This is a genomic window from Anaerobutyricum soehngenii (genome assembly GCF_009697165.1).
In the GTDB taxonomy this organism is placed as follows: Bacteria; Bacillota; Clostridia; order Lachnospirales; family Lachnospiraceae; genus Anaerobutyricum; species Anaerobutyricum soehngenii.
This window is the reverse complement of the sequence record NZ_VULP01000004.1, coordinates 115,343-155,998: the sequence shown is the minus strand read 5'-3', so window position 1 is coordinate 155,998 and position 40,656 is coordinate 115,343. Positions and strand designations below refer to the sequence as shown.

The window sequence follows — 40,656 nt, the reverse complement described above, 5'->3', positions numbered from 1 at the left end:
AATCCCGGTAGGCAAGAATCCCCTGACATCTGGGACATATATGGCTGGTCACACTGCTCTCAACAAAAAACACCTGAATTCCCCTTGAGGGTTAACGTATAGTCTGATATAATAACCATGGTTTTAGCGACCAGGTCTCAGAGTACACGACTTTCCAGGGAAGGTGCTCTGAGACTTTTTTCTTTCTGTAAACTAATGACAGTATACAGAACAATCCAGAGACACGCAAGCTAATCATTATTACGCTATTTTAAGAGGTCAATAACAGGATGTGACGCTTAACAAATGATTGGTTCAATAACGCAAAAGATTTCTACTCACACATCCCGTGTGGGATGTGACCCATTTTGTTACGTTTTGAACAGCCTTTGTTAAAATTTCTACTCACACATCCCGTGTGGGATGTGACATTGTGTCAGCATCGGCAATGCCTGCCCCAAAAATTTCTACTCACACATCCCGTGTGGGATGTGACTTAATTGGTTATCAGTGTTTTCCGTTGATGATAGAATTTCTACTCACACATCCCGTGTGGGATGTGACTTCGCAATATTCATGCTCTTTGCAATATTTTTTATTTCTACTCACACATCCCGTGTGGGATGTGACTACAGATTCCTAGAATTTGAATTGCGACTTGTAATTTCTACTCACACATCCCGTGTGGGATGTGACGTAGAAACTATTTTATTAACTATTAAGTTAATGATTTCTACTCACACATCCCGTGTGGGATGTGACTAGATGTCCTCTAAGCTCCTATAGTTGTATTTGCCAATTTCTACTCACACATCCCGTGTGGGATGTGACCAAGTGTGAAAATAAATCAACATTTTTATTTAAATTTCTACTCACACATCCCGTGTGGGATGTGACTAATACTCTTCACACGCCTTGACAGGTGGTTTAATTTCTACTCACACATCCCGTGTGGGATGTGACGTCAATGATGTCTCTTGTATTGTTTGCGTTATTAATTTCTACTCACACATCCCGTGTGGGATGTGACCAGATAATCAACGCTACTGACATGATGGTCAATATTTCTACTCACACATCCCGTGTGGGATGTGACAATTTTGAGTAACACTAGAAATTAAACCGTTTATATTTCTACTCACACATCCCGTGTGGGATGTGACCTTTGCATCTTTCGGTACTTCGTAATATGCTGTAATTTCTACTCACACATCCCGTGTGGGATGTGACGCACCACGGATAGTACCCGAAAATGTATTGTAAAATTTCTACTCACACATCCCGTGTGGGATGTGACATGATGCCCTCGCCCACCACCTTGACCAGTATCAAATTTCTACTCACACATCCCGTGTGGGATGTGACGCGATTGAACCGCAAGAACCGCTACCATTTTCTAATTTCTACTCACACATCCCGTGTGGGATGTGACGGATATGTTTGAGCATTATTTCCAGACCTTCTCGAATTTCTACTCACACATCCCGTGTGGGATGTGACGGTGCCTGCTGTTGTTTTAGTCGATTTAGTTGATCATTTCTACTCACACATCCCGTGTGGGATGTGACACCCGCCCCAGAGGTACGAAGGCAGGAAGAACGAATTTCTACTCACACATCCCGTGTGGGATGTGACTGTCCAGTCCTAGAATAGCTCTAACCTTGTCCGGATTTCTACTCACACATCCCGTGTGGGATGTGACTACGGTCTTCGTGGTCTCCATAGCCTGTGGCGAGTATTTCTACTCACACATCCCGTGTGGGATGTGACTCAATCCCCACGCTTGCCCCACCTCCCCCGGCAATTTCTACTCACACATCCCGTGTGGGATGTGACGGTCTCTTTTACCTGCATTTTTGCATCGTTATAAATTTCTACTCACACATCCCGTGTGGGATGTGACAGGCATTTAAGCTTTCATTCACTTCATTTTTGAATTTCTACTCACACATCCCGTGTGGGATGTGACTGGTTTCAGGCAAACCGATTTCAGGGCGAATAGATTTCTACTCACACATCCCGTGTGGGATGTGACTCTGGCTCGAAGGTTGATGCGATAATGCCAGCATTATTTCTACTCACACATCCCGTGTGGGATGTGACACCGTCAATAACTTCTTTTGACGCTTTCAGAGCATTTCTACTCACACATCCCGTGTGGGATGTGACGGGCGGCTAAGAGTGTTGCGAACGGTATCAAAGATTTCTACTCACACATCCCGTGTGGGATGTGACGGTGGAGTAGGAGCAGTGGTTTCAGCGGCGAAGAATTTCTACTCACACATCCCGTGTGGGATGTGACGGAATCCTGATGTATTCCTCTGCCAGGCTGTCTATTTCTACTCACACATCCCGTGTGGGATGTGACGGTGTATTCTCTACTGCATTTCGGACACTTAAAATATTTCTACTCACACATCCCGTGTGGGATGTGACTTATAAACCAATCGTGGATTTTAAATTGTTGGAAATTTCTACTCACACATCCCGTGTGGGATGTGACTATAAAAATGCTAGAGAGATAGGCACAGTGGTAAATTTCTACTCACACATCCCGTGTGGGATGTGACGGAACCGGATTAAATTTTTATTGTTTACGATATAAATTTCTACTCACACATCCCGTGTGGGATGTGACAGGTCAAAATAAACGGTCAGAAAGTACCTTGTAATTTCTACTCACACATCCCGTGTGGGATGTGACATTCTCTGGAACAGAACTTTGTCTTGGGATTGAATTTCTACTCACACATCCCGTGTGGGATGTGACCTTTTTGTTTTATCTTTTTGATATTCTTACATCAATTTCTACTCACACATCCCGTGTGGGATGTGACAATGCATTGAGAAATATAATGAGACAGGAAACAAAATTTCTACTCACACATCCCGTGTGGGATGTGACCGGAAAGCCGCAAGAATTGGTAGAGATAGCAAAGATTTCTACTCACACATCCCGTGTGGGATGTGACTTATACAGCTTGTGGATATGCCGCCTATATTGTAATTTCTACTCACACATCCCGTGTGGGATGTGACACAAAAGTAATCAGCTAATTGTTCATGCATACATTTCTACTCACACATCCCGTGTGGGATGTGACACAAAAGTAATCAGCTAATTGTTCATGCATACATTTCTACTCACACATCCCGTGTGGGATGTGACCATATGCTATCAGCTCCATATTTTTATAATCAAATTTCTACTCACACATCCCGTGTGGGATGTGACGGCACTGTCATACGCGTGATTATAATACATTTGATTTCTACTCACACATCCCGTGTGGGATGTGACATAACTGCAATGGCAGTGGCATCTGATACCGTGATTTCTACTCACACATCCCGTGTGGGATGTGACAAAACTGGCGCCTGACTGTCCCATAGGCGGACAAATTTCTACTCACACATCCCGTGTGGGATGTGACAATGCTCGGAGGGGCCGCCCTGATGATTATATCAGATTTCTACTCACACATCCCGTGTGGGATGTGACTCTCTATCATGCTCTATTCGCCTCGATCGTGATGATTTCTACTCACACATCCCGTGTGGGATGTGACGGAGTATCTGGCGAAGTTGAACTGCCAGAGTTAATTTCTACTCACACATCCCGTGTGGGATGTGACATCTGGAGGCATTAGAAGCAAGAGTAGCGACTATAATTTCTACTCACACATCCCGTGTGGGATGTGACCGCTATATATAGTATATTTCAATCACATTATTCCCATATATTACAGGATGGACCTATAATTCATTTAGAATTATATTAATTTTACCGTTAAAACGGATTTTTTTCAAGCGAACCTCCTAGATTTTTTTAATCACCAGTAGTTCGCCTGTTTCATTTAAAAATCAAATGATTATAACCCCTTCTGGATTATATGTCTTCTTTGCACCTATATGTTCTACTCTTCTCTCCCAATTATTCCCCAAATAATAAAATCGAAGACTATCCTCTTCCTTATCTATTAAATCCATGAGTTTTTCTTTTAATTTTAAAAATGAAGAATAATCTAAATCTGCCTCAAAAACAGAATTTTGAACTCTCTGGGCATGATTCTGACATTCTTTTGCAACTTTTCGTAACCGTTTTTTCCCCGCCGGTGATGTCGTACTTACATCATAACTTATCAAAACCATCATTATTATTCACTTCCTCGTTTTTAATATATTACTTAAGCAAAAATGAAGGATATGTACTTATTTCTCCTCGCACATACTTCGCCAACAAATTACTTTGTACATATGGCAACAAACCACGAGGAATTTTCTGTTTCAAATATGGATGTGTCATTGTAGAACGTTTTTTCTCCTGCCATTTAGAAAGAACCTTTTTTCTCCCTTCTTCATTCAACCAAACAGCTCCAGAAATTTTTTGTTCAAAATCTTTCTCTCCTACTATTTTTAAATTCAGAAGTGTAATTACAAATCTCTCCACAATACATCTTATTTCTTCCACTAAATCACAAGCTAATGAAGTTCGCCCACTTCTTAATGTATGACAATATCCTATATAGCTATCTAATCCAACTGTTTCTAATGCTGCCGCCACTTCGTTTGTTGCTAATGTATAAACAAAGGATAATAATGCATTCACTGGATCTAATGGTGGATGTTTCGTTCTTAATTGAAATTCAAAATCAACTTTTTTATTTGTAATAAGTTTGTTAAATATGGAAAAATAATTTTTTGCACAAAATCCTTCAATTCCCACTACCTCTTCAATGGACTTCGCCTCATAAACTTTATCAATTCCCTCCTTCAAAACTTCTAATACTTTCTGTATATCTTCATCTTCTCTTAACTCCGCATTATCATGCAATGTTCTACGTATTAACTGTCTGCAATTACTAAATTTTGCTGCCATAGTATTTTGTGTTAATAATAAACCTTCAGCTCTAAACTTGTCTATCTGCTGTACTCTCAGAAAAACATTTCCTTTTGTTTCACCACATACCTTTGCCAAAAATTTCCCCTGCGGTGAAATAAAGTTAATAGGTATTGTTTTACTAACACACTTTCCCATTAATGCTGGAGAGCAACCCAGATAATTGAAACAAACTATATTTTCTACATTTTCGAACGGAATACGAAGTTTTGTTTCTCCATCTATTTTACATACCAGATTTTCTCCGTCTAATGTCAAATATGCCTGTTCTTGCAATATATAAACTGTATTTAAAAGTTTTCTCATATTGATGCCCTTTCAATTTTCTCTATCTCGTTTCGAACGTCATTAATCTTTTTCATTGATGGCATACATAAATCTTTCATTGAACATCCACTACACTTTTGATTTTTTCTAATAGGAGGGATTTCGCCTTCTTCTAAATAATCTCTCATTTCTTCTAAAGTTTTTCTCAAAAAATCATCGTACTGTTGAAAATGTTCTTGTAAAGGTAAGGCAACTCTTTTCTTCACGTCTCCATAATAAATAACCCCTTTACAATCACCTCCAAATACAAAATCTATACACAACTTTTGTGCAAATACTTGCATTAAGTCATCTTCCCGATATTCTTGATTTTTTGGTTTTGTCGGTTTATATTCGACAATAACTATCTGATACTTCTCCTTACTTCCATTAATAGATATCCCGTTTTTATTTTCGTGCAACTCCATACAATCGGTCATTCCATATAAATTATAGGGTTCCAAATCATTATATATCGGAACTGATGTAAAAACTTTTTTCCCTCTAGAAATATAATTTTTCTTTGGATCATGCACTCTTTTATGCATCAAATTTGCTTTTGTGACAAAGATATTTTCTTCCCATGCTTTATCAATTTCCAAAAGTCCCCATCGATGTGGGCAGTATAAATAATGTTGGATAGAGCGAATTGCAATTTCTACACTACTCATAATTTTTCTATCATCTCCACTCCCTGCGGCATATTGTTATCAACCTGAATAACATAATCTTCTAATGACCGAGGAATCCTTCCCTCTTTTTCCTGAATTGTTATCTTATCAAATAAAATATGAGATGGACAACTTCCCAGAACATTATCATGTTTAAAAACATACAACTTTCTCATGCACATTTTTCCTCTTGCAGCACTATGATCATTTTCAAACATATTTATAATTGATGTCCATAAAAGCTCTACATCCTCTTCTGTCAATCCTGTTGATTTATTAGCAAGAGCGGCTGACACATAACCCTCTGCCCTGTATAATGCATATGGAATAATACTTTTTCTTCCCATCTCCGTATCACCACTTTTTTGATTACGCACTTCAGATGTTTTTGCCTGACGGGTAATAGTAATATCTAATGCATTTATTGGAGAAATACTTCTGGCAAAATTAATCTGCACTGGTCCTCTTACTATTCCGCAAGGGTCATCTCCCGTTGACATTACCGCTCCAAAAGCTCTTACATCAAAATAATTTTTGCAAATATATTCTCTTGCTTTTTTTACATCATCTACATTTTTTCCTTTTTTCCCAGTTTCTAAATTTTCAGTTCTATATGCTTCCGCAAATTTTTCATTTAATGGCTTGTCTGGTTTTATCAGTATGTTATATCCCGGAACTCCCTCCTTTACAAGTTCCACATAATTTCTTATCTTACGCTTCAGGCATACATCTGTCACATATCCCAACCCCGACTCTACATCCATTCTAGGAGCATTTCCAGCATCTGGATCCCCATTAGGATTTCCATTCTCCACATCAAAAATCATAACAAAATCATATCTATTATTCAGTGCCATATTATTTTTCCTCCTCTTCTTTACTTGCATTCTTTTCATTTTTTTCAAAAAAGCTCTGATATTGCTGATAATATCCTACTATAAATTCTCCCTGTTCTTTTAATGAAAGCAGTTTAGGAAAGCCTCCATTCAACGAATCTATAATCTCACCTATTAATTTATTATAAAAAGCAGGATATGAAACTTTCTTCAAGTGTGCCTGTCCTAAACGAAGCAATTTTGGAAAAATCATTTGAGGATTTACAGATGCTGATGAAAAATAAGAATCCTTAATCGTTCGATTAAGGGTATTTTGATGTGCCTCCTGCTGCAACTTTTCTAAGACGGCAAAAAGTCTTCCAGACAAATATGCCTGCCCCTTATTTTCTTTATCCAATGCCATTTTTAATTCCTCCTTTTTATAATTTCTGTTAATATATGCTTTTATCATTCCTGCTCTTACACCATTTAACTTTTCACTTCCACTATCCACTCTGACTCTTCGAACTACTGTCTCTAATAAAGCATTTGGATAAGGAGTGCCATAAATAATAGACTCAAATATTTTTGCCGATAACGCCGGATTTATTTTATTATTTTTATCATCTTTCATTCTATACTCCGGAGAAGTCAATTCAAAGTAAATACGATGAATCGACACAATATCAAGTCCACCTACTATTTTTAATTCCTGCTGAAATTTTGAAATGTTCCATAATATATCTGCATATTTTTTTCTGAAAATAAATTTCACAGACAGCCTTGAAGAATTTGGTTTCAATCCCAATATGTAAAAATCTACATTTTCATCTATTTTATCCAATTCTAAAAAATGTTCTTTTAACACTTTTCCTTTTTGTCCATCTCCCATAAGTTTTTGAAGTATATTGGAAAGTTCTTTTGCTTTTATTTTATCTGTTGTTTGAGAAAGCATCTTTAGGAATAAATCTTCATATTCTTCTCCTTTATCCATAGCCCAGAAAACAATCGTCATACCGTCTAACAATATTTTGTGTTTGCTGCTTAATAAAACATTCAAAGCCTCCGTATACTTTTTCATAACTTTTTCTGAAATATTACTATTATAAGATTGTTCATTTCCATAAGAGCTTTCTGAATTATTATTGAATCCAATCAACACGCTTCCTGTTGCCAGGCCACCATATACTCCCTTTATTTTCCCATGTATTCTTGCTATCGGTTCTTCTTCTCCTGTAATGGCACACTGTGCAAATGTTTTTTCGTTTTCCATTTCTCTATCAGTTTTACATACAGCATCCCATTTTTTCTTTAACTCAATATCCTCGTATAATAATGTCGTATCTGATTTTCCTGATAAAGCAAAGGAAAACCCAGAGGTCTCATAATCTTTTCCTAACCCTAACAGAAATTTATTTTCTAATTCCTCTTCTGGATTCCAATTTAATAGAAATTGTCGATAGGCATCTATTATAGGAGACTTTAAATCTTCGATAAATTCTAAATTTTTCTCTACAAATGCTTTATGAGATTTTTTTGCCTTTCCTGTCCTATCTTCCGTAGATAATTCACCTGTTTTTTTATCTCTATTTAATCCAAAAATGTACAAAGGTCTATGTTCTGAAATATTTGCTTCAATTCCAGATTTTTCTGTCCTTTCTGGCATTTTTACTTCTTTAGGAACTAGTCTTTTTACCACCTTCCCTTTTTTAGATTCCGCAATTTCTCTCTGCACATTTATTATATTATCTATCGTTCCTTCTTCCGTCAAAGAAATGAGGTAATGAATCTTTACTTTAGAATATCCTTCTGGAAGAACTTTTCCTTCTGCCGATAAAATATCATAATAATCACATAGTGCCTGAATTAGCATTTAAGTCCCTCCCTGTATTTTTCTACATCAATAACCCCATTTATCATATGTGGGCGATAGTAAAGCGTAGATGCTTTATCTGAAAATTTAGGATTATCCCAGTCTCCATTAATCGGCTTTCCACCATCTTCAAACTGTACTTTATAACTCATAAACCCCAAATCAACATCTCCCATTGCAATAATTTCTTCACTGATCATATTCTCATCAAATTTCTCCAGTAATGAAATACTCTTTATCGGAAATTCACTGCATCCTAAACATGGTGTTCTAAAACATTGTCCCTTTTCTAAACGTCGTTTAATAATATTATAGTGCTTTTTTTCCGCATCCTGCTCCTCTTCATTTTTCAGACCTGTCAATTCAAAATGAAACGCTATCCCATATTTCACATTTTTTAATACCATAGAGGCTCTCTGACTCCTGATTTTCGAGGTATAGATACATGGACTTTCCGCTTTCCCTTTCATTTGATTTTTAACTGCTTTAAATTTCACTTTTTCTTTTACTTCATTTCTTCGTATATTAATAAAATCAATTGGATGGAATACAATAATCTTATCAATTACATATCGAACAGCAGGCTTCCAATACACGCTTTTTAGCATTCCTTCCAAAGCTCCTGGAGTGGGTACATCATAGCTTACCCTTTCAACCTTAAGCTCCGGCCTGGTAAAACAGGCATAATCCCCCTCTACTAATACTTTAAATCCATAACTCATTATTCTCCCCTCACTTTCATTATAAAAGATAATCTCTTGCTTCAAATAAAAGGCCTATTTCTTCGTCATAATAATCCAAATTAGTAAGACAATAAATGCCTGTCCCAAAGTCATCTACCACATTTTGTTTTATTAAATCGTCCAACTCATTTTTATATAAAGAGCAGGTATAATTCTGTAAGTTCCTCTCATTCACTGTTTGCTTATACTTTAAATCTGCTACCATCTGTCTACTTTTCTCATCTCTTGGAATTACTAGAGAAACTGTTCTACTATCAATCAATTCAAAATTCTCTGCATATTTCTTAAATGGAATATATCTAAAATTATCACAAATACAATGCATCGTATTTTGAGATATACTATCTTCCTTAAGCGAAAAAATTCTTTCATAATACTCTTCTATACAGGCCGAATCAGAAATATCATCATATTTTTTTAATAAATCTCTTGTTATATCCATTTCTACTGATATCGCCTTCTTTTTTGAATCAAGCAGTTCAAACACAAACACATCTGCTTTTTCCCTTTTTCCCTCTCTATTGCATCGTCCTCCTGCCTGTAAAATATTATCCAGTCCTTTTAATTCCCTGAAAACTGTGTACACATCCAAATCTACACCAGCTTCTATTAACGATGTAGAAACAATAGTAATCTGTCTCTCTTCCGGTACATTTTTAAAATCTGGGAATTCTTTTTCCAAGCACTTTAATTCTTTTCTAATATTCTTTAATATGATTGCCCTGTCTAACGCTGTCATATATGTAGATAAATGATACTTTTTCCCTGAAATCTTCTTATATAGTTTCCTTGCTGCTTTTCTTGTATTCACGATGATTAATGAGGATGGACTTAATGAACTCTTGGCAAGCAATTCATTTTCTCCTATCTCTCCTAAATAATTATAATTACATTTTTGAAACTTTTTAAATAATGACTTATCTTCAATTAAGTTTATAATTTTACTGTCTGTCACTGCATATTTTCTTATCAAGCTTAAATAATCCGGCATTGTTGCTGTTAGAAAAACCGCTTCACTTTGCAAATATTTGGTAATATACGCAACTGCCTGCAGACATGGCTGTAAATATTTCTCCGGCATCATATGTGCTTCATCAAATATTAAAATACTATCAGCCATATTATGTATCTTGCGTAACTTTCCACGCTTGTTTGAATAAATTGACTCAAAAAATTGTACCGTTGTAGTAATAATAAACTTCGTATTCCCCCAGTTTTCTATTGCTATCTTAGCCGCTTCTTTATAATCTTCATCCATTTCATCTATATTTTCATAATCAAATGTAGATTGATGCCTTAATATCTCTAAATTATTTTGAAACAGCTCATTAAAAACTTCTGCAGTCTGATCAATGATACTATTATAAGGTATTACATAAATGATTCTTTTTTTCTTTTGTAAAATCACTCGTTCTAACGCAATCTTAACACTCGCCAAGGTTTTTCCACTTCCCGTTGGCATATTCAATAGATAAATTTCCGCAGTTGTTTTTGCATTTTCAAATGCCTGGCTTTGTAACAATGCCCTGGCTTTTTGAAGCTCTGTTTCAACCTGAAAACTTTCTAATCTTTGATTTACATTATCTAACGCTACTCCAAAATCCCCTTTTAATTCTCTTGGTCTTTCACCAACTCTACAAAAATTCGCCGTATCTTCTGAATCCGCATCCACAAGACATGAAAATAAATATCTTGTCAAAAACGCAATCTTATCTAGTACTTTCTCTTCACTATTGTCACAATCTGATAACAGAAATTGCAGAAAATCTTTCTCATCTAGTTCCGGTATTTCTAATTCTTCTTTATATCTAGAAAAATCTTCAAATTCCCTTTTTAATCTTCCAGTTAATGTCGGATCCGTCTCATAATCATTTGTAGTTCCACCATCTGGTATTCCTGAATGATGCCCGGCTATACAATATTCCATCATTCTTGACAAAATCCCTAATGGATATCTGGATTTATTCTCCGACATATCTTTTACAATAATTGCTCCACAAGTTGAATGTTCTACCCGTATATCACTTCCTGATATTCTTTTTTGAAAAGATTCCTGATACTTCCCACAGTCGTGTAATAACCCTGTTACATATGCTATCTTCTTAAATCTTTCAACAGCATATTCTTCTGCTAACATCGCAACATTTTCACTATGTTCCTTTACTGTTTGTTCTGTTTTTAATTCTTCATTAATATGCGCAATATACTTTTTCTCCATATAATACCCTCTCAAAAGCAATATTGTATTTATTTTTGTACATTCATGATAGCACACTTATTTTTTTCTTTCAACTTTTTCTTTATTTAATTAAATATTACATATAATCTTAATAAAAAAGTTTCTTACATTTTTTCTGCAAGAAACTTTTTTCTAAAATAATATTTAATTAAATAATTTCTACTCACATACTTATATGGCATGACTTCCATTTATAAATACATTTTTTATAAATTACATCCTTTACTCTATACTAACAAACTGGAAAATCCAATCCCAAAATTATATACTCTACTTTTCCTTCTCCCGATGCATCGCCGAAACTACCGCTGCCAAATGAAGCAGTACTCCATCAGCAAGTGCAGATTCTTCGATTTCAAACTTCGGATGATGATTCGGATAACACTTTCTTCCCGGTGTGCCACAGCCTGCGAAAGCAAATACGCCCGGAACTTCTTTCTGGTACCAGGAGAAGTCTTCTCCAAGCATCAATGGTGCGATATGGACCAGCTTTCTATTCTCTAATAGCTGCTCCGCTTCGTCTGCGATCCGGCGGGAAAGTGCTTCGTCGTTAAGTACCGGTGGATGGGAACCCTGCTCATAAGCAATCTTTACATTCCCACCGTAGCTGTCAGCGACTGCTTCCGCTCTTCTTCGGATGGCATCCTGTAGATGCTGTGCTACTATTTCAGAATAACTTCGACAAGTCCCTTCTAATACTGCCTTTCCTGAAATGATATTATACTGTGTTCCTGATTTTAAGGAACCGACTGTGACAACCGCTCCTTCGATCGGGTCTAATTCTCTTGCTACAATTGTCTGTATATTCATCACAAAATCCGCTGCCATAACCGTAGCATCCACACATTGATGTGGTTTTGCTGCATGGCCGCCTTTGCCGATAAAAGTAATAGAAAAACGGTCTGTCTGTGCCATTCTTGCTCCCGGTTCTATCGAAATCTCGCCGGCCTTTATATCTGAAAACAGATGCAGGCCAAATATCTCATCAACATCTTCTAAGATTCCCTGTGAAATAATATGTTTTGCACCTTTTGTATTCTCTTCAGATGGCTGAAAAATCAGCTTGACACGTACTGTAAGTTCTGATTCCATCTCTTTTAATATGGAGGCTGCCCCTAAAAGCCCTGCAATATGTCCATCGTGTCCACAGGCATGCATCTTTCCCGGATGTTTTGACTGAAATGGCAGATCCGTATCTTCTGAAACTCTCAGACCATCAATATCCGCTCTAAGTGCTACTGTATAGGCATCATGTGGTCCAATATATGCGGTTACTCCTGTTGGATCCAAACGAAGTGGATGAATTCCCATCGCAGTAAGCTTCTCACAGATTAATTCTGTTGTTTTTTCTTCCTCAAAACCCAATTCCGGTATCTGATGGAATTCATGATACCAGGAAATGAACTCTTCTCTCTTCCCGGATACTTTCTCTAATAATTCTTCCCGTATCATAATTGCCTCCTTTTTATATGCTCTTACTCTATCCACGAATCAAACGAACAATGAACACGATTGCAATAATTACAACTGCGACTGGTAACAATGCTCGAAGCAAGAATAACACAACAAAAAATATAAGTGCTGATATAATGATTGTCATGATCATTCTTCCAGCATTCTGCAGCGTTCCGCTTCCCCGCTGTCCGCTGCTTTCAATATCGCCTCTTTCAGAATCATACGAACTTCCATAATTACTGTACGAGCCTTCCCTGTAATCGCTATCTTCATAACCTGAATTACCGGAAGCGGCCCCCTCATTCCCATGAGCATCAATAATAGAACGTGCGATAAGACGTGGACTTCCTAACTCCCGGATCACATCCTCCTCACTTTTTCCATTACGGATCTCGTCCTCAAAATACTGCCTGTAATATGTTAAAGAATCGGACAATTCATACGCAGATACCTCTCCTTGCAGAGACTGTTCTAATTCCATCATAAACTGTTCTTTTGTCATTCTTTTCTACCTTTCTTTTGCTTTCGATACTTTTGTTCTTTTTCATAAATACTTTGTTCAAGAATACCAAGGCATTCTTACTGCGAGGTGTGTGTCATATAATGCATGACCTATTCTTCTTTAACTTTAAAACATCCTTCTTAAAATATCCAGACTAATTTTCTTCTTCGAATTTATCCATATTTTCGGTTTTTCCAATTACTACAATAATATCATTATGTTTAAAGCGATAATCCGGCATAATTTCAATATTCGTTTCCGAATTATTTTCTAAAGCGATAATATTTAATTGATACTTTCGACGGATTTCTGATTCCTGCACACTTTTTCCGATCAGATTTTTCCCAACTGGAATCTGACGGATTTCTATATTGTTACTTAAAGAAACAAAATCAAGGAAATTATCCGATATTAATTTTTTCCCAAGGCGAAGTGCCATATCACGTTCCGGATAGACTACCTCTGCTCCAAGCTTCTTTAATACTGCTCCCTGCTCTTCACTTGTCGCTTTGGCAATAACATGCGGCACTCCAAGTTCTAGTGCAGACATTGTTGTTAAAATACTGACATCGACTTTTTCTCCAATACAGATAATTGCAACATCGCAGTTCTGGATTCCTATTTCCCTTAACGCATCAATTCCCAGATTCTCTGCTACAAACGCATAATCTGTATAACGACGGATATTTTTAATTTTTTCTTCACTTCTATCAACTGCGATTACTTCTTTTCCTGCCTGTGAAAGGGCGATAGCAAGTGCTGTTCCAAAACGTCCAAGTCCAATCACTCCATAAGCTGTTCCACGCTTCTTTTTCATCTTTATATCCTTTCTTCTATCCAATCGAAATCATTTCTTCAGAATATCTTGCATTCGGTGTAGTATCTTTACTCCATACAGAAAGAAGTGTAAATGCACCAACACGTCCCGTAAACATTAACAGAATAAGAAGTATTCTTGCAGCTATGCCAAGTTCCGGAGTAATTCCTGTAGAAAGTCCTGCGGTACTGAATGCAGATGTCACTTCAAATATAAGCTGTATAAAATCATATTCCGGCTCAAATACACATATCAAAAATGTAGCAGTGCATAAAATGCCGACATATAATACTGTAATCATAAATGCCTTTGAAATATTCTCATCAGATATGCTGCGCCGGAAAGCATGTGCAGACTTTTTCCTTCCCAAACATTTTAAAGCCTGTATCATCGCAAAAATGGTCGTTGTCTTTGCACCACCTCCCGTTGAACCCGGAGAGGCACCGATGAACATAAGAATACACATTGCAAATAAACCTGCTTTTGAAAAATTTCCAATATCATACGTAGAAAATCCTGCTGTTCTCGTTGTCATACTCTGAAAAAATGCACCCATCCATGTGATATTTTTTTCTGTTGCCTTTAAAATAAACATACCTCCAAGCAGAAGTACTGCTGTCATAGAAACAACAACCTTTGAATGCAGACAAAGTTTTTTAAAATGTTTTTGCTTCACAATATCTACAAGAACAAGAAATCCAAGACCGCCGGCAATTACTAAAATATCTGTTGTTATATTTAGTAAAATATTATCTTTGTAGGGAATCAGATTATGCATTCCTCCAAGATTATCAAAGCCAGCATTATTAAATGCAGCAATAGAATGAAAAATACTTATCCCTATTGCATGTAATGGCGAATAATCTTTCCTAAATACAATAAAACTGATAAGCGCTCCTACTGCCTCAAATCCAAGGGTAATCGCAAGAACGACCCGCACCAGACGCACCATTCCGCCATAGGTGTCAACATTTAATGCCTCTTTTACCATCAGACGGCTTTTAATGCTTACTCTTTTACCTGCTGCGATAATCAGTCCGACACCGACAGAAGCAATTCCCAGACCACCAATCTGTATCAACATAGTAATAACCATCTGCCCTATCGCAGTAAAGCTGTCTGCCGTATCTACTACTACAAGACCGGTAACGCAAACAGCGCTCGTTGAGGTAAACAATGCATTAAGAAAAGAAAGATGTACTCCTTTTTTCACAGAAAAAGGCATCATCAATAGTATTGCTCCCGTCAGGATTACTGCGCCAAAACCCAGTGCAATAATCCTGCTTGGACTTTGCTTTTTTAACAAATCAAATATCCGCTTCATTGCTTCCTCTTTTCTTAACTTTTCGCACAATTGCATAGTCCACCATATGATTCTCAATATTTTTTACATCTATCTTTAAATCATTCACTTCCAGAGAAAACTTCTCTCCTTCTGCCGGAACTCTCCCGATTGCATCCCACACAAAACCACTAAAAGTATCAAACACTTCCGGAAACTCTACACCAAGAGCCTCCGATACCTCGTCAAGCTGTGCACAGCCCTGAATCCGCCAGACATCTTCTTTGATTTTTTTAATATCTTCTGGTTTTGCCGGCATCTCTTCCTCTTCTAACTCACCAACTAAAGCTTCTACCAGATCATGAAGGGTTACAATTCCACTCATTCCTCCGTACTCATCAAGTACAACTGCAAAATAAATCCTAACCTTCTTCATATGTGCAAACAATATGTTGGCCTTCATATTCTCCGGCACAAAATACGGATCATCCACCGCATTCTTCATTACGTATTCCTTTGACTTATCTTCTGAACGAAAATAATCTTTCGTATCAAGAATTCCTACAACGTCTTCCTGATTTGAATCAATAATCGGAAAATGTGAAAAACGACATTCTCTGATCGTCTTCTCCCATTCCTGCGCATCGTCCTCAAGATTTAAACAAACCAGATCTCGTCGTCTTGTACTGACCTGCTCTGCTGTCGTATCATTGAACTCAAATACATTCTGGATCATTTTACTCTCTTCCTTCTGAATCGTACCCTGCTCCTTTCCTTCTGCAAGCATCATGCGGATTTCCTCTTCTGTAACTACTTCCTGTTCTTCTTCCGGATTAATACCGATCATCCGCAAAAAGATATTAGAAGAAATATGAAGTAATCCCGCAAGCGGTGCAAATAGTTTCGCAACAAGAAATAATATCCCTATCATTTTAAAGGCATCATCCTCGGACTTACTCATCGCTGCCCTTTTTGGCAATATCTCACCAAACAGCAGATTCACATACGTAAGAATAAGTGTAACTACGATAACCGACACCCCATAGATGACCTGTTCTGAAGCAATCATCTTTCCTGCAAAAACTTCCATCACTGCACTTTTTGCAAGCTCTGCAAAATACACTGCCACAAAAGCACCGCTTAGCAATCCTGCGAATGTTACAGCTGCCTGTATCGCCTCAAGAAACTTTGCCGGCTTCTCAAGGAGCAGAACAGCCTTCTCAGCCCGTCGGTCACCTTCTTCTGCCATCTGTTTTATCTTTGTTTCATTCATAGAAATAACCGAAATCTCTGCACTTGAAAAAATCGCATTCAATATGATCAATACAATCTGTAATACTATTATGCCAACCATTTTTTCTAAAAAAATCCTCCATGTATGTAGTATATACTCTCAGAGTCTTCCCTGCACTTACTTATATTAAAAAGATTTATAAGAAGATTCCAAGGGCACATTAGTAAAACCTATTATAGCACAAAACCCCTAAAAATAACATTTTGATTTGAATAAACGTGGGAATCAAAAAAAGTACAGCATCGCAGCTGTAATGTCATAGTAAATAAAATGTGTTTAAACATTCTCACACATGACAATCTTTACATATACGATACTGTACTTTTTAATTTCTTATATTAATCAAATATTAATCAAATATCAAGATGTTTGAGAATCAAAAGATATTGATTACATCATTCCCATTCCGCCTGCTGGCATTGCTGGAGCTGGGGTATCTTCTTTAATGTCTGCTACTACAGATTCTGTTGTCAGTAAAGTAGAAGCTACGCTTGTTGCGTTCTGTAATGCACTTCTTGTTACCTTTGCAGGATCAATGATTCCAGATTCAACCATATTTACATATGTTTCTGTTAATGCATCAAATCCCATTCCTACTTCGCTTTCTGCTACTTTGTTAATGATAACAGAACCTTCAAGACCTGCATTCGCTGCAATGTGATATAAAGGAGCTTCTAACGCTTTCAGCACGATTTCGGCACCTGTCTTTTCATCACCGGAAAGTTCTTTAGCCATTTCTTTCACTGCTTTTGCTGCATGGATGTAAGCAGATCCACCACCTGCGATGATACCTTCTTCTACTGCTGCTCTTGTTGCTGCTAAAGCATCTTCCAGACGGAGTTTTGCTTCTTTCATTTCTGTTTCTGTTGCGGCACCAACACGAATAACTGCAACACCACCAGATAATTTAGCTAATCTTTCCTGTAATTTTTCTTTATCAAACTCAGATGTTGTCTCTTCAATCTGAGACTTAATCTGACCTACTCTTGCTTTGATCGCATCTTTATCGCCAGCACCATCAACAATTACTGTATTCTCTTTTTCAACTTTAACAGATTTTGCACGACCAAGCATATCGATCGTTGCATCTTTCAGTTCAATACCAACTTCTTCAGAAACAACTGTACCACCTGTTAAGATAGCGATATCTTCAAGCATTGCTTTTCTTCTGTCACCATATCCAGGAGCTTTCACACCAACAACAGAGAATGTTCCTCTTAATTTGTTAACGATTAATGTTGTTAATGCTTCTCCTTCGATATCCTCAGCAATAATTAATAATTTAGAACCGCTCTGTACGATCTGCTCTAATAACGGAAGGATTTCCTGAATATTAGCAATCTTCTTATCTGTGATCAGAATATATGGATCATCTAATTCTGCAACCATTTTCTCCATGTCTGTTGCCATATAAGCTGAAATATATCCACGATCGAACTGCATACCTTCTACAAGGTCAAGCTCTGTTTTCATTGTCTTAGACTCTTCGATTGTAATAACGCCATCCTGAGAAACTTTCTCCATAGCGTCTGCTACTAACTGGCCAACTTCTTCATCAGCGGCAGAGATTGATGCAACTTTGGCAATCTGTTCTTTGCCTCCAACCTGCTCGCTCATCTTTTCGATAGCTTCTACTGCTGCATTTGTTGCTTTCTTCATACCTTTTCTTAAGATAATAGGATTTGCACCTGCTGCTAAGTTCTTCATGCCTGCATTGATCATTGCCTGTGCTAAAACAGTAGCTGTTGTAGTACCGTCACCTGCAACATCATTTGTCTTTGTTGCAACTTCTTTTACAATCTGCGCACCCATATTTTCAAATGCATCTTCTAATTCAATATCTTTTGCGATCGTAACACCATCATTTGTAATTAAAGGAGCACCAAAGCTCTTATCAAGAACTACGTTACGTCCTTTTGGTCCAAGTGTTACTCTTACAGTATCTGCTAACTGGTTTACGCCTGCTTCTAATGCTTTTCTGGCTTCTACGCCATATTTAATCTCTTTAGCCATAATAAAGATTCCTCCTGTTATATAAAATATATTAACCAAAAATTATGGATGATTATCTGATATAAATCAAAATAAATATATGTTACCTATTATTCTACGATTGCAAGAATATCACTCTGTTTTACAATGATATATTCTTCCTCTTCCATTTTAACATTCGTTCCTGCATATTTAGAATAAATTACTTTCTGTCCAACGGTTACTTCCATCTTAACATCATCTGTTCCAGGACCTACAGCTACTACTTCTGCTTCCTGTGGTTTTTCCTGTGCGGAGCTAGTAAGAATAATACCAGTCTTTGTTTTTGTTTCTGCCTCCAGCTGTTTTAATACAACTCTGTCTGCTAATGGTACTAACTTCATAATATAATGCCTCCTAATCAAAATTAATTGTAAATCTGTTATCTTTCTTATTTTTATGTTGTTAGCACTCATTACGTTTGAGTGCTAATCGCTAATACCTATAATATGTTTTTTCTTTTATAATTGCAAGTTTAAAAATTCTTTATTTCTTTGTAATTTGTTTTATATCTATATTTATCTCTCTTTTCCTCTTGTTTTCTGATTATATCTCTTTTTTTCTTTAGTTTTTCTCTTCCCAGTATGTTTCTTCTCAAGATTCTTCATTCGAAACCGCCCATTTTCATAAATACCGGTAATCTGCTTATATCCTCTTTTTGTTTTTATAATGTCTCCCACCTTAGCATCTGGAGGTAATTGATACTTTCCATACACTCTTCGAATTCTGTTTCGATTCTTTTTTCTCCCATATATCTTATGCGGAACACTATACATTCTTTCCATAGCCAAAGGAGACTCCTCTCCTTTTCTATCATATTCCTCTGCATTCACTGCTATGGAACACAATAGGATTCCTATAAGTACTCCAAATCCCAGTATTCTTATCTTCATCATTCTCCTCCTCAGCGCAATCAAGTCGTTCCATCATCGCAATGATCTCGATCATCTGTACCTTATTTTACTTTATATATAGACGCAGTTTTTATATAAAATGTTTCATTCTCTTGAAAAAAAAAGTGCACTATCTATATAGCACACTTTATCATTTCTTTTATTTAATTACAAACTGTTATCTTTCTTCGCTTTTTCTATTATAAATTCAAGAATGCCCCGGCATTCTTGCTGCGAGATGCGCGTCATCTCACATCTAATATAAAAAATCAGGAATTGTTCTTTATCGCTTTAATCTGTGAGAGCAGTTCCTGCTCATCCACATCCGTAATCGCATCATCACCCGTCAGCGCCGCAATAAAATGGCTGATCTTTCCATCGTAGGACTCTTTAAGAATCGCCCTTGCTTTATTCTGCTTAAACTGCGCCTTTGTTATCTTCATCTGATAACAGGTCTTTGTTCCTTCTTTTTCTTTCTTTAACAGTCCCTTTTCAATGAGACGGCTTAAAAAAGTATTCAATGTCTGTTTCTTCCAGTTTTTATCCAGATTCTCATTAAAATACTTCATCAATTCCCCAAAAGTATACTTATCTTCCATTTCCCAGAAATACTCCATTATCTCGTATTCTGTTTTACTCAAGTGACTACTCATATACTTCATCCTCCTGTGTACTTGCTTTGCATTTTATAATATATAGACTATACTATGGCTTAATGATTCTTGCAAGCACTTTCTATATTTCTTTCATTGACATTAGTTAGGGTTAAAAGGTATCTTGACATTTTTTTTAATATATTATACTGTACTCTCAGATTTTTTTGATTTTTATTTATAATAAACGAAAGGATTTTTTATGAAAAAAACAGGTCGTTACCATAATGATTACAGTCCAAGATATACAGAAGCATTTGATATTTACGAGAAGGCAAAAAATCATGTAAAAGCTCAAAAAAAGAAAGAAAGATTACGCTCTCTTTCGATTATTGAACAAGAACATGGCAACAGAAGCTGCGATGATAATTCCGTATCCGACAAAGCTCCACAAATCAGGAATCTGTCTAAGGAACAGAAAACCAAGGACTGTGGAGAAAATAATCTGTGAATAATCATAGATTGAAATCTCGCCTGCCGGTGCGCAGGTATATGCTGCAGTAATAGTAAACTGTCCTCCACTTGCAAATAATCCGGCAAGGAGCAGACAGCCAAACTGGGCAAGTGTCATTGGATGAAAGTCAAATATAAGATATGGCAATGTCACAATGCAGGAGAATGCGGAGAAAAAGAGAACGATAAACGGACCTTTCACACCGTTTGTTCCAAGGATTCGAACATACGTATATGCAATTCCTGCTCCCATCCCACCAAGAAGTCCAATAAAAGCCGGCAGTGCAGTTACTGAGGCAAAACCTGGTTTAATAACAAATAAACTTCCGATAAAAGCGATACATACACAACTTGCCGCAAATGGATGTATTTTTTCTTTTAGAAGCAGAAATGAAAACAAAATGGCAAAGAACGGAGATAGTTTATTTAAAATAGATGCATCTGCAAGCATCAGATGATCGATCGCATAGTAATTACATAAAATACCAAGCGTACCACAGATTGAACGCATCAACAGATTTTTAAGCTGTCCTTTTGGTATATGCACTGGTGTATGCGATTTTTTCAAAGCAATAAGCGCAAAAAATACTGCAACAAAATTACGGAAAAAGCTTTTCTCAATAGACGGCAGATCTCCGGCAAGCCGAACCATCATATTCATAAGTGCAAAGAAAAAAGCTGACGTAATAATCAAGATAATCCCTTTATTTTTCTGACTCATACAAATTCCTCTTTCTATAATTAATTATAGTTAAAAATTCTAGTTAAAACTTTTTAATGCCGAACTTGAAAGAAGAAGCATAATTCATTAAAGTATTGATTTTATAACTTTAATAAATCATGCTTCTTTTAAATATTAGCTGTAGCAGTTTCGTTCTACCTTTAGGCTGCAGGCATCTTACTCTGAAACAGCGGTAGTTCCTGTTGCTGCATCGGTAGAATCTGCAGGTGCTGTCTCTGTCACTGCCTGTGTTGTAGGATCTGTACGATAATGAACAGTTCCCGCATCAAGAGATTCTCCTCTTGCTTTATAGAGTTCAGGTACGGTTACTAACTGGAATCCCTGTGCGATCAAATCCGGAACAAATCGTTTTACTGCATCTACATTATATTCGTGGATGTCATGAAGAAGTACAACATCTCCATCCTGTGCTTTCATCACTTCATTATAGGTCGCATCTGCATTCTTTGTTTTCCAGTCCTCTGTATCAAGAGACCAGTTCATACAGCAAAGATTATATCCACCTACTGCAGATAATACTGTTTTGTTTACTGCTCCATAAGGAGGACGCATTAAGGTTGGCTTCACACCAATGGCATCTTCAATCGCGTTAACAGACTTGCTGATCTCACTGTCAAGTGTAGATGCGTCAAGACTTGTGAGAACTTTATGGCTGTACGTATGTGTTCCAACTTCCATACCAAGATTATGTTCTCTCTGTACAGTTTCCGGATAATACCCCGCATTCTGTCCTAAACAGAAGAAAGTTGCCTTTGCATAGTTTTCTTCCAAAGTATCAAGCATTGGGGTTGTTGTATCTGGGTTAGGACCATCATCAAAAGTAATCGCTACCATTGGTTTACTTGGGTCGATTGCCGGATAAATTCTAAGATCAAAAGATGCGCTTAACTTCGAACCATCTGTTGCTGTAGCAGTTACCTTCACTGTATTCTTACCTGCATTCTTGCCTGGTTTTAACACGCCATCTTTTGTAACTGTTACCATTCCATCTTTATCACAAGTCCACTTCAGCTTTGTATTTGTCGCATTCGATGGCTCATGCGTAATCTTTAACTGCATTGTCTCGCCAACACGAATCGTTGTTGCCGGTGCACTAACCTTTAAGTCTGTCATCGGTACACTATTATCCGCTTTTTCAGTTGATGCTTCTGTTGCTTTTCCTGAATCCATTCCTTTATTCCCTGCTTTATTATCTGCTGAACCAGGAGAAAAAAGATTCCTTATAATAGCAAAAATACCACATAATAATATCACAACAACTACGATTGCTGCGATCATCTTAACGGCACCTGATTTCTTTTTTCTTTTCATGACTGCCTCCTGTAAAATGTCTACTTTCATGTACTCTTAAAAATCTGTTACATCTATTCAAAAATATCTCTCAAAAATGTCTCACATTCTTGCTGCGAGATACGCGCCACCTGCAGAGTGAACGTCATCTCTCATGTGACATAAAATATAAAAGGCGAAAACCAAAGTATGATTTCCGCCTGCTTTTAACTTATTGCATAGTTTCAAAATGTCATAAAGATATTCTGAAATGAACAAAAATTATACTCTGGATAAGTATTCTCCTGTTCTGGTATCAATCTTTAACTTATCGCCAAGATTTACAAATAAAGGTACGTATACAACTGCTCCTGTCTCAACTGTACAAGGCTTTGTTGCTCCTGTTGCTGTATTACCTTTCTCACCTGGTTCACATTCTGTTACTTCTAACTCTGCAAACATTGGTGGTTCAACAGCAAAGATATCTCCGTTATGAGAAATCATCTTAACCATATCATTCTCACGAACAAACTTAAGAGAGTCACCAATCATATCTTCATTCAATGCGATCTGATCGAATGTCTCTACATCCATGAAGTAATATAAGTCACCATCTGTGTATAAATACTGCATATCTGTACGCTCGATATGTGCTGGTGGGAACTTCTCTGTTGGACGGAATGTCTTCTCAACAACACCACCGTTCTTAATATTCTTCATCTTCGTTCTTACGAAAGCTGCACCCTTTCCTGGTTTTACATGCTGGAAATCTACGATCTGAAATACATTTCCCTCAAGTTCGATAGTTAAGCCATTTTTAAAATCGCCTGCAGAAATCATATCTGAAAATCCTCCTTAATCACTAGTAAATCATTCATTAATCTATTCTATAATAAATACCTCTATTTTTCAACACTTTTTTTCCTTATGCTTCGGAAATAGAAAAACAGAACGATTCTTTCCAAATATCGTTTGAGAACAATCTGAATCTCTTCTTTTGGATGAATCGGCTTAACCATGATCGTGTAAAGACCGGCTCTCTTTGCCCCTAATACGTCTGTAAAAATCTGATCTCCTATAAACAGGGTATTTTCTTTTGTTGTTTTCATTTTACGGATTCCTTCTTCATATCCCCCCGGCAGAGGTTTTCCTGCTTTAAAAATATAATCAGAATCTACTTTATCGCAAAAACTTTTTACTCTCGGTTCTTTATTATTCGATATAAGACAGGTTGTAAAACCTATCTGTTTTAATTCTTTAAACAAAGCAATCGCCCGCTCATCCGCAGGAGCTCCATGAGGAACTAAAGTGTTGTCGATGTCGAACAATATTCCTCTGTATCCGTCCTTATATAACTTTTTAAAATCAATTGCATAAGTAGAATCCATATACTCATCCGGGTATAACATGTGCCGCATATATTTTCCTTTCTCATTCTTCGCATTTTCGTAAGTTACATATATTCTTCATAACTGTTTCTAAGCTTTTCTAACGCTTTTTTCTCAATACGGCTTACATACGATCTGGAAATCCCCATCATTGCCGCTACTTCTTTTTGCGTGTGTGGTCTATTTCCACATAATCCATATCGTTTCAAAATAATCGTCCGTTCCCTGCTGTCTTCTAACAAAAAGACTTCCTGCTCAAGATGACTGAGATAATATTTGTGAAGATACTGATCCACCAGCGCCGCCTCATCCGTAGAAATAATATCAAGAAGACTGATGTGGTTTCCTTCCTGATCGGTACCAATTGGTTCATATAAAGATACTTCTCTTAGAATCTTCTTTTCCTGACGAAGCATCATCAAAAGTTCATTCTCTATACATCTGGCAGCGTAGGTTACCAGCCTTCCACCCTTATCCAGATCAAATGTATTTACTGCTTTGATCAATCCGATCGTGCCGATGGAAATCAGATCATCCAGGTCTCGGTCTGGTGAGTTATATTTCTTTACAATATGGGCAACCAGCCTGAGATTATGCTCAATCAATTTCTCTTTCGCCTTCTCATCTCCGTTACGGTACATTTTAAGATAATATCTTTCTTCTTCCATCTTTAATGGCTTCTTAAATGACCGCATACAACGCTCCGAAACCCGTTTTCCTTACATTATATGCATGACAGGATGGACACTGTTCCTACTCTTTTCTTCGAAGCAGATACCCCTTCTCTAATGCTTCCCCAAAGTTGATCCAGATTTCCTGTTTTGGATGTGGTGCAGATTCTACTGCATGACGATCTTCATCTTCCATACCAAGTACTTTGAGATCTCTGTTACTTCCGTCTGGAATCATCACTTCAATTGTTTCTCCTACTGAGAATTTATTTCTCTGGTAAATCTTGCACCAGCCATTCTCATCAACATCCTGCACGATTCCGATATACGTATACTCCTTAATATAAGTATTTGCATCATAGATCTGGGAATTCTCGTCTGTTTTTCCATAATAAAATCCTGTAGTAAACTGACGATACGTGCATTTTGCGATTTCTTTACGGTAATAATCCAAATTCTTTTCAAATAATTCTGGAGAAGTCTTATAATCGTCGATCGCTCTTCGATACGTTCTGGTAACAGCTGCCACATAAAGTGCTGTCTTCATACGTCCTTCAATCTTCAGACTATCCACTCCAGCCTCAAGCAGATCCGGAATGTGTTCGATCATACAAAGATCTTTTGAATTAAAAATATAAGTGCCTCTTTCATTCTCTTCCACAGGAAGATATTCGCCCGGACGGCTTTCTTCCATAACATAATATTTCCAGCGGCATGGATGTGTGCATGCTCCCATGTTTGCATTTCTTCCGGTAAAATAGTTACTAAGCAGACATCTTCCAGAATGAGAAATACACATTGCTCCATGAACAAAGGCTTCGATTTCCATATTTTCCGGAATATTAGCACGAATCTCTGAAAGCTCTTTTAACGATAACTCGCGGGCTGCCACAACACGACTTGCTCCCTGTGCATACCAGAAATTATATGTTGCATAGTTTGTACTATTTGCCTGTGTACTGATATGTCTTTCAATATCCGGACATTCTTCTTTTGCTATCATAAACACGCCCGGGTCAGAAATGATCAGCGCATCCGGTCCAATTTCCTTTAATTCTCTAAAATACTCTCGTATTCCTTCTAAATCTTCATTATGTGCCACAATATTAGCTGTAACGTATACTTTTACTCCATTTTCATGAGCAAACTTTATACCTGCTTCCATATCTTCTCTTGAGAAGTTACGGGCTTTTGCACGAAGACCGTACATTTCTCCACCAATATATACTGCATCCGCGCCGTAAAGTACTGCTGTCTTTAATACTTCTAAACTACTTGCCGGTATAAGTAATTCTGTATTTCTCATTATATCCCTTTCTTTCTGTTTTGCTTATAGACGATCATTATGGTATCGCCTGTATTATCATTTTTATTAATTATTTTTATTTTAATTTTAATCTTCTTTTTTAACACTGATTGCCATGCCATCTCCGGTTTCAAGAATAACGGTATCGATTGCTTCATCATGGGTCAGTGCATATAAATACTCTCTCATTCGATTATGAATCGTGTGATTCCGTCGTTTAATGCCATAGCGGGACTCAAAAATGTCTCCGTCCTGAAGCACGTTATCTGACACTAAGATTCCTCCCGGAGCTAAAAGTCTCATCACTTCCGGCATAAAATGAATGTATTGTCCCTTTGCCGCATCCATGAAAATAAAGTCCCAGCTTCCGGACAATCCTTTTAAAACTTCTGCCGCATCTCCTGCAATTAACGTAATCTTATCTTCCATGCCTGCAAGGGCGATGTTTGCCTTCGCCCGTTCAATACGCGGCGGATAATTCTCTATTGTTGTTATGTGTGTATTTTTTCCGGTATTTTCACCCATAAAAACCGAAGAAAATCCTATGGCAGCACCTACCTCAAGAATTCTCTCCGGTTTTTTAATTTGCAGTAGTATTCGAAGAAGCTCGCCTGTCTCTTTACGGATAATCGGCACATCATCCCTGACTGCCTCTTTCTCAATCATATGCAAAGCCTCAGACCCTCTGTCTACTCCAAAGGAACGAATGAAATCCAGAACTCTCTCTTCTGTGATCACTGTAGCTTTTCCTCCTCATGGGTTAACTGTTTTAATATATCTGACGGCTTCGTGGAAGAAGAAACCCGATATTCTCCCGGACGGATATTCTCATATCCGTTCATACATCGAAGAGATATGGCAAACAGATATGCATTATCTACGATCCCCTGTTCTGCCAGATCCTTAGAGATATCCAGAAGGGATTCCTTCTCCTCCACAACCAGTACAGTCTCTCTTGCTTCCTGTGGCTTGTTCTTTGCCTTGTCTTCAAAAATAGCACGACCAAACCCACTCATTCGCACAAAGAGCAGAACAAAAAGAAGCAGAATAAAAATATATGCTAATGTCTTTATAATGATGTGCATTACTCTTTCCAACATGATTCCTACTCCTTATCCTTACTCCTTTTATTCTTAATATATCTCAGAATTCAAGAATGCCTCGGCATTCTTGCTGCGAGATGCGCGTCATGCAAAGCATGACATATTTCTTTTGCGCATCTCTGCAATCCTGCCGGAGGCTATATCAGATGGGGGATTGACTCCCACCACTGATACTAATTTGCTCCTCGCCACCTGAAGATGTGGGAGTCATCTCACATCTGATATATCCCAGAATCCTATGTGCCTGACTTTATAAAGCGCATAAGTATCTGCCAGTATTTATCTGTCTTTTATTAAACTTCATCCATATAGGACAGATCCAGCTTGATATCCTCTGCGATACCATCATATACTATTCGCATCAGCTTGCACATCCGCTGTTCTGCGGAAAGGAAATCTACCACCACTGGTTCTGTCAGCACATCTTTATATTCCGAATGAAGCGACTCCATTCTTTCAAAGTACTGTTCCTGTTCTCTTTCCAGCTGTAAATGCAGGCTTTTTCCACGAAATTCTTTAAACTTATGATACAGCTCCTCCTGTGCTTTCAGAACTGCCAGATCCTTTTGATAACACTTGTAATCTTCTGTATGGCAGATCATATTCGTCAGCTGCTTCGTACTCTGACAAATATCTTCTGTATCAGGAAAGAACGGTATTGATAACTTTCCTTCATTCATCATGTTCTACACTTCCATAATGATTGGAAGAATCATCGGACTTCTCTTCATCTTCTTCCATATATAATCTCCGAGATCGTCGCGGATAGCTCCCTTAATACGACCCCAGTCTGTAATCTTCTTCGCATTGCAATGCTCTAACGTATTCGTAACAACACTCTTCGCCTCTTCCATGAGCTTCTCGCTCTCTCTCACATAAACAAAGCCTCTTGAAACGATATCAGGTCCCGCTAAAAGTACTCCATTATAACGGTCAAGTGTAACTACTACGATAAATAATCCGTTCTGTGACAAATGCTGACGATCACGAAGAACGATATTACCGACATCTCCAACACCAAGACCATCTACTAAAATTCCCTGTGCCGGCACATGACCAGTTACCTTCGCCTGCTCTTTAGAAATGGTCAGTACATCACCGGACTGCAGAATCATAACATTCTCTTTTGGAATTCCCATCTCAACTGCAAGATCTTTATGTCTCTTCAAATGACGATACTCTCCATGTATCGGTATAGCATACCGTGGCTTTGTCAGCGTGTAGATAAGCTTAATCTCTTCCTGACAGGCATGTCCAGAAACGTGTGTATCCTGGAAAATAACACTCGCTCCCTTCTTGGCAAGCTCATTCATTACTTTTGATACTGCCTTTTCATTACCAGGAATCGGATGAGAACTGAAAATAATCACATCACCCGGCTTAATAGAAACCTTGCGATGTGTGGAAGCTGCCATACGGCTTAATGCTGCCATTGTCTCTCCCTGACTTCCTGTTGTGATAAGCACGAGCTGCTCATCCACGTAATTCTTCATCTGTTCTATGTCAATCAGCGTATTATCTGGAATCTTAATATAGCCAAGCTCTGCCGCCGTAGAAATTGTGCTGACCATACTTCTTCCTTCGATTACTACTTTCTTTCCACAACTATATGCACAGTCTATGATCTGCTGCACACGATCTACATTAGAAGCGAAAGTTGCCACGATAATACGATGATCCTTATTCTCATCAAAAAGATGGCGAAGCGTTCGCCCAACGGTTCTTTCTGAAGGAGTATATCCTTCTCTCTCAACGTTTGTACTCTCGCACATCAGTGCAAGAACACCTTTCTTTCCAAGTTCTGCAAAACGTCCCAGATCGATCGCATCTCCAAATACCGGTGTGTAATCAATCTTAAAGTCACCGGTGTGTACGATAATTCCTGCCGGTGTATAGATAGCAAGAGCTGCCGCATCACTGATACTGTGGTTCGTTTTGATAAATTCTATACGAAATCTTCCCAGATTAATAGACTGGCCATGTTTAATGACCTTTCTTCTGGTTGTTCTTAAAAGATTATGCTCTTTTAACTTATTCTCAATAAGTCCCATTGTAAGCTTTGTCGCATAAATAGGCATATTCAGTTCTTTAAGAGCATAGGGAATCGCACCGATATGATCTTCGTGTCCATGGGTAATTACAAGTCCCTTTACCTTAGATGCATTCTCTTTCAAATAGGTAATATCTGGTATAACTAAATCGATTCCCAACATCTCATCGTCCGGAAAAGCCAGACCACAGTCTACTACAATAATACTGTCTTCATATTCAAACGCAGTAATATTCATACCGATCTGCTCTAATCCGCCGAGAGGTATTATCTTTACTGATTGATTTCCTGTTGTTTTCAAATTATAACCTCCGTTCTACTATTCACTTGTCCATAGCAGAAAGTACGGCTGCATAGAATAAAACGGACAATCCCTTTCTGCAAAAGTATCCGCCGTTTTATCCTCACACAAACGTCTGCCTGCTACTCTACTTCAAAATCAGTATCCTCCATCAGCTGTTCAAATACTTTTGATACTGATATCAGTTCCTCCTCATCTTCAACCATCTCATAGGCTGCCATCTCTTCTTCGTCCTCTGAGCCAGCGGCTCCCCTCATAATATAGACAACAACATCCTCTTCTTCCGGATCTGCACTTCCGTCTTCTACCAACAGATAGTGAAACCCATTAAGGGTTGTCTGTTCAAGGACATAGAATTCCACTTCTTCTCCGTCTTCGGTCACAAATGGAATGCTTGCATAATCATTCATATAAAACCTCTTTCTTCCGTACTTACGTCCGTTCTTTGCTTACTTTTCCGGAATTGGATATGCATCCATATAACTTTGCAGAATCAGAGTCGCCGCCATCCAGTCAATACGTTCTTTCCTGTTCTCACGACACACTCCTCCCTCCTGTAAAATTCTTTCAGACTCCATCGTAGTCAGTCTTTCATCCCATAAGACTACTTCCAATCCGGTTCTTCGCTGCAGCATCTCCTGAAACTCTTTCGTCTCTTCTGCTCTTTCTCCCAGCGTATTATTCATATTCTTTGGCAATCCAAGCACAATTCTGCTCACTTCGTATTCTTCTGCCAATGCTTCGATTCTTGCCAGGGTCTGGCGCAGCTTCTTGTTCGACTTTCTTGTGATCGTCTCCACTCCCTGCGCAGTAATACCCAAAGCATCACTGACTGCCACGCCTACTGTCTTTGTCCCGTAATCAAGACCCATCCATCTTTCTTTCATAATTACTTCAACTGAGTATCAATATAATTTTCGAATAAAACTTCAAGAATCTCATCACGTTCCACCTTCATAATCAGGCTTCTTGCATTCTTATGACTGGTAATATACGTCGGATCTCCAGACATAATATAACCTACGATCTGATTCACAGGATTATATCCTTTTTCCGTTAATGCTTCGTACACATCTTTCAAAATAGATGCCACATCGTATTCCTGTTCTTTAACCACATGAAAAAACTGTGTATTATTTCTACCCATGTCTACCTCCTTCTAGCAGATTTACAATCAATAAATATTTTACTATGAGTGACATTAAAATTCAATCGAAACTTTTCCGTACAGTAAATTTTCATCAATAAATCCTTGAATATCTACTACAATTACTTCATTTTGTCTTAATTTTGTATCATTTTCCGACAATTCTACCGCAACTTTCACATAATGAGCAGTATATCCCTGGAAATATTTTTTACCATTCTTCTCTATGATTTCTTCTAAAAGTACTTTTTCTTTTCTTCCAACATACCACTTTTCAAATTCCGATTTATGGCGCTTTGCCATCGCAAGAAGTACATCGGAACGCTCTGTCTTTACCTGCTCTGGCACATGACCGGACATCTTCTGCGCTCTTGTTCCCTCTCTTACAGAATACTTGAAAATATGCATTTCGTAAAGATTAATCTTTTCAAGATATGCTCTTGTTTTTTCAAACTCCTCTTCTGTCTCCCCGACAAAACCGGCGATAACATCAGTAGTCAGCGCTGGATGCTCGTAATATGTTCTAAGAACATTTAAGGCCGTCTCATATTCCTCCGTTGTATATTTACGGTTCATACGCTTTAACGTTTCATCACAGCCGCTCTGTAAAGAAAGATGGAAGTGTGGACAGACTTTATCACACGCTCTTAATTCCTTTACAAATTGTTCTGTAATAATTCGTGGTTCTAAAGAACCAAGACGAATCCTTTCAATATCCTCTATCTGCTGTATTCTCTGAATCACATCAAGAAGCGTTATATCCCCCAGATCTTTACCATAAGAACTTAAATGAATTCCGGTAAGCACGATTTCCTTATATCCCTGTGCTGCCAGATTCTTTACCTCTTCAATAACTTCTTCGGGGTTTTTGCTGCGGATTCTTCCTCTTGTATAAGGAATGATGCAATAAGAGCAAAACTGATTACATCCATCCTGTATTTTAATATATGCTCGTGTATGCTCATTTACTTTATGAATTGTCAAATCTTCATATTCTTTTGTATGGTTAATATCAATTACTTCAGAAACTAACGGAACCTTCTGTTCTTCTTCCTTTACTGCAAAATATTCCTCAAGGATCTGTGCAATATCCTTCTTTTTATTATTACCGACAAGGATATCTGCCATATTTTTCTCCACCATTTCTTTTTCTGCAGCCTGTACATAACATCCTGCCGCCACGATCACTGCATCCGGATTATTCTTCTTTGCCCGGTGGATCATCTGACGACTCTTTCTGTCTGCCATATTAGTAACAGAACAAGTATTTATAATATAGACATCCGCTGTCTCTTTAAAACTGACAATGTCATATCCATTCTTTTCAAGAATTTCTTCCATCGCATCAGTCTCATACTGATTTACCTTACAGCCCAGTGTAAGAAATGCCGCTCTTCTTTTGCTCATATATAAAATCTCCTTTTTCCGTTTCTCCTTTTCTGCTCTAATACACTCTCGGAACCTTTTATCATTTTATTCTCACACGTTACCTTCTTTAATCATATAAACATATATAAAAAAAATCAACAGAAAGGAAGGACAATAAATTACCCTTTATTATTAGATAATATTTTCCAAATTCTCCTTAAGTCTATTGACTTTTTTACACTAAAAAGGTACTATATTATTAAAAATATATAGACATTTTAAGGAGGAACGTATACATGAAAACGATTAAAATCTCTTTAAATTCCATCGACAAGGTAAAAACATTTGTTAATGTTATCAATCGCTTTGATGCAGAATTTGATTTAGTTTCCGGTCGTTATGTTATTGATGCAAAATCTATCATGGGAATTTTCAGTTTAGATATTTCTAAACCTATTGATCTGAATATCCATAACGCTGATAATCTCGATGAGATCATGGAACAGTTACAGCCATATTTAGTAACTGAATAATTCTATTGCACAGTTACATAATGTATGAAATCAACCGAGGAAAATACTTTATTTTCCCCGGTTTTTTTAATACATTTTTCAATTAATGTGCATGAATCTTAATCTCTTCTGTTGTCTCGATCGCTGTTTTCATCAATTCATCAATACAGTCATCAAGATTTTTCTCAGAACGTTTGATCACATCTAATCTCGGCTTGGTAACCGGATGTTTTGCTACAAAGATCGTGCAGCAATCTTCATACGGAAGAATAGATGTCTCATATGTTCCAATCTTTTCTGCCACTTTTACGATTTCATTTTTATCAAGTCCGATACATGGACGGAATACCGGCATCTGACAAACTTCATTCGTTACATACAAACTGTGCATCGTCTGACTGGCAACCTGTCCGATACTTTCTCCTGTAACAAGAGAAAGACAGTTATCCTGATTAGCAAAATGTTCTGCAATCTTCATCATATAACGGCGCATAATGATCGTAAGTTCATCATGTGGACACTTCTCATAGATCGCCATCTGAATATCTGTAAAGTTAACGACATGCAGAGTGATCGGTCCTGTATACTTTGCGATTTCTTTCGCTAAATCTACAACCTTCTGCTTTGCTCTCTCACTTGTGTAAGGAGGTGCATGGAAGTAAGTTGCATCAATACTTACCCCTCTCTTAGAAATCATATAACCTGCTACAGGACTGTCGATACCACCGGAAAGAAGAAGCATCGCTCTTCCGTTTGTACCAACCGGCATTCCACCCGGTCCTGCGATTTCTCTGGAATAAATATATACCTTATCACGAATCTCCACTGTAAGCATAACATCTGGATTGTGTACATCAACACTTAAGTCCTCAAACTTCTCTAACAATCTCTCTCCAAGACGGGCTGCCGCTTCCATAGAAGGAATCGGATACTTTTTATCTGCTCTTCTTACATGTACTTTAAAAGAAAAATGCTTGTCTGCATAATCTTCATCAACATATTTTTCTACCACTTCTGCAATCTTTTCAAAATCTTTATCTTCTTCCACTACGATCGGACAGATTCCTGCAATACCAAATACATGGCTTAAACTTTCCACTGCCTCATCAAAATCATATTCTTCTAATGCATGTACAAAAATACGTCCGGATTCTTTTCGGATAGCAAACTCTCCAACCGGCTTTAATGCATACTTCATCTGACGAACAAGGGCATCTTCAAAAAAGCGGCGGTTATTTCCCTTGATTCCTATTTCCGCATATTTAATCAAAAATGCTTTAAATTCCATAAATATCTCCTTTTTATATGTTCTAATTGTTTTATCGTCTTGTAAATCTCCGAAGCATCGGTAATAACTCCTTTAATGCCTCCACACAAATATCTGCTTCTTCTACTGTATTAAAAATAGAGAATGAAAAACGAAGCGTCGATTCATAGTATTCCTTTGTAAGACCAATGCCCTTCAAAGTACCGCTGACTTCCGGTTTATTAGATGAACAGGCAGAACCTGCTGATACATAAATCTCACGTTCTTCTAATGCGTGAAGAAGCACTTCACTTCTTACTCCTAAAAAGCTGATACTCGCCACATGCGGAGCATCTCCGGAATTATCCTTCACATCTGGAATCTCTTCCATCACTCTTTTTATAAAATGCTCCTTTATCTCTCTGATATGTGCGATCTTTTCCTCATGATTCTCATAAATCAACTCTGCCGCCTTACCAAGCCCTGCAATTCCCGGTACATTTTCTGTTCCGGAACGCATTCCCTTCTGTTGATTTCCACCCCAGATGATCGGCTTTATCTTTGTTCCATTCTTAATATAAATAAATCCGATTCCCTTTGGACCATGAATCTTATGTCCACTTACAGAAATCATATCTGCTTTCCATTTCTTAGGGTAACAATTCAACTTACCATATGCCTGAATACAATCGGTATGGAATAAAATCTTTGGATCAAAAGACTTTACAATCTTTCCAATCTCCTCAACCGGTTCGATGGCACCAATCTCATTATTCACGCACATAATAGAAACCATCAATGTATCTTTACGAAGCGCCTTCTTTAATGCCTCTAAATCTACGATTCCATGTTCATCGACAGGAAGATAGGTCACTTCAAATCCCTCATCTTCCAAAAAAGATAATGGATTATATACAGAAGCATGTTCAATACAGCTTGTAATAATGTGCTTTCTCTCTCTTTTATTTGCAAATGCAGTACCGATCAATGCAAGATTATTCGCCTCTGTACCACCAGAAGTAAAATAAATCTCCTTTGGATCAACTTTCAGGCTCTTTGCAATAATCTCTTTCGCGTGATTGACATACTTCTCTGCATCAAATCCTTTCATATGCATAGAAGAAGGATTCCCATACTCTTTCTCAAGTACTTCATCCATAATCTCACGCACCTGCGGCAGCGCTCTTGTGGTCGCTCCATTGTCAAAATAAATCTCTGACATTCTCGTTTACAACTCCTTCAAAAAATATATTATGTCTTATTGTTTTTTCATTCCATTCTCTATACTCAAAAAAGCAGCCATAAAAAATGGCATAATCGTATATAAACATAACATAAAATGAGAGAGAAGTAAAATGGATTTTGCGGATAAACAAACGAAAATGAAAAAGGATATTACCCTCAAGCTGTAAAGATAGTCGTTCGAGCAAAATGCTCAGTCGCATTTTCACTCACTCCGACATTACATCTTGAGGGTAATATCCTTTTTCATTTTCTGTTTATTGGCTCTCCAAAGTCATTTTACTGGCTGTTAGAGAAGATGTGATCAAAAATTCAAGAAAACCTTGATATTATAATTACTTTACCTTGATTTTAAAGGTTGCTTTTTTGCCGCTTCCATCGGTTGCCATCGCTGTGATTTTTATAGTTTTTCTTTTGGCGGTCTTTTTAGTTTTGACTACGCCTTTGGCATTAACAGTGGCATATTTTGTGTTGGAGGATGTCCACTGTAACTTTTTATTCGCTTTCTTTGTAGCGGTTACGTTCGCTTTTAATTTCAGGCTTTTTCCTGCTTTAACAGTTTTCGCTCCTGTAATTTTCACCTTCTTTACGATTCCTTTCATGGAAGTTACTTTCCAGGATGCGGAAACTCTGCTGCCATCAGTCGCCGTTGCTGTAATCGTTACCTTCTTTCCTCCGGTTTTCTTTTTCACTGTTACAACACCATTTGCATTTACTGTCGCTACTTTTGGATTTGAGGAAGTCCAGATTATCCTTTTGTTTGTTGCTGTATTTGGATAAACTGCAGCTTTTAAAATAACTTTCTTTCCCTGCGCAATCTGTTTGGAAATTCCGGCAATTTGAATAGAACTTACTTTTATCTGGCGATTTGAAATATCGTTTGGTTTATCTGTATTATCATCTTTCTTGGAATCGTCTGGTTTCGGTTTGTCTGTAGTATCATCCTTCTTGGAATCGTCTGGTTTTGGTTTGTCTGTGTTATCATCCTTCTTTGAATCATCCGGTTTTGGTTTGCCTGGATCAACCGGCTTAGTTTTATTCCATGAGAATTCCAGATATCCTGTATTATCTGCAGTTTCCTGCTCTTCTTCTTTTGGTGTGACAACACAAATTAAAGATGCCGTTCCTGCTTCTCCTTCTAACACATTTTCAGGAATGGTATACGTCTTTGTAACTGTTTTTCCTACAGCTAATGCCGAACCTTCACCAGAATAAATCGGTGTATCTTCTTCTGAATTAAGATAAAATGCAATGGACGAACCTGTAATTGCTTCATATCCAGTATTCGTCATTGTAACTGCAACCTGGTTATTCTCTTTTTGTTCTACATTTGTAATCTGTATATTGGCATAACCATAAGTTGTAGAGCAACTGTTGTTTGTTGCATCTGCCTCATGATAAGAAGGTGTTACTGTCAAAGTTACTTTTGTTTTTTGTATGCTTGCTGGTAAATGAGCAGTTACTGTACATTCTTTTTCTTCTCCAGGTGCTATATTTTCGGATACTTCACCTGAATAGAGGACATTTTCCTTCTCATCCTTTATTACTGCCTCAAAAGAATTCATTTCTTTTTGGCTGTTATTTAAAACAGAGAAAGTAAAGTCGGCATCTCCATCTGGAACAATTTTATCGGAATCATAAGCAAGGTAATCCCCACAGATAAGGTCTGCATAGCTATCTAAAGTATCTACTTTTAATGTACCCTTATCAAACTGCACACCGTCTTTTGTAACGTCTAAAAGATTCTGGGCAGCCATTACATTTCCTTCTTCATCTAAAGAAATGCTCATGCTTCTTATGTAGGAATTATCGTCTGAAATCTGAACAGATTCTCCCCAATTTAACTCGCTGCCTTTTACCATCCAGAGTGTCTGCTTTCCATTCTCATCTACCTGACGATAGACGATCGTATAGGATTCTCCATTCTTCACTACTTCGTAATCACTCAGATTCAGAGAACATTCGCCTTCTTCTTTTCTTGTAGCAAGATCCCAGTAACAGATTCCATCTTCTTTTGTCGCAAATAATTTACCATCTGCAATTTTTAAATTAGAAAATTCTTCGTCCGCAGAAATTGATTTTACATCTCCTGATCCAGTCGATACATAAATTTTGCCGATATCATCATCAGAACTTGTTTCTTTCCACGCCATGTATCTGCCATCTTTACTCATTACGAAATCAGATACGGTATCTGTAGTATATCGGATAGATTCCTTATCAACAACACCGCCGCCCACATCTTTTACTCTGTAAATAGAATTACTTCCTTCTGACAGAAAATAAGAATTCTCTGTGTTTTCTACCCACGCATAGCATAACTGATCCTCATTAACCCCAACACTATACATCATTTCATATACGGAATTTATATTACCACTTCCCATATAATCTTCTTCTGTTTTTAATTTATCTGGAAAAGAAAAGTTTTCTCCGTCAAATTCCGCAGTATATAAATCCATCTGACGTAATGTATCATCCAAGGTATCTTCTTCATACACCTGTCCATTTGAACGTGAAAATACAATATTTACCGTTCCATTATTCTCCACTGCTGAAACACTGCCGCAAAGACAACCTGCATCCTCAAGAAGCTTTGGCTCGCCCCAGCTTTGGCCATCATACACACAGTAATAGATGGCAACATTATTCTTCTTATCTTTTTCTGGATTATCATCGTTCCAAATTAAAAGCTTTTTACCATTAGTGAAAGAAAGAAGCTGCGGTGCACTATTTGGAAAACAATTTTCCTTTTCAAAAGTTCCATCCAATGCGTATGCCTGGATACTATTCTCTGCATCCTTTAGATAAGAACGGTCTGTTAATGTCATCTCCGATTCATCAATTACGCTTTGGGCACTCTTTTGTATACTGCGCATCTTTGCCTTGCTCTGTGTCGGATAGAATTGATAATCTCCGAAATCATGTTTTAAATTGTCTTCTGTCAAATCATAGTTAAGTACAGCAATATTAATTTTTGCCGTCAGATTTCCGGTAACTTCCAGGGAATCTTCCAAAGATGCTACAGGGAACTTCAGTTTGGAGTTCATCTTTCCAGTTAATGTACCTTCTGCATAAGTTCCGCCTCTCTTACTTCCAATTCCAATCGCACCTTCTAATGTACCATTAATTGCAAGACTTCCAGAAAATACAAACTGCTTTGCATTGTTGTATTTCAGTTCGAGATTACCTGCACTGTCAACTCCTACTCCTATTCTTGTATATACCGCTGAAAACGGTGGGTTCCAGTGGAATGTATAATCTGCGCCAGTCTTCATCTCTGTCACGATTCCACCTTTGGAAAATACTGGTTTCCCACTTCCACAGGAAAATTCTAAATATCCTGCTACAGACGCACTTGCCTTAAGCCCAAGACTTGCATTCTGTTTTTTCAGCTTTCCTCGCAGTTTCGAATAGTCGTTCCAAAGTTTGGTTGTAGTTACTTTTTTACCTGTTGCGTCCTGATAGAGATTCTTTACTTTCCTGTAGGATTCGCTCCAGTACGCTGTTTTATTGCCATCAGGACCGATTACCACACTATCATCCATCTTTTTAAAACCGATCAGAACTTCCACAGTTTTATTTTCTTTATTATAAACTGCCTGTACAGAATCCCCCACAGAAAGCTTTACATCTGCATCTGCATTTATCAAAGATACTTTTTTACCTAGAATTTCCATTTCAGGAGAAGAAAATTTACCGCCACTTATCTCAATATCTTCCAGCATATTTGCCACATCAAGCTGATTGACAAAATCATTGTCCTCTACATAGCCCTCTTCTTTTTTCGATTCTTTTACTTTACCATTAGAACATACAGTACCGGCATCCGAATACACTTTCTTGTTGGAAAGATTGAGATATAGAGCAGGACGAACAGCCGGCTGACTTGCATTTACGCCATTTCCATATCCTAAAACCCTTCCATTCTCACCAGATATTACTGCCAGATTAGAATAATCTCCCGGGTTTCGAATCCACCAGTAGCAATCTTCCTTCCCTTCTGTCCATGAAGAAATAACTGCATGGGCATAATTCGTCATATCACATTTTTTAGCTTCATCATGGTCTCCATAAGAATCCAAATCGTCAACCGAACGGAATCCGTATTTTCCGCTTACTTCCGAAAAAGATAATATAAAAACCTTATCCGTTGTATCCTTTCCACCGTCTACTTTATTACCATCTGTCGTTGGTCTTATACTACTTTCCGCTTTCACGGTTGTGCTTGGTATTGCACTTCGTTCATTTGCTAGAAATGCACTGTTTATAAACTCATTGTTAAGCCAGCTTCGCAGGCTGCATGTCTCCCAGGTAACATCCGTATATGTATTATGATATGGCCTTAGATCTAGCGCCTTATCGGCTACCAGAAGAGCCTTTTCTCCATCTACATTAAGTACACGCCATTTAACAGGCTCATATTTAAAATAACGGTAATCCTGATTATTCTCCCAGTTTGCAGGATATTCAACGTCTTTCCTGGCTACTCTTCTGTACTTATTCTTTCCAACATAGCCATCCCCGTTATCCTCCCAGTTAAACTTATTCTTCAAAGTATTATAAATCGTTCCATCTGCCTTTGTTACCTCACTTTGCGGATAACTTCCAAACCAGATACAGTTCCATGTCGTTCTCTGCCCTGCTTCTAGACTGTCATCTGGAATCGTTATCGGATTCTTAAGCGTTGTCGCCGCTTTCACCTTCGGCATAGTCAACTGCATATCCTTAAAATTTATCCCCTGCGGGCAAAAACCTGCGAGCATCGCTACCGTTAATATAAATGGTAATATTCGATGCCAAATCTTTCTTTTCTTCATATTTTTCTTTCTCCTCTCGTATAGTGTCTTTATTTTATCATGGGTTATTGCTATGGACTACAAAAAATAGGAAAAAGGTGAACCTTTTTTCAATGGAATTTGTAGAGGATTAATCTCTTTGGATAATGCTACTTATTATCAAACACATCTTTAAGATTTTTTCTTGCTATATTTTCCCATATATGGTATATTTCATACTGTCAGAACTAAATTAGATTTATTTTCATACACATTGACTTAGTACGCATAACATATTATTATAATATTGCAGGGAGGTACGGATTTATGCCAAAAAAGCCACGAGAAATGGAAAAAATTATCCTTGCTGATGGCTGGATATTTCAGGCGCAGGTCGGTTCCCACCGCCACTATATCCACCCATCAAAATCCGGCAAAGTTACAATTCCTTTTCATTGTAAAGACATACCGAAAGGGACCGAAAATTCTATTTTAAAGCAGGCCGGATTAAAATAGTTTCATCCGTTTTCCAAATTTAAGGAGGTATTTATTATGTTGTCTGCTTATCCAGCTTGTTTCATCAAAGAAGACTCCGGATATTCTATTATTTTTCCCGATCTTGACATC

The 40,656-nt window shown here is 37.6% G+C and carries 36 protein-coding genes and 1 CRISPR repeat array (1 of these 37 running past the window's edge); of the genes, 3 read left to right on the top strand and 33 right to left on the bottom strand.

The window, feature by feature from the left end:
• Positions 1–309: 309 nt before the first annotated feature.
• Positions 310–3,682: a CRISPR direct-repeat array (repeat unit 33 nt; unit sequence ATTTCTACTCACACATCCCGTGTGGGATGTGAC).
• 161 nt (positions 3,683–3,843) lie between these two features.
• The 30 genes from cas2 to mtaB form a co-directional block, all read right to left on the bottom strand.
• Entirely contained in the window at positions 3,844–4,134 is a 291-nt protein-coding gene (gene cas2, locus FYJ25_RS03805; RefSeq protein ID WP_147607419.1) for a CRISPR-associated endonuclease Cas2, read from the bottom strand.
• 28 nt (positions 4,135–4,162) lie between these two features.
• On the bottom strand, positions 4,163–5,185 hold the full coding sequence (gene cas1c, locus FYJ25_RS03800; RefSeq protein ID WP_154580577.1) for a type I-C CRISPR-associated endonuclease Cas1c: 1,023 nt from the start codon (positions 5,183–5,185) through the stop codon (positions 4,163–4,165).
• Positions 5,182–5,856, bottom strand: a complete 675-nt coding sequence (cas4, locus tag FYJ25_RS03795; protein WP_154580576.1) for a CRISPR-associated protein Cas4 — start codon at positions 5,854–5,856, stop codon at positions 5,182–5,184. Before cas4 ends, cas1c begins: the two co-directional genes overlap by 4 nt.
• Positions 5,853–6,713, bottom strand: coding sequence for a type I-C CRISPR-associated protein Cas7/Csd2 (cas7c, locus tag FYJ25_RS03790; RefSeq protein ID WP_096240535.1), 861 nt, complete (start codon positions 6,711–6,713; stop codon positions 5,853–5,855). The genes cas4 and cas7c overlap by 4 nt, the downstream gene beginning before the upstream one ends.
• Position 6,714: 1 nt before the next feature.
• A complete protein-coding gene (gene cas8c, locus FYJ25_RS03785) occupies positions 6,715–8,544 on the bottom strand; it encodes a type I-C CRISPR-associated protein Cas8c/Csd1 (RefSeq protein ID WP_154580575.1) in 1,830 nt (609 codons plus the stop codon).
• Positions 8,538–9,266: a type I-C CRISPR-associated protein Cas5c gene (gene cas5c / locus FYJ25_RS03780; RefSeq protein ID WP_154580574.1), complete on the bottom strand. Its 729-nt coding sequence runs from the start codon at positions 9,264–9,266 to the stop codon at positions 8,538–8,540. Before cas5c ends, cas8c begins: the two co-directional genes overlap by 7 nt.
• Before the next feature lie 19 nt (positions 9,267–9,285).
• Entirely contained in the window at positions 9,286–11,505 is a 2,220-nt protein-coding gene (gene cas3 / locus FYJ25_RS03775; protein ID WP_154580573.1) for a CRISPR-associated helicase Cas3', read from the bottom strand.
• Between the two features lie 291 nt (positions 11,506–11,796).
• Positions 11,797–12,978 (bottom strand): M20 metallopeptidase family protein, encoded by a 1,182-nt coding sequence (locus tag FYJ25_RS03770; RefSeq protein ID WP_154580572.1) that lies wholly within the window; start codon positions 12,976–12,978, stop codon positions 11,797–11,799.
• Between the two features lie 28 nt (positions 12,979–13,006).
• A complete protein-coding gene (locus tag FYJ25_RS03765) occupies positions 13,007–13,483 on the bottom strand; it encodes a DUF1700 domain-containing protein (protein WP_147607412.1) in 477 nt (158 codons plus the stop codon).
• A 154-nt stretch (positions 13,484–13,637) separates the two neighbouring features.
• A complete protein-coding gene (locus FYJ25_RS03760) occupies positions 13,638–14,300 on the bottom strand; it encodes a potassium channel family protein (protein ID WP_021907680.1) in 663 nt (220 codons plus the stop codon).
• A gap of 16 nt (positions 14,301–14,316) precedes the next feature.
• A complete protein-coding gene (locus FYJ25_RS03755; protein WP_154580571.1) occupies positions 14,317–15,624 on the bottom strand; it encodes a TrkH family potassium uptake protein in 1,308 nt (435 codons plus the stop codon).
• A complete protein-coding gene (locus tag FYJ25_RS03750) occupies positions 15,608–16,936 on the bottom strand; it encodes a hemolysin family protein (RefSeq protein ID WP_154580570.1) in 1,329 nt (442 codons plus the stop codon). Before FYJ25_RS03750 ends, FYJ25_RS03755 begins: the two co-directional genes overlap by 17 nt.
• Before the next feature lie 330 nt (positions 16,937–17,266).
• On the bottom strand, positions 17,267–18,889 hold the full coding sequence (gene groL, locus FYJ25_RS03745; protein WP_154580569.1) for a chaperonin GroEL: 1,623 nt from the start codon (positions 18,887–18,889) through the stop codon (positions 17,267–17,269).
• 89 nt (positions 18,890–18,978) lie between these two features.
• On the bottom strand, positions 18,979–19,251 hold the full coding sequence (locus tag FYJ25_RS03740) for a co-chaperone GroES (RefSeq protein WP_021907677.1): 273 nt from the start codon (positions 19,249–19,251) through the stop codon (positions 18,979–18,981).
• A gap of 174 nt (positions 19,252–19,425) precedes the next feature.
• Positions 19,426–19,803 (bottom strand): hypothetical protein, encoded by a 378-nt coding sequence (locus FYJ25_RS03735; protein ID WP_154580568.1) that lies wholly within the window; start codon positions 19,801–19,803, stop codon positions 19,426–19,428.
• Between the two features lie 266 nt (positions 19,804–20,069).
• Positions 20,070–20,453: a BlaI/MecI/CopY family transcriptional regulator gene (locus FYJ25_RS03730; protein ID WP_167513768.1), complete on the bottom strand. Its 384-nt coding sequence runs from the start codon at positions 20,451–20,453 to the stop codon at positions 20,070–20,072.
• 313 nt (positions 20,454–20,766) lie between these two features.
• Positions 20,767–21,627 (bottom strand): DMT family transporter, encoded by an 861-nt coding sequence (locus FYJ25_RS03725; protein ID WP_021907675.1) that lies wholly within the window; start codon positions 21,625–21,627, stop codon positions 20,767–20,769.
• 177 nt (positions 21,628–21,804) lie between these two features.
• Complete coding sequence (locus FYJ25_RS03720; protein ID WP_167513767.1) at positions 21,805–22,959, bottom strand: polysaccharide deacetylase family protein; 1,155 nt, start codon at positions 22,957–22,959, stop codon at positions 21,805–21,807.
• Between the two features lie 240 nt (positions 22,960–23,199).
• Positions 23,200–23,757, bottom strand: coding sequence for an elongation factor P (gene efp, locus FYJ25_RS03715; protein WP_021907673.1), 558 nt, complete (start codon positions 23,755–23,757; stop codon positions 23,200–23,202).
• A gap of 62 nt (positions 23,758–23,819) precedes the next feature.
• Positions 23,820–24,335: a YqeG family HAD IIIA-type phosphatase gene (locus FYJ25_RS03710; protein WP_154580565.1), complete on the bottom strand. Its 516-nt coding sequence runs from the start codon at positions 24,333–24,335 to the stop codon at positions 23,820–23,822.
• A 35-nt stretch (positions 24,336–24,370) separates the two neighbouring features.
• Positions 24,371–25,000, bottom strand: a complete 630-nt coding sequence (gene sigK / locus FYJ25_RS03705) for an RNA polymerase sporulation sigma factor SigK (protein ID WP_154580564.1) — start codon at positions 24,998–25,000, stop codon at positions 24,371–24,373.
• A 58-nt stretch (positions 25,001–25,058) separates the two neighbouring features.
• Positions 25,059–26,282, bottom strand: a complete 1,224-nt coding sequence (locus tag FYJ25_RS03700) for a peptidase U32 family protein (RefSeq protein WP_154580563.1) — start codon at positions 26,280–26,282, stop codon at positions 25,059–25,061.
• A gap of 87 nt (positions 26,283–26,369) precedes the next feature.
• Positions 26,370–27,020 carry an O-methyltransferase gene (locus FYJ25_RS03695; protein ID WP_021907669.1) on the bottom strand — a complete coding sequence of 217 codons (651 nt, stop codon included), beginning with the start codon at positions 27,018–27,020 and terminating at the stop codon, positions 26,370–26,372.
• Positions 27,017–27,382, bottom strand: coding sequence for an endolytic transglycosylase MltG (locus tag FYJ25_RS03690; protein WP_096240568.1), 366 nt, complete (start codon positions 27,380–27,382; stop codon positions 27,017–27,019). The genes FYJ25_RS03695 and FYJ25_RS03690 overlap by 4 nt, the downstream gene beginning before the upstream one ends.
• 296 nt (positions 27,383–27,678) lie before the next feature.
• Positions 27,679–28,068: a YlbF/YmcA family competence regulator gene (locus FYJ25_RS03685; protein WP_096240570.1), complete on the bottom strand. Its 390-nt coding sequence runs from the start codon at positions 28,066–28,068 to the stop codon at positions 27,679–27,681.
• 3 nt (positions 28,069–28,071) lie between these two features.
• The gene (locus tag FYJ25_RS03680) at positions 28,072–29,736 is read right to left on the bottom strand and encodes a ribonuclease J (RefSeq protein ID WP_154580562.1); all 1,665 of its coding nucleotides are present in this window, start codon (positions 29,734–29,736) and stop codon (positions 28,072–28,074) included.
• A 122-nt stretch (positions 29,737–29,858) separates the two neighbouring features.
• Positions 29,859–30,146: a DUF1292 domain-containing protein gene (locus tag FYJ25_RS03675; protein ID WP_154580561.1), complete on the bottom strand. Its 288-nt coding sequence runs from the start codon at positions 30,144–30,146 to the stop codon at positions 29,859–29,861.
• A gap of 39 nt (positions 30,147–30,185) precedes the next feature.
• Positions 30,186–30,623: a Holliday junction resolvase RuvX gene (gene ruvX, locus FYJ25_RS03670; protein WP_154580560.1), complete on the bottom strand. Its 438-nt coding sequence runs from the start codon at positions 30,621–30,623 to the stop codon at positions 30,186–30,188.
• Positions 30,624–30,625: 2 nt separating this feature from the next.
• A complete protein-coding gene (locus FYJ25_RS03665) occupies positions 30,626–30,883 on the bottom strand; it encodes an IreB family regulatory phosphoprotein (protein WP_005350395.1) in 258 nt (85 codons plus the stop codon).
• Between the two features lie 54 nt (positions 30,884–30,937).
• Entirely contained in the window at positions 30,938–32,290 is a 1,353-nt protein-coding gene (mtaB, locus tag FYJ25_RS03660; RefSeq protein WP_154580559.1) for a tRNA (N(6)-L-threonylcarbamoyladenosine(37)-C(2))-methylthiotransferase MtaB, read from the bottom strand.
• A gap of 257 nt (positions 32,291–32,547) precedes the next feature.
• Between mtaB and FYJ25_RS03655 the strand changes: the two genes are divergently transcribed.
• Positions 32,548–32,784 (top strand): HPr family phosphocarrier protein, encoded by a 237-nt coding sequence (locus tag FYJ25_RS03655; RefSeq protein WP_021907228.1) that lies wholly within the window; start codon positions 32,548–32,550, stop codon positions 32,782–32,784.
• Positions 32,785–32,866: 82 nt separating this feature from the next.
• Here FYJ25_RS03655 and thiI read toward each other — a convergent pair whose 3' ends face one another.
• The 3 genes from thiI to FYJ25_RS03640 form a co-directional block, all read right to left on the bottom strand.
• A complete protein-coding gene (thiI, locus tag FYJ25_RS03650; RefSeq protein ID WP_154580558.1) occupies positions 32,867–34,051 on the bottom strand; it encodes a tRNA uracil 4-sulfurtransferase ThiI in 1,185 nt (394 codons plus the stop codon).
• Positions 34,052–34,082: 31 nt separating this feature from the next.
• Positions 34,083–35,231: a cysteine desulfurase family protein gene (locus FYJ25_RS03645; RefSeq protein WP_154580557.1), complete on the bottom strand. Its 1,149-nt coding sequence runs from the start codon at positions 35,229–35,231 to the stop codon at positions 34,083–34,085.
• Between the two features lie 355 nt (positions 35,232–35,586).
• The gene (locus FYJ25_RS03640; protein ID WP_154580556.1) at positions 35,587–40,071 is read right to left on the bottom strand and encodes a DUF6273 domain-containing protein; all 4,485 of its coding nucleotides are present in this window, start codon (positions 40,069–40,071) and stop codon (positions 35,587–35,589) included.
• A gap of 285 nt (positions 40,072–40,356) precedes the next feature.
• Here FYJ25_RS03640 and FYJ25_RS03635 point away from each other — a divergent pair, with 285 nt between their 5' ends.
• Positions 40,357–40,545, top strand: a complete 189-nt coding sequence (locus FYJ25_RS03635; RefSeq protein ID WP_147607400.1) for a type II toxin-antitoxin system HicA family toxin — start codon at positions 40,357–40,359, stop codon at positions 40,543–40,545.
• A 36-nt stretch (positions 40,546–40,581) separates the two neighbouring features.
• Positions 40,582–40,656 carry the start of a type II toxin-antitoxin system HicB family antitoxin gene (locus tag FYJ25_RS03630; RefSeq protein ID WP_021907506.1) on the top strand. It continues 345 nt past the right edge of the window, so the window shows 75 of its 420 coding nt (coding positions 1–75); it begins with the start codon at positions 40,582–40,584; its stop codon lies off the right edge, out of view.

Coding starts and splice junctions, on each gene's coding strand:
- cas2 (WP_147607419.1), bottom strand. CDS start 4,134: ATGATGGTTTTGATAAGTTATGATGTAAGTACGACATCACCGGCGGGG.
- cas1c (WP_154580577.1), bottom strand. CDS start 5,185: ATGAGAAAACTTTTAAATACAGTTTATATATTGCAAGAACAGGCATAT.
- cas4 (WP_154580576.1), bottom strand. CDS start 5,856: ATGAGTAGTGTAGAAATTGCAATTCGCTCTATCCAACATTATTTATAC.
- cas7c (WP_096240535.1), bottom strand. CDS start 6,713: ATGGCACTGAATAATAGATATGATTTTGTTATGATTTTTGATGTGGAG.
- cas8c (WP_154580575.1), bottom strand. CDS start 8,544: ATGCTAATTCAGGCACTATGTGATTATTATGATATTTTATCGGCAGAA.
- cas5c (WP_154580574.1), bottom strand. CDS start 9,266: ATGAGTTATGGATTTAAAGTATTAGTAGAGGGGGATTATGCCTGTTTT.
- cas3 (WP_154580573.1), bottom strand. CDS start 11,505: ATGGAGAAAAAGTATATTGCGCATATTAATGAAGAATTAAAAACAGAA.
- FYJ25_RS03770 (WP_154580572.1), bottom strand. CDS start 12,978: ATGATACGGGAAGAATTATTAGAGAAAGTATCCGGGAAGAGAGAAGAG.
- FYJ25_RS03765 (WP_147607412.1), bottom strand. CDS start 13,483: ATGACAAAAGAACAGTTTATGATGGAATTAGAACAGTCTCTGCAAGGA.
- FYJ25_RS03760 (WP_021907680.1), bottom strand. CDS start 14,300: ATGAAAAAGAAGCGTGGAACAGCTTATGGAGTGATTGGACTTGGACGT.
- FYJ25_RS03755 (WP_154580571.1), bottom strand. CDS start 15,624: ATGAAGCGGATATTTGATTTGTTAAAAAAGCAAAGTCCAAGCAGGATT.
- FYJ25_RS03750 (WP_154580570.1), bottom strand. CDS start 16,936: ATGGTTGGCATAATAGTATTACAGATTGTATTGATCATATTGAATGCG.
- groL (WP_154580569.1), bottom strand. CDS start 18,889: ATGGCTAAAGAGATTAAATATGGCGTAGAAGCCAGAAAAGCATTAGAA.
- FYJ25_RS03740 (WP_021907677.1), bottom strand. CDS start 19,251: ATGAAGTTAGTACCATTAGCAGACAGAGTTGTATTAAAACAGCTGGAG.
- FYJ25_RS03735 (WP_154580568.1), bottom strand. CDS start 19,803: ATGATGAAGATAAGAATACTGGGATTTGGAGTACTTATAGGAATCCTA.
- FYJ25_RS03730 (WP_167513768.1), bottom strand. CDS start 20,453: ATGAGTAGTCACTTGAGTAAAACAGAATACGAGATAATGGAGTATTTC.
- FYJ25_RS03725 (WP_021907675.1), bottom strand. CDS start 21,627: ATGAGTCAGAAAAATAAAGGGATTATCTTGATTATTACGTCAGCTTTT.
- FYJ25_RS03720 (WP_167513767.1), bottom strand. CDS start 22,959: ATGAAAAGAAAAAAGAAATCAGGTGCCGTTAAGATGATCGCAGCAATC.
- efp (WP_021907673.1), bottom strand. CDS start 23,757: ATGATTTCTGCAGGCGATTTTAAAAATGGCTTAACTATCGAACTTGAG.
- FYJ25_RS03710 (WP_154580565.1), bottom strand. CDS start 24,335: ATGCGGCACATGTTATACCCGGATGAGTATATGGATTCTACTTATGCA.
- sigK (WP_154580564.1), bottom strand. CDS start 25,000: ATGCGGTCATTTAAGAAGCCATTAAAGATGGAAGAAGAAAGATATTAT.
- FYJ25_RS03700 (WP_154580563.1), bottom strand. CDS start 26,282: ATGAGAAATACAGAATTACTTATACCGGCAAGTAGTTTAGAAGTATTA.
- FYJ25_RS03690 (WP_096240568.1), bottom strand. CDS start 27,382: ATGTTGGAAAGAGTAATGCACATCATTATAAAGACATTAGCATATATT.
- FYJ25_RS03685 (WP_096240570.1), bottom strand. CDS start 28,068: ATGATGAATGAAGGAAAGTTATCAATACCGTTCTTTCCTGATACAGAA.
- FYJ25_RS03675 (WP_154580561.1), bottom strand. CDS start 30,146: ATGAATGATTATGCAAGCATTCCATTTGTGACCGAAGACGGAGAAGAA.
- ruvX (WP_154580560.1), bottom strand. CDS start 30,623: ATGAAAGAAAGATGGATGGGTCTTGATTACGGGACAAAGACAGTAGGC.
- FYJ25_RS03665 (WP_005350395.1), bottom strand. CDS start 30,883: ATGGGTAGAAATAATACACAGTTTTTTCATGTGGTTAAAGAACAGGAA.
- mtaB (WP_154580559.1), bottom strand. CDS start 32,290: ATGAGCAAAAGAAGAGCGGCATTTCTTACACTGGGCTGTAAGGTAAAT.
- FYJ25_RS03655 (WP_021907228.1), top strand. CDS start 32,548: ATGAAAACGATTAAAATCTCTTTAAATTCCATCGACAAGGTAAAAACA.
- thiI (WP_154580558.1), bottom strand. CDS start 34,051: ATGGAATTTAAAGCATTTTTGATTAAATATGCGGAAATAGGAATCAAG.
- FYJ25_RS03645 (WP_154580557.1), bottom strand. CDS start 35,231: ATGTCAGAGATTTATTTTGACAATGGAGCGACCACAAGAGCGCTGCCG.
- FYJ25_RS03640 (WP_154580556.1), bottom strand. CDS start 40,071: ATGAAGAAAAGAAAGATTTGGCATCGAATATTACCATTTATATTAACG.
- FYJ25_RS03635 (WP_147607400.1), top strand. CDS start 40,357: ATGCCAAAAAAGCCACGAGAAATGGAAAAAATTATCCTTGCTGATGGC.